Here is a 56,137-nt window from a genome sequence, read left to right as displayed (position 1 = left end):
CTTCGCCGTCAGCTCCGGCGCGTCGAGCACCTTGCCGTCGTAGCGCTGGTGGTCGACGCCCGCGCCGACGCCGAGGACGAAGCGGCCGTCCGAAATGTCGTCGAGGGTGGTCAGCTCGCGCATGAACGGCACCGGGTGCCGCGCGACCGGGGAAGCCACGAACGTGCCCAGCCGGATGCGGGACGTCACCATCGCCGCCGCCGTCAGGGTCGGGACCGCGGAGAACCACGGGCCGTCCACGAGGTTGCGCCAGCCCAGGTGGTCATAGGTCCAGGCGTGGTCGAAGCCGTATTCCTCGGCGGCGCGCCACTTCGGCTCGGCCGCCCACCAACGATCTTCCGGAAGAATCACGATGCCTGCTCGCACAGACCCGGACCGTACTGGTAACCACCGACAATCGCTCGGACGGGGACGAGGCCACCCGAACGTGTCAGGGACAATGGGCGGGTGGAGAGACCTCAGTTGATCGCGTCCGACGTCGACGGCACCCTGCTCGGCCCCTCCGAATCCCTCAGCGCCCGCACCATCGCGACCGTCCGCCGGGCGATCGACGCGGGCGTGCCGTTCGTGCTGGCCAGCGGCCGCCCGCCGCGCTGGATCGCGCCCGTGGCCAAGCCCCTCGACCTGACCGGGTACGCCGTGTGCGCGAACGGCGCCGTCCTGTACGACTGCGGCCGCGAGGAGGTCGTCGCGGTGCACGGCCTGCTGAAGCCGGAGCTGCTCCACGACATCGCGCACGCGCTCGACAAGGCCCTGCCCGGCTGCCGGCTGGCCGCCGAACGCGTCAGCACCGACGCCGACCACGAGATGCGCAGCTTCGTGATCGAGCCGAACTACCACAACCCCTGGGGCGACGGCGAAGGCCGCACGGCGCCGCGCGCCGAGGTGCTCGGGCACCCGGCGATCAAGCTGCTGGTCAGCCACCGCGGGATGTCGTCCGACGAGATGGCCGAGGCGATCAACGCCCTCTTCGACCGCGACGTCGACGTCACGTACTCGTCGTCGGGCGGCCTGGTGGAGCTGTCCGCGCACGGGATCACGAAGGCGACCGGCCTCGCCGACGTCGCCGAGCGCCTCGGTGTCGGGCGCGAGCAGGTGATCGCGTTCGGCGACATGCCCAACGACGTCGAGATGCTGCGCTGGGCCGGCCACGGCGTCGCGATGGAGGACGGGCACCGGGCGGTGCTCGCGGTGGCCGACGAGGTCACCGGCCCGGCTGGCGACGATGGCGTCGCGCAGGTGCTCGAGCGCTGGTTCTAACCGCGATCGAGCTCGGCCGCTTCCTCCGGTGTCGGCGCCGTCCCGCCCAGGTGCGCAGGCAGCCACCAGCGTTCTTCGTCGGACGCGGGCTGGTCGGGGTACTCGGCCTGGGCGCGGTCGACGAGCGCGCTCATCCGCGTGCGCAGCTCCTTCGTCACGACGTCCCAGTCGTCGCCCTTGGCCGGGCGCAGCGGCTCGCCGATGAGGATCGAGATCGGCACGTGGCGGCGGGTCAGGTCCTTCGGCCGGCCCTTCGTCCAGAGCCGTTGCGTGCCCCACAGCGCCATCGGCACGACCGGGACGTCCGCCGCCGCGGCCATCCGGACGGCGCCCGACTTGATCTCTTTGACGGTGAACGACCGGCTGATGGTGGCTTCGGGGAAGACGCCGACGACCTCGCCGGCCTGCAGCTTCTCGAGTGCCTCGCGGTAGGAGGCCAGGCCGGCGGAGCGGTCGACGGAGATGTGGTGCATCCCGCGCATCAGCGGCCCGGCGATCTTGTTGTCGAAGATCTCCTTCTTCGCCATGAACCGCGTCAGCCGCTTGGCCGGGCGCGCGCCGAGGCCGCAGAAGATGAAGTCGAGGTAGCTCACGTGGTTGCACGCGATGACCGCACCGCCGCGGCGCGGGATGTGCTCCGCGCCCTCGACCCGGATGCGGTTGTCCAGTACCCGGAACATCGTCCGGGCCGCCGCGATCACGGGCGGGTACACGAAGTCAGCCATCACGCCAGGTTACGGGACCGTAGGTTCTTGACCGGTGTTCAGCGGTGAAGGCCACAAACCGGGCGAAGCTCACGCCACTCGAACGACCACTAGGCTTTCGGCGTGGGGACAGTGATCGAATCGCCTGTGAGACGAGCCGGCCACCGAGTCGCGGTGTACCTGGGGCTGGTCACGGTGACGCTCCTCAACCTGATCTCCTACGCACCCGTGCAGCCGAACGCGCACGAGAAGGCGTGGGGTGACGCCGCCGAGTACTACGCGATGTCGGTGCAGACCGGCGCGCAGGTCGACAACCCGTTCGCCCTGCGGATGCTCAGCCCGTGGCTCGTCCACACCGTCAACCGGTTCACCGGCATCTCCCTCGACTCCGTGTGGCTGGCGTTCACCTTCGCGCTGGTCCTCGCCGCGGCGATCGTCTTCTTCGAGTTCCTCTGGGTCCGCCTGGACCTGCGGCTGTACACCTCGGCGCTCGCCGCGACCGCGCTGGCCTGCACGTTCTGGTACGCGCCGTACGCGTTCAGCAACCCGTACCTGGTCGACCCGCTGAACAACCTGCTCTACCTGGTCGCGCTGTGGCTGCTGTTCGACCGGCGGCTGATCTGGTTCGCGGTGGTGATCGTCGTCGGCACGATCAACAAGGAGACGACGCTGCTGCTCGCGCCGCTGTACCCGCTGGCGGCGTGGACGCGGTCGCGGTCGCTGCGGGACAAGCAGGTGATCGGCGGGCTCGTCGCCGTCGTGGTCGCGGCCGGGCTGTACTTCGGGTTCCGGCTGTGGGCCCAGGCGCTGATCGGCGGCGACTACGGGTTCGGCGCCGGGCAGGCCAACAGCGGCCTGCTGGGCAACATCCGCTTCGCCCTGTCCTCGAACAAGGGTGTGGACCAGGCGGCCCTCTACAGCACGTTCGGCTTCTTCTGGCTGATCTTCGCCTACGGCCTCTACCGCGAGTTCCGGCTGAACGGCACCCGGAGCCTGCTGCTGGTGTCCAGTGTCTGGCTGGGGCTGTGCTGCCTGGCCGGGCGGCTGGTCGCCACGGACACCCAGCGCGTCTTCGTGATGCTCGCGCCGCTGGTCATCGGGCTGGTCGCGGTCGTGCTCGACCGGCACCACGGCGAAGCCCGGCGCATCTGGGTCGGCGTCCTCTTCTTCCTGTACTTCGCGGTGAACTACAAGCTGGCGTCGTCGTCGACGATCTTCCTGGTCGGCTTGGCCGGGCTGCTCGTGTTCGTGCTGCTCGAGGTGCCGCCGTTCTGGCCGAAGCCGCCGGCGAAGCGGGTCCAAGCCGACGACGGCCCGCCGACCGAGGAGTTCCTGCCCCACCGCGGCTCGCTCGACCGCGACTGAGGCAGCACGGCCAGCACGAGGGCCAGCAGGATCGTGAACAGCGCGACGGACTGGTGCTTGATGCCCTCGATGCCGTCGCCGAGGGCCGCGGCGCCGAACTGCGTCAGCGAGACGGCGAAGAGGAACGCCAGCACCACGCCGAGTGCGCCGCGACGTTGCGTCCAGGCTCTGACCAGCACGAACAGCCAGATCGGCGCGAGCGCGAACAGGCCGAGCGGGCTGAGCAGGCCGGTCAGCCACGACACCACCGGCACCCGGTACTCCTGCGCGTGCGGCGCGAAGCCCGCCTCTTGGTCGAAGCTGCCGAGGTAGTCCGGGCGGGCGGTGAGCTGGTCGGTCGCGGCCCGGTTCAGCACCTCCAGCGTCCGGCCGGGGTGGCTCGCGAAGTACGCGACGACGTTCTCGCGGGTCAGCTGCCCGCGGTACCGCGCGTAGAGCGGGTCCATGGTTGCCGGGTGCGGGTGCCACCAGCCGTTGCCCGCGTACTGCGCGAACGACGGCGGCAGCCCGAGCGCGGCCAGGTCGGCCTGGGTGTCGTGCTTGCCGTCGACGATGTTCAGGAAGACCGAGTTGAACACGTTGATCTCGCGCGAGTCGTCGCCGGGGAACTCGCTGTACGTGCCGTCCGGCGCCCGGGCGGGTTCGACGCTCTGCTGCGCGGCCAGCGTCACGGCACCGAGCGCGCCGACGACCAGCACCGCCGCCGCCCACCGCTTCGGCCCGCGCAGCGCGCCCGGCCGGACCAGGAACACCGCGAGCGCGAGGATCGGCAGGATCGTCAGCGTCTGGACCTTGGCGTTGACCGCCAGCACGCCGCCGGCGAACGTCACCGCCATGCCCGCGTAGCTCCAGCGGCCTTCGCGCGCGGTCAGCAGCAGGCCGCCGACGATCAGCAGGAGGCCGAGGAACGCCGCGCCTTCGCCGAGCACCGCGGCGAAGTAGCCGAAGAACGCCGAGTCGGCGACGACCAGCACGAGCCCGGCGGCCACGGCCAGCCGGACGCGCCGGGAGTACGGCAGGCCGAGCACGATCGCGGCGATCGCCGCCGCGGCGACGACGCTGCTCAGCAGGCCCAGCACGACCAGGCTGAGCGTCCCCGGCAGGCCGATCAGCCGGCCGATCCCGACGGCCAGGTCCGCGAACCAGCTCTGCGTGAGCAGGTAGGTCGGCCGGCACGGCGGCGCGCCGGCCGCGGGCGTGTAGGCGAGGTGGACGAACGCCTCCGGCAGGCCCTTCCAGGTGATCCCGGCCCCGCACAGCACGCGGCCGCCGTCGCCGTTGTTGGACATCGCGACCGGGCGCGGCACCAGGAACCGCAGCACGAACAGCGCGAACGACGTCCCGAAGACCCCGATCCCGAGCTTCGCTTCGGCGCCGAGCCGGCGTTTCGGGACCTCGAGCTTCACGTGGGACAGGGTACGTAGCGGAAGTCCGGGCCCTTGTCGAGGTCCGTGACCACCGACTTCGCCTGCTCCGTGCGCGGGTACACCGAGACCCAGTAGGGCGTGCCGACGCGGCGGAAGGTGGCGACCTCGTACTTGCCCGCGTAGACGGGGTCGATCGCGCAGTGCTGGCGGTCGGCGTAGCCGCTGTCGGAGGGCACGGCGACGGTCGGGCGGCGGCCGTTGACGACGTAGTCGTAGTCGGTCGCGACGCCGTCTTCGTGCCGGCCCTCGCGGGCGATGTGGTCGTCGGTGCGGCCGAGGACGTCGACGATGAGCAGCTGCCCGCCGTGGGCCGCGAGCGCGCCGGGCGCGGCCCCGCTGACCACCGACCCGGGTGGCAGGTACCGGCCGAGCCAGCCGCCGATCTCGGTCAGCTCGGTGCCGTGCGCGCGCCAGTCGCGCACGCGGTCGAGCATCTCGGGGCTGAACACCGAGACGAGCACCGCGATGCCGGCGAGCCCGCAGGCGGTCACCGGGACGAGCCGCGTCGCGGCGGGCCACGCCTTCGGCCGCGGCGACGGTTCGGCGTCCACGGTGAGCACGCCGTACGCACTGGCGGCCGCCACCGCGATCAGCGGCGGCACCGGGGCCAGCAGCCGCCACGACGGACCGGGGTCGCCACCGATCAGCACCGCGGCGGCGGCGACCGTCGCGGCCGTCGCGAACAGCAGCCAGATCAGGGCCCTGGCCTCGATGGTCTCGGTGCGGCGCCGAAGCAGCAACGCGACCGCGGCGACCAGCCCGAGCAGCAGGAAACCCTGGTGCGCCAAGGCGAACCCGGACAGGTACGGCCAGCCGCCGGCGATCTGCGAGCCGAACGGCCCGCCGAGCTTCGCGGCCAGCGGTGCGGGGAGGAAGTGCTGGTAGAACGTCGCGCGCCAGGCCAGCCGCGGGATCAGGAACACCAGCGCGCCCAGGACGTAGCCCACGGGCGCCCACCAGCTGTGCTTCTTCCGCAGTGCGGCGCCGACCAGCCAGAGGCCGCCCAGCACGGCGACCACCAGGCCTTCCGGGCTGGTCATCACGGCGAACGCGACGAGCACCCCGGCGACCACCGGGCGGCGCGCCGCGAGCGAGTAGCAGACGGCGAGCAGGAGCAGCACGAACAGCGGGACCTCGGAGCCGGACGGCCCGTAGACGGCGAGGCCGCCGGCGCTCGCGGTCAGCACCGCGGCGGCGACGCCGATCGCCGGCCGCGGCTCGGCGTCGGCGCCCGCGACGATCCGGTTCACCAGGAGGTAGGACAGGAGCACGCACCCGAGCGCGGCGAGGACCCCGAAGACGACGGCGGTGGTCTGCACGTCGGCCCCGAACGCGGCCCGCGGCAGGGCGATCAGCACCAGCCAGAAGAAGTTCGTGTACCCCTCGACGCGTTCTCCGGGGTTGAAGACCGGGCCGTTTCCGTCGGCGATGTTCTGCGCATAGCGGAACGAAACGAACGCGTCCTCGGTGATCGTCGCGAACAACAGCTGGTGCAGCAGCGAAAGGCCGAGGGTGAGCGTGAGGACGAAACCGCGCCAGCCGCGGTCGGTGCCGAGCCGGCCCCAGGTGAGAACCACGATCGCGGCGAGGACCAGCCACGCCACCACGACCGCGTAGACCACCCGGCCCCCTTGTGAAGCTCGCTCCGCCCGGCGTCAGTCAAGCAGGGAAACGCACTCGTCAATATAACCCGTTCGGGTATCACGAAGGGACATTCGTGATTCGTCCCGATCGGACAGCTCACCCCGGAGCGTTCTGCCGACGGTTCTCGGCTTAGTCTCCAGCGTGCTCTCCGTCTGCGTTGCCATTGTCGTCATCGCCGTCCCGGGCCTCCTGATCGGACTGGCCGCGGGCGTGCGCGGCTGGGCCCTGGCCGGCTTGGCCCCGTTGCTGAGCTACGCCGCCGGCGGCCTGACCGGACCGTGGACGGCGGCCCTCGGGTGGTCGTTCACGCCGGTGACGTACGCGGTTTCGACGGTCGTCTTCGCCGCGATCGCTTACGGCGTCCGGAAACTGACGGTCCGGCGGTGGGCGCCCGAGCCGGAACCCGGGCTGTGGGACCGTCGTGGGCACCTCGCGGTGGGCGCGTGCCTGCTGTTCGGGGCGGCGGTGGGCTTTTACGCGACGCTGCGCGGCCTCGGCCACATCGGCGCGCTGCCCCAGGGGTTCGACGCGGTGTACCACGGGAACGCCGTCCGCTACATCGCCGACACCGGCGACGGCAGCCTGTTCGGCACGGGCCATGTGAACTGGTACGGCGACGCGGCGCCGGTGTTCTACCCCAACGCCTACCACCTGCTGGCGGCGGTGACGAACCGCCTGAGCGGGGCGTCGATCCCGGCGACGCTGGACGCGAACACGCTGCTGCTGCCGGGTTTGCTGGCGCTTTCCCTGGTGACGCTGGTCCGCGAGTTCCGCGGGCGCGCGGTGCTCGCGGGCGCGGTGGCGCTGACGGCGGTGGCACCGGTGATGGGCGTTTACGAGTCGATGGACCGCGGGCCGCTGCTGCCGTTCGCGCTCGGGGTGACGCTGACCCCGCTGGCGGCGGTGGCGTTGCGGCGGTACCTGGACCGCGTCGCGCCGGACACGGGTTTCGTGCTGCTGCTGGCGGCGGTCGGGTTGCTGTGCATCCATTCGTCGACGTTGTTCGGCGGGATCCTGTTCGCCGGGCCGCTGCTGGTGCAGCGCTGGCTGGCGAACTGGCGCGGGATCGGCCGCGACCTGCTGGCGCTGCTGCCGATCGCGGTGGTGTCGCTCCTGGTGGCGTGGCTGCAGTTGTTCGGGGCGCTGGGCCTGGCCCAGAGCGACCTCCCGTACTACGGCTGGCCGAGCGAGTGGCGCGCGTCGACGGCGCTGGGCGCGTTGCTGGGGTTCCAGCACTTCGAGGCGCATCCGCAGGTGTGGCTGTCGGTGGCGCTGTTCCTCGGGATCGTGTTCTTCGCGCGGGCAGGCGCGTTGCGCTGGATCGGGCTGACGGCGGGGGTGACGGGCCTGGCGTACATGGTGGTGGCGTCGTCGAACGCCCCGCTGGTGATGGCGTTGTCCCGGCCGTGGTGGGACGACCCGTACCGGTTCTTTTCGATGGCGGCGATCCCCCTGTGCGTCCTGGCGGCACACGGCTTGGCCTCCACCCAGTCGTGGCTCCGCGAACACCTGCCGGCGCGCGTGCCGGCGGTGGCGGTCGCGGTGGTGGTGCTGCTGGGTTTCGTGGCGCTTTCCAACGGGTTGTACTTCAAGTCGAACGGCGCCCGCGTGTACACGGGCTACCAGGCGGCGGACCCGTCGAAGCTGCACGTGACGCCGGGCGAGGAAGCGGCGATGGTGGAACTGGGCAAGCTGGCGGCCCCGGGCGAGTGGGCGATGAACGACCGCTTCGACGGAACGGCGTGGACGTACGCGTTGTCGGGAGTTCGCACGGTGGCGGCGCATTACGACCAGACTTCACCGCCTTCGGACGCTGTGTTGCTGGCTCAGCGGTTCCGGGATTACCGGACCGACCCCGCGGTGCGGGCGGCGGTTCAGCGGCTGAATGTTCATTGGGTGATCCTGGGTGACCCGGTGGCGGCTCCGGAACCGCCTTATCAGCCGGGGTTGATCGGGTTGGCCGACGAGCCGTTCTTGAAGGAGACCTGGCGCAATTCGGACGCGGTGATTTACCGGCTGCTGCCGTGAGCGCAGAGTTGTCCACATGTGCGTAACGCCTGTGGACAACTTGGGTACAGCTGGTGGACAACCTCCCCCGGGGTGTTGAGCGGACTTGGCGTACAACACGGCGGCGGCCTTGACGCAGGCATGCAGGCCGGCTCGGCGGGCAGCAAAAGGCGCGCCGGCGGGCTTGGCCAGGCAGGTTCGCCGGCACCTGGCGGGCGAGGCGACCGCCGAGCGGTTTGAGCGTCTGCGGTCAGGCGGGCGCGATCAAACCCCAGGTCAGGCGGGGGTGACCGCCCGGCGGGTTGAGTGGGGCTTCGGCGGGCAGGCGGGCTTGGTCAGGCAGCTTGGCCGACAGCAGGTCGAGCAGGCCCAGCGCGAGGCCGGCGAATCGAGCAGGCAGGCGCGCGGGCGACCGTCGACAGGCCGAATGCCCCTCGGACCGAGGCACCTTGAGAACCGCTTCATTCGTGCACGGCGGCCGCGGGCGCAGCCAGCCGGGGCCTGAGCAGGCACGGCGGCCAAGTGACGCCGAGCGGTCGAGCGTCTGCGGTCAGGCGGGCGCGATCAAACCCCAGGTCAGGCGGGGGTGACCGCCGGGCGGGTCGACCGGGCTGCCACCGCGGCCAGGCCCGCCGTCAGCAGGTCCGCCACGGTGAACATCACCCGGGACGCCACCGCGAACGCCGTGGCCTGGCCGACCGTCAACCCGCTCGCCGTCAGCACCGCGACCTGCGCCACTTCGCGGACGCCCACGCCGCTCGGGAGGATGAACGCGAACGTCCCCACCGTCATGGCCACCGCCATTGCGCCCACGCACAGGACGAAACCGCTGAAACCGGGCGTTCCCACCGAGTTCGCCAGGAGCCACAGGTGGATGCCCTGGAGGCACCACGCCGCCGTCGAGGCGCCGAAGACCTTGCCCACCACGCGCCAGCTCAGGGGGTGGGCCAGCGGGGGACGGCGCAGCAGCTTCAGCACCAGGGACGTGCCCCAGGTCAGGATCTTCGGGTGCAGCATCGCCAGGCCGACCGGGATCAGCACGAACAACCACAGCGCGCGGGGGCTGTTGCTGAACACCGCCGGCGCCGCCAGGAGGGACACCACCAGCGCCGACACCACGCCCACGCCCAGCTGGATCAGCGAGCCCGTGAAGATCCGGGCGCGGGCCAGGCCCGCCTTGCGGCCCAGCTCCATCTGCAGCAGGTACGCCCAGACCGACCCCGGCACGTACTTGCCGAGCGAGCCGACCAGGCAGATCTGGGCTCCCCTGGCGTAGCCGATCGGCTTGCCGAGGTCGTCGACCATCACCTGCCAGCCCCAGGTCGACACCATGATCGCCGCGACCAGGGCCACCAGGCTGAGCAGCGACGACTGCCACGCCACGTCACGCAGGGTGCGCCAGAACTCGCCCCAGTTCGAGGCCAGCTGCTTCGCCGCGAAGCCGATGACCAGCAGGATCGCGACCCATCTGACGACGTCGAGGATCTTCGCCTTGGTGGACTTCCGCTGCTTTCCGGCAGCCGGGAACCCCTCCGGCGTCTCAACTGTCGTCATCGACGGTCTCCTCAGGCCTGCACCGTGACCAGGCGGCTGAATTCGGCCAGCAGATCGTAACCGTCCCACACCGCGGAGAAGGTCAGGGCCGAGCCGAACGGCACGATCCGGTCGACTCCGCGGCCGGCGAGCTCGTGCGCGAACGCCGTCAGCTCTTCGGCCGTGAAGCCGAACTGGCTGACCGTCTGGTCCTTGCGCAGGACGATCGGCACCAGATCGGACAAAGTGGACACCTGGGCGTTCGCGAACGTGCCGGCGCCGAGCCACTCGCGCGGCAGCACCGCCGGGTCCGCGAGCTCCAGGGTGGCCAGCCCGTTGCCGTCGAACGCGATCTCCTTGACCAGCCCGTCGACCGCCGCGCCGTACGCCGAGACGCGCTTCTGGACCGCCATCGCCGGCTCGGTGACGTGCTGTTTCGTCTCCAGCACCGCGGCCAGCAGCGCGCGGAACTCCTGGCCCGCGGCCTGGGCGCCGGCGGCGTCGCCGACCCAGAACACCGCACGCGGCGACGAGCAGGCGGCCTGGTCGAACCAGTACGAGTCGTTGTAGAAACCCTCGGCGGCCGTACGACGCTCATCGGCGGACGCCCGCTGCCAGCCCGCCACCGAAGCGACCGCGAACGACGAGCGGTCCGGGAACGTCAGGTCACGCGCGTGCGGCGCGAGCGGGTACTTCCGCAGGGCCGCGACCGAGCCGTCGCCGCCCCAGATGACGCGCAGGTCGGCGGCCAGCGACAGCGCGCCGCTCACCTCGTCGCTGCGGTCGTACGTCACCATGCGCTGGGTCGCCGTGACGGCCTCCGCCACCGACGAGTCCACTTCGGACAGCGCCGCGTTCAGCGCCTCCAGCACCGCCTCGGCGGCGCCGGCCGAGCGCGACGACACCCGCACGACGTTGTGGTTGCCCGCCAGCGCCGACAGCGCCCACGAGTAGACGAAGATCGTGTCGACGTTCGCCGGCGGCACGTGGAACACCAGCCCGCGCGGGAACCGCAGCGACCCCGAAGTCGTGTCCAGAGTGGACAGCGCCTTGGCGATCTCGCCCTTGCGCAGGAAGAACCCGAGCGACGCCAGCTCCGGGAACCGGCGCGCGGTGGCCGGGGCCAGCAGCTTGCGCGCGAACTTCGTGATGAATTCGACGATCCGCGGGTCACCGACGCGCAGCCGGCCGCCCGACGGCTCGGCACGCAGCTCCGAGACCAGATCGCTGACGGAAACCGCGTCCGACAACGGGAAACGCTGAGTAAGAGTGGTCACGCCGCCGCTCCCGAGAACGTGTCCGAGCACCCGCGGGCCTCGGCCTTGGGCAGCCGGCCGAGCACGGAGAAGTGCTTGCCCGGCCAGTCGCCGTCGTCGATCCCGTTGTACACACCGAGGTCTTCGGTGAGCAGCACGTGCCCCGGGTACGACCGCGGCAGCGTCGAGACGACCTCGATCACGCCCGGCTCGCCGACCGGCTGCTCTTCCCACGTCTCCGGGTTCCGGATCACGACGTCGGCGAAGTCCGGGCAGTACAGCGAGTTCCCGGACGGGCCTTCGAGGAACACCGTGCCGATCTGCTCGATCATCCCGTAGTAGTTGTGGATCCGGGTGAGCCCGGTGTCTTCCTTGAAGCGACGACGGAACTCGGTGTTGTCCACCGCCCGGTCGATCAGCTTCTTCCAGCCGCCACTGTGGATGAGGATGCCGTTCGAGAGGTCGAGACCGTTGTCCCGCGCCACCTCGTACAGGTACTGCCACACCATGAACGTGAAGCCGAAGATGAGGAAGGGCTTGCCGCCGTACTCGGCCAGGAACTTCTTGACCGCCTCGACGTCCGGCCGGTCGTTCTCGTCGAGCACGTACGTGTGCTTGCGGCCGAAGTTCGCCATGCCCAGCACGCCCGCGCCGCGCGCGGAGAACGAGCGGCGGTTCTTGATGATGCCGATGGTGTCGACCATCAGCATCGGCAGCCGCTCGCCGCCGAGGACCTCCTGCAGGGTCGCGCCGAGCTGCTTGGTCTGCGCGCCCGCCGCCTCCTTGTCCAGGTAGATCCGCGACGCACCGGCGCCGGTCGTGCCGGACGACGTGAGGGTCTTGAAGACCTCGCCGTCCGGGATGGACTTCAGGTCGTGCGTCTTGAACATCCGCACCGGCAGCCAGGGCAGGTCGGCGATCGTGGCAAAGGACGCGTCCGGCGCGATTCCGAGCGACGACAGGATCCGTTCGTACCCCTCGGAATTCGCCCGATGGTGGGACGTCAGGGCGGCGAGCTCAGGCAGCAGCAACGCCTCCCGGTCGGCCTGCGACCGAGTGAACACGCTCATGCGCCGACCTCGCTGACGCTCAGTTCGGCCTGAGCGGCGAGCGCTGTGTTGAATGATTCACTCGCAAGCTCGCTCATACCTTCGCCTCCAGTGACCGGTAGTCGATCTTGCCGCTGGCCAGCAGCGGCACGGTGTCGATCGGGCGGACGTCGAACCCGCTGGCGTGCAGGTGCAGCCGCTCGGACAGCGCCCTCGACGCGTCCTTGCAGATCGCCTTGTCGACGCCCTCCGCGAACAGCACGACCTTGTCGCCGGCCGGCACCGCCGCCACGACGTCGATCCCGACCGCCGCCGCGCGGGCCGCCTGCTCGAGGTCGTCGAGGCTGACGCGGTTGCCGAACACCTTGCCGATGCGCTTGAGCCGCCCGGTGATGAACAGGTACCCCTCTTCGTCGAGGTACCCGAGGTCACCGGTGGCGAGCACGCCGGCGTATTCGTCGCCCTTGGCCAGGCCGGACTCGTCGTCCGCGTAACCCAGCATCACATTGGGCCCACGGTAGACGACCTCACCGACAATTTTCGGGTGCGTGGTCTCCGACCCGTCGTCGCGGCGGACGGCGAACTTGCCGCCCGGCAGCGCCGGCCCGGCGGAACCGAGCTTTTCGGCCAGCCTTTCGGCGGGCACGGTCGTCATCCGCGGCGCGGCCTCGGTCTGGCCGTACATGACGTACATCCGGCCGCCGACGGCCTGCATCTTGTCGTTGAACTCGGCGATCAGGTCGTCGCGCAGCTTCCCGCCGGCCTGCGTCAGCGTGCGCAGCGTCGGGTACTTCGCGGGGTCGAACTTGAGCCGCCGCAGCATTTCGTAGTGGTACGGGACGCCGGAAAGAGACGTGACGCCGTAGGTGTTCACGGCGTCCCAGAAGCCGCGGCCGAGCACGCCGGACGGCTCGATCACGATCGTCGCGTCGCGCACCAGGTGCGAGTTCAGGACCGAAAGGCCGTAGCTGTAGTGCAGCGGCAGGCACGTCGGCGCGACCTCGTCGGAGTCGATGTGCAGGACCTGCGCGATGGCGTCGGCATTGGCCAGGACCGCCTGCCGCGAGAGCCGGACGAGCTTGGGGTTGCCGGTGGACCCGCTGGTCGGGAGCAGCACGGCCAGGTCGGGGTGCGGCTGCACGCCCTCGGCCGACGAGCGGACCCAGTCGGCACCGCGGGTGACGTACCCCTCGGGCGCGTCCCCCGAAGCCGACAGCACCGCCGCCGGCCGGAAGCGCGCGACCAGCCCGGCCAGCACGTCGGCGTCCAGCGCCGGGTCGATCAGCGCGATCGCCCGGCCGGATTCGAACGCGCCCAGGTAGGTCAGCACGCTCGGCAGGTCGACCGACATCCGCGCGAACACGACGCCGACGGGGAGCGCCGCGAGTGTCTCGATCGAGCGGCCGACCTCGGCCGACAGTTCCGCGCCCGCCAGCGTGCGGCCCCCGGCCACATCCACCAGCCGGGCTCCCGCACCCAACAGCGTCACAACACCAAGCCTCCGTCGACGCCCAGCACCTGCCCGGTGATGAAGGACGCTTCATCACCCACCAGGAACCGGATCGCGTTCGCCACGTCTTCCGCCCGGCCGAGGCGCCCGAGCGGCGTCTTGCCGGCGTTCTCCGCCTTCGCGTCCTCGCTCAGGCCCGCGGTCAGGTCCGTCTCGATCACGCCCGGCGCGACCGCGTTGACCCGGATGCCCGAGCGGCCGAGCTCCTTCGCCGCCGACCGCGCGATGTTCGCCACGGCCGCCTTCGACGCCGCGTACACCGTCTGGCCGGCGCTTCCGTACTCGCCGACGATCGAGGCGAGCACCACGATCGAGCCGGTCTTCTTCCGCATCATCGCCCGGGCCGCGGCCTGGACGGTGTGCAGCGTGCCGGCGACGTTCGTGCTCAGCGTCGTGTCGACGAGCTCCTCGCGGATCATCCCGAGGAGCGCGTCCTCCATGATCCCGGCGTTGGCCACGACGACGTCGAGCTTGCCGTGCTCCTTCGCAACGCCCCTGACCAGCGAAGACACCGCTTTAGCGTCGGTGACGTCGAGCGCGAGCCCGGCCGCGGCGCCGGCCGCCGACGCTGCTTCCTTGGCGCGGGCCTCGTCGCGGCCGGTGAGCACCACCGTCGCGCCCGCGTCCACCAAAGCGCGCACGGTGGCCAGGCCGATCCCCCGCGTCCCGCCGGTGACGAGCGCGACGCGACCGGACAGATCAGTCATTCTTCGCCTGCAGCTCGGTCACCATGTCCACGGCGACCTTGAAGCTCGACATGTCGATGACCTGGTCGGTGTCGAACTCGACGTCGAACTCGTCCTCGATGGCCGCGACCAGCGCCATGTGGCCGACCGAGTCCCACGCCTCGAGGTCGCGGTACTTCAGGTTCTCGACGTCCACGTCCGCGTCGAGGTCCAGCGCCTCGACGAAGACCTCGCGCAGCTTGGGGGCGACTTCCGACATCAGACAGCTCCTAGTGCTCTTCGCGCGGGCGGGCGTCCCACGCCTTTACCAAGGTAGAGAGGTCGCCGGGCAGGGTGGCGTCCGGGAGACCTTCCTTGCCCTTCAGCCACGGCCCGAGCGCCTCGATCGTCACCTCGTCCACGCCGCGGCGGGACAGGCCCACGACGTTGATGCCGGTGACGCGGGCCGGGTTGCCGACGGCGATGGTGAACGCGCCGATCTCGCGCCGCACCGCCGAGCCCATCCCGATCATCGCGCCGGGGCCGACCACGACCTTCTGGTGCAGGATCGCGCCCATGCCGAGGTTGGCGCCGTCCCAGATGTGGCAGTGCCCACCGGTGACGGCGTTGGACGCGATCGTCACGCCGTCGCCGACCAGGCAGTCGTGCGCGATGTGGGAGTTGCGGAGGAAGTAGCCGTCGCTGCCGATCGTCGTTGTCCGCCAGGTCCCTTGGTGGACACTCACGTACTCGCGGATGCGGTTGCGGCTGCCGATGACGACGCCGTGACCGTCGTGATCCGGATCACCGGTGGGTGCCTCGTCCCAGGCCGCCGGGTGGGGGCGGCCGCGGTCCTCGCCGGGCGTGCCGATCGTCACGTGGGGGCCGATCCAGTTGCCGTCGCCGATCCGGGCCGGCCCGGCGATCACCGCGAACGGCCCGATCACGTTGTCGTCCCCGAGTTCGACGCCTTCGCCGAGGACGGCGGTCGGGTGGATGCGGTTGGCCACGGGCGGGTATCCGTTCGTCGGCGGCTGGGTACTGGGCGTGCTACCGCGCCCGGTAACGTGAGGCCCGCGTTCATGCAGGGCGGCCGGGCGCAGAACCGGCGGCTCACTGTACCGGACGCGCCGAAATCGCCTGCCGAGAGAGACTGCCCATGATCCCCATCACTGTGGTCGACGTCCGCGACGCGGAGGACCTCGTCGTCGAGGTGCTGCGCTCCGGCGCCATCGCACAGGGACCGATGGTCAAGCGCTTCGAAGACGCCTTCGCGGCCGTCTCCGGGACGAAGCACGCGATCGCGGTCAACAACGGGACGACCGCGCTCGTCGCGTCGCTCCAGGCCCTCGACCTGAAGCCGGGCGACGAGGTGATCACCTCGCCGTTCACCTTCGTCGCGACGCTGAACGCGATCCTCGAGGCCGGTGCGACCGTCCGGTTCGCCGACATCCGGCGCGACGACTTCGCGATCGACCCCGACGCCGTGGCCGCCGCCGTCACCGACCGCACCAAGGTGCTCATGCCGGTGCACCTCTACGGCCAGACCGCGGACATGGGCAAGCTCGCCCCGCTCGCGGCCGAGCACGGGCTGCAGGTGATCGAGGACTCCGCGCAGGCCGTCGGCGCGTCGTTCGAGGGCAAGCAGGCCGGCTCGTTCGGCATCGGCTGCTTCTCGCTGTACGCGACGAAGAACATCACCACCGCCGAGGGCGGCGTCATCACGACGGACGACGACGCGCTGGCCGACAAGCTGCGCGTGCTGCGCAACCAGGGCATGCGCGCCCGCTACCAGTACGAGGTCGCCGGCCACAACTACCGGATGACCGACCTGCACGCGGCGGTCGGCATCCCGCAGCTGGCCAAGCTCGACCAGCTGACCGCAGCCCGCCAGGCGAACGCGAAGCGCCTCTCGGAGGGTCTCGCCGGCACGCCGGGCCTCGACGTCCCGCAGGTGCTGCCGGGCCGCGAACACGTGTGGCACCAGTACACCGTGCTGGTCGGGCCGCACGCGTTCCTCTCGCGTGACGAGCTGGCCGCGGCGCTCACCGAGCGCGGCATCGGCAACGGCATCTACTACCCGAAGATCGTCTTCGACTACGACTGCTACCGCGGGCACGACCTGATCCCGGGCGCACGCGTCGAAGACTTCCCAGTGGCGCAGGCGGTCGCCAACCAGGCGCTCTCCCTGCCGGTGCACCCGCACCTGACCGAGTCCGACCTGGACACCATCATCGAAACCGTTCGCGAGGTACTGGGCGCATGACGCATCGGATCGCTCTTGTCGGTACCGGGAACATGGGTTCCCTCCACGCCCGCGTGCTCGCCGGCAACGAGCGCGTGGACCTCGTCCGCGTGATCGATCCGCGCGAGGAAGCGGGCAAGGCCGTCGCCGAGCGGTACGAGACGAAGTGGACGCCGGAGCTCGGCTCACTGTCCGATGTGGACGCGGTCGTGCTGGCTTCGGCCACCGAGGCGCACTACGACCTCGCGCAGGAGATCCTCGGCCAGGGCAAGCCGATGCTGGTCGAAAAGCCGGTGTGCAACAGCTTCGAGAAGTCGCAGGAGATCGTCGCGCTCTCGAAGAAGCAGGGCGTCGCGCTGATGTGCGGGCTGCTCGAGCGCTACAACCCGGCGGTCATGACCGCGCGGGCGCTGGTGCAGGAGCCGATCCACCTGATGGCGCGCCGCCACGGCCCGTACGCGCCGCGCATCAAGACCGGTGTCGCGTGGGACCTCCTGGTGCACGACGTCGATCTGGCGATCCAGTTCTTCGGCGGCGCGACGCCGTCGCGGGTCACCTCCGGCGCGGGGTACTTCCACCCGTCGTCGGTCGAGGGCGCCGAGGACACCATCGAGACGGTGCTGTCGTTCCCGACCGGCCTGGCCACGGTTTCGGCCTCGCGGCTGGGGCAGAAGAAGGTCCGGTCGCTGGTGGTGTCGGAGCTGGACCGGCTGATCGAGATCGACCTGCTGCGCCGCGACGTCACGATCTACCGCCACGTGTCACACGACTCGGTCACCCCGGACGGCCTCGGCTACCGCCAGCAGACGGTGATCGAGATCCCCGAGCTGATCACGGCGCGCGAGCCGCTGGCCTCCCAGCTGGACCGGTTCTGCGACCTGCTGGAGGGCAAGGTCGACGCCGACGCCGAGCGCGAGCTGATCCTGCCGTCGCACCACGTCGTGGAGCAGGTGCTCACGCAGGCCGCGGCCTGACGCGGGTGTGCCAGGCCGCCAGCCGGTCCCGGGTTTCGGCCGGGTAGTCCCCGAACCCGGCACCGGCGGCGATCTGGAGTGAGCCGGTGCCGGTGACGACCCGCACGGTCTGCCCGGCTCCGCTGGGGTTCAGCACGAAGCCGTCGATCGCCGCCGCGGCCACGGTGAAGTCGTGGAAGTACCCGCGGTTGACCAGCCCGCCGGTGGTCAGGTCGACGCGGGCCCGGGCGATGCGCAGGGCGAGCCACCCGACGCCCGCGAGCGCCACGCCGCACAGCACGGCGGCCCACGTCAGATCCGCCTGGAAGGCACGTACCAGGCCGTAGACCGCGCCGGCGCCGAGAACCGCGTCGAGCCCGGTGTGGATCGCCCGCATCGACGGTTGCCGGTGCAGCGTCTCCAGCACCGGCAACCCGCTCTGGTCCGCGGCCTCGACCGGCGCCGGGGCCGGCCGGTGCAGCCGGTGGCCGGGTGGGAACCAGCTCCGGATCGTCCGCAGCCCGGCCGTCGCGGAGCGGTAGCTGGACGCGACGGTGATGGTCCGGACCTCGCCGTCCGCCCGGGTGAACGCCACGCGGACCTGACCCCACGAGAACCCGCGACCGTACGACCGGAACTCCGACGCGGTCACGTCGACGACGTCGCGCCACGGCACCCGGTGGGTCCGGAAGAAGCCGCGGACGCGCAGGCCGTCCGGGAGGCGACGGCACGACCGGCCCAGGAACCGCCAGCACAGCCAGCCGAGCACGAGCGCGGGCACCGCGAAGACCACGGCGGCGACCGCGGCCTCACCATCGCCCTCGGCGAGGGCGTAGCTCGCCGTGCCGACCGCGAAGAGCAGCGGCCAGCCGGTCGGCGCGATGAGCAGGAGGAAGCCCGCGTAGGCGAGATAAGTCCCGCTGCTGCGTACCCGGTCCGTCATCGGCACAGCATGCCGAGGGGCCGCGGGGCGCGCTAATTGACCGGAACCGGGAACGCGGCCGGGCTCCGGCGCCCGCCGGGGCCCACCGCGCGGACGGCGAAGAAGACGTTGTCCTTCGACAGGTCGATCTTCGCCGTCAACGCCGGGCCGACGTCGATCGCGTGGGTCCAGTCCGGTGCTGTCGTCTCGCGCCAGAGGACTTCGTAGCTCGCCGCGCCCGGGGTCGCGTCCCACAGCAGTTCCGAGTCGTTCGTCAGCGCCGCCGTGCGGATCTTCACGCCCTTGGGTGTGCCCGGCGCCGTCGCGAGCGACCACAGCGCGGCGCCGTTCACCCGCGCGACCCGGGCGATGAACGGGAAGTCGCAGAACTGGGGCAGGTCGCCGTACTGGACGCCGTTCTCCACGCGGACGTCCTGGTGCTGGTGCGCGAAGTCCTCGGCGGGCTCGGTGAACCGCGCCGCCGGGTAGCCCTGCTCGAGGAAACCGATGTGGTCACCGCCGCGCAGGTACCGGTCGCGGCGGTAGATCACCCGGACCGTCATGCCCGTGGAGTCGTTCTCCGCCACGGACTTCACGAACCGGGCCAGCTGCCGCGGCGGTGAGTCGTTCTCGCCGCCGATGCTGCGCCGCAGGTTCGCCTCGGCCGGCGTCTCCGCGGTCGGGACGCCCTCGGCGAACAGGCGGACCGTCGTCGGGTCCCGCGTGCCGTCGTCCGCGCGGCTGGAGCCGACGATGTCGTCGGTGAACATCGCCTGGACGTCCGTGCCGGCCGCCTTGAACTGCTGCGCCATGTGCCGCGCGCCGTAGAGGCCCTGCTCCTCGCCCGCGACGGCGGCGAACACGATCGTCGCGGCCGGCTGCCGGGTCGAGAGGACCCGCGCCAGCTCCAACGCGACCGCGACGCCCGAAGCGTCGTCGTCGGCTCCCGGTGCGTCGCCGGTGAAGTCCATCACGTCGGTGCGGCGCGAGTCGTAGTGCCCCGAAACGACGTACACGCGGCCGGGCTCGGTGGACCCGTGCAGCGTCGCGACGACGTTCGTGATCTTCGTCGGCACCGGGATCCGGTCGGCCGGCGGCTGGACGTACGACTGCAGCTCCACGGTCAACCGGCCTCCGGAAGCCGCCGCGACCTGCTGGAACTGCGCGTACAGCCAGTCACGCGCGGCGCCGATGCCGCGCACCGGGTCGTCCTGGGCCGACAGCGTGTGCCGCGTGCCGAACGCGGCCAGCCGCCGCACGGTCGCCTCGATCCGCCGCTCGTCGACCTGCCGCAGCAGCGCCCGCAGGTCCGGGCCGGGACGCTGCGGGCGGACCGGGGCACCGGGCGCGCCGGGTTGGGCGGCACTCGCCGGGACCCCGGCCGCGGACACGGCCCCCAGCACGGCTGAAGCGGTCAGGAACGCTCGTCGCGAGGTCACGGTTGCCGTCTTACGCCCGCGCGGGCCCGTCGTGTACCGCCGACCGGCCCTCCGGCTACTTGGTGAGCCGTTTGCCGTCCGGGTCGTAGGCGATCAGCGGGGTCAGCGACGCGGAGTCCGGCACGGCGACGGGGTCGAACCAGAAGAAGACCACGTTCGGGTCCTCGGTCCACTTGGTCAGGGTGGCTTCGACGGTCTTGCCGTGCACCGTCGTCGTGATCCGCGCCGCCGGGCCGGCGAAGTAGCCGAAGACCGGGATGAGCTGGTCGCTGATGAGCTCACCGCCGTCGGTGGCGTGGAAGCCGAACGACCGGTCGGAGCCGCGGACCTCGTTCGTGGCCAGCGCGGCCTGCAGCGAGCTGCCGGAGCGGAAGCCGGCGACCAGGCCGAAGTGGATGTCCGGCAGGATCTGCGGCTCGTCGACGACCCGCGCGAAGAAGACGATCTCGCCGGCCTTCGTCTGGATGCCCGTGCCGACGACGTCGCCGAGCGGCGGCCGTTCGGGCGGGGCGCTGGTCGACACGGGGGCGGACGAGGTCGGCGGGGCCGGTGGCTGCGCGACCGGCGCGGGCGGGGGCTGGCGCAGCTGGACGGCGAACACGACCACCAGCACGACGGCGGCCGCGGCGGCGATGCCCGCGGTGGTCGTCAGGACGCGGCGGCGACGCCGGATGCGCGTGCCCCCGGCCATGATCTCGGCCAGGTCCGGCTCGGCGAAGGGTTCGTCGGGCGGCTGCCGGAGGGCGGCGCGGAAGTCGTCGAGGTCGTTCATCGCCCGCTCCCTCCGATCAGCGTGTCCTCGCCGGTGCCGGCCTCGACGCGCAGCTTGGCCAGCGCGCGCGAGTTCGTGCTCTTCACGGTACCCAGCGAAACGCCGAGCTCACGGGCCACGTCGGCTTCGGGCAGGTCGAAGAAGTGGCGGAGCACGACGACGGCGCGTTCGCGATCGGTCAGCGTCCGCAGCACGGCGGTGAGCCACGCGCGCTGGGTGACGGCCTTGTCGACGTCGAGCCGGTCCTGCTGGTCGGGCATCGCCTCGGTCGCGTACTCGCGGATCGGGCGCCGCCAGCCGTCGATGACGTGGTTCATCAGAACGGTGCGGGCGTAGCCGTAGGCGTCCTTGTGCCGGACCCGCGACCAGGCCGCGTACGTGCGGGTGAAGGCGGTCTGCGCGGCGTCTTCCGCTTGGTGGCGGTCGCCGGTGAGCAGGTAGGCGGCGTGGGTGAGCCGGGCCGAGGAAGCGCGCACGAAGTCCGCGAACTCCTCGTCGCCGCGCGCCATGCCTCACCTCGTTCCGTCCCTCCCAGCGACGGCCGGGCCGCGGAAAGGTTGCTCTCAACCTTTTCGAGCGTACGCCCGTCGTTCTTGCCGACGATCTTGTCTCCGAGGGAGGAATTCGCATGAGGAAACGCCTCGTCATCGCCGGAACCGTCGTCGCCGCGTGCGGCGCGCTGGCCGTGTCCGGCGTGCTGACCAGCGCGAACGCGGCACCGGCCGCACCTGCGCCGCCGGTCGCCCTCGCCGCCGCGCCGGTTTCACCGCCGCCGACCCGCGCCGCCGAGCCCGAGCACGAGGTGCTGGGCGAGGTGATCTCGTCCGGACTCGGCGACCTGGTCTTCTACGGCGTCAAGCTGCGGGAGCCGCGGCTCCCGCAGACGACGTTCGGCATCATGGCCGGGACCCGCGCCGGCGAGGACTTGGTCATCGCGAACGAGACGTCGGGGTCCGACAAGGCGCCGGGCTTCCACGCGGTGACCGGCGGGCTGAACGCCAACGGCCACGACGTGCCGACGTTCGGCTACTACGTCGGCCCGGCGGCGAAAATCACGAGCTCGGCGGGTGTCGCGCACCAGGCGCGGTGGAGCGCGGACCCGAACGTGGTCGTGTTCTGGTTCAACCTGGGGACCCCCGACCCGGCCCGCCTGAAGGCCTACGACGCGGCCGGCAACAAGCTGCCCGGGGGCAACACGGGCGTCGGCCACGGCTGAAACGTTGCGTAACCGCAACCCTGCGCTCGGTTACAGGGCACTAAATTGTCTTGCGTGCGCTTCTCGGGGGCCAGCTTCGCCGCCGCTTGCCTGCTGACCTGCGTCACAGCGTGTTGGGGCGGCTCCACGACGGCGGCGCCGGCGACCACGCCGGCGCTGCCGTCATCCACTTCGGCGAGCAAGCCGAAGCCGACGGCGCCCACCTTCACGCCGGCCGCCTCGCCGGAGAAGCTGACCGCCGCGTGCCCGTTCCTGAGTGACACCGAGATCATGCAGGCGCTGGACAACACGCTCACCGGCGGGATGAAGGAGACCGAGCCGGTCCGCACGGGGTATGTGTGCGAGTACGGCGTCGGCCACCTGGCCGAGCTGATCGTCGGCACGGACACCCGGTCGAGGGCGGGGTTCATCTCCGCCGCGAAGGCAGGCTGCACCGAACCGGCGGCCATACCGGGGATCGGCGCCGCGGCGATGCGCTGCCGCCCGGCGGACCAGCGGTTCGCCACGTTCATCTCCGCCGCGAAGAACAGTCATGGGCAGCTGCGCACCGCCGAGCTGTACCTCGTGCCGGAAGGCGGTGAAGCCGCGTGCGCCAAGCTCGGGAAGCTGCTCGCCGACCGGCTTTGACCTACTCCGAAAAGTCGCCGGACGGTGCTCCCCAGCCGGGGGCCTGGCCGCGTTCCTCCGCTATCTCGCGGCGGCGTGCGTTCTCCGCGCGGACCCGGTCCACTTCGGACTGGATGTACTCCTCGTCGTAGCGCTGGAACACCCGCGCCGGGTTGCCCGCCACCAGCGTCCTCGGCGGGACGTCCTTCGCCACCACCGAGTTCGGCTGCACCGTCGCGAAGTCGCCGATCGTCACGCCCGCCATGATCACCACCAGGCCGCCGATGAAGCAGCCCTTGCCGATCTTGACCGGCTTGCGCTCGATCAGGTCGCTGCCCGAATGGTTTTGCAGCGTCATGTTCGCGAGCCAGCTCGAGTGGGTGAAGATCAGCGTGTTCAGGCCGATGCTGGTGTGCTCGCCGATCTCCAGGCCGCCGCTCGCGTCGAGCGCCGCGCCCTCGCCGACCCAGCAGTGGTCGCCCATCTTCAGGTTCTCGGGGCTGATGATCTTCACGCGCTCGCGCACCCGGCACGTCTCGGGCAGGCCGTAGAACTGCGCCCGCTCGGCGTCGTTCATGTATTGCGAGACGAGCTCGGTCAGGATCTGCGGGCGCAGCCGGTGGCTGCGCTCGTCATCGAAGAACATCCGCTTCCGACACCAGTTTCTCGAACGTACGAAGGTGTTCCTCGGCGACGACGTCGAGGCCGAAGTTCGACCGCACCATCTCGCTCTCGCGCTGGGCGATCAGCGCGCGGCGCTCCGGGTCGTCGAGCAGCTCGATCACCGTGCGCGCCACGGCTTCCGCGTCGTCCGGGCGGACCAGCAGCACGTTCTCGCCGTTGCGCAGCTCGATGCCCGGGTAGTTGTCCTCGGTGACCGACGCGATCGTCGCCGTGCCGGACAGCATCGCCTCCAGCGACGCCGTTCCGCAGCCGCCGTTGAGGTCGTGCGTCACGATGTCCGCCGCCGCGAAGTACGCCGGGACGTCGGCCTTCGGCACCGCGCCCGTGACGACCAGCGCGTCCGAAACGCCCAGTTCCGCGGCCCGCTTGAGGAACGCGTCGTGGTACACGCGGCCGACGACGACCACCCGGACGCCCGGGTGCTTGTCCAAAATGGACGGCAGCGCCTCGATCAGCGGCAGCCGGTTGCGCAGCGGGATGACGTGCCCGAGCGAGACGATCAGCGGGGCGTCCCCGATCTCGTGCTCCGCGCGGACGTCCTTCGTCACCGGCTTCGCGAAGTGACCCGTGTCGACCGCGATCGGGAAGTACTCCGAGTTCGCGTCGCTGGTGCCGTAGCGCTCGACGCAGTAGTCGACGCCCAGCTTGTCGAGGATGACGTACTTCGGCCGGATGTAGCGCAGGATCGGCTTCACGAGCACCGCGTCGAGCAGCCGGAACACGCCGCCGTACAGCTTGTTGTCGCTGATCAGCAGGGTGTGGATGGTGAGCAGCACCGGGATGTTCCGCCGCCGCGCGTAGATCCCGGCCAGCCACGACAGGTCGAAGAACTGGCCGTGCAGGTGGATCGCGTCCGGCTTGAACTCGTTCAGCAGCTTCCACAGCCGCCGCCAGTTGCCCGGCCGCAGCGACGCGAAGCTCATGTCGAAGTCGATCGACAGGCCGACCTGCGGCATCTTCACCGCCGGGAGGCGCACCACGCGGTAGCCGTCGCGCTCCTCCTCGGCCGGGGCGTCGGCGTACGCGGCCGTGATCGCCAGGACCTCGTGACCGGCTTCGACGAACTGCGCCGCGAGCGACGCCGACATGTGCGCGCTGCCGCCCACCCGGGGCGGGAAGAAGTTGTTGACCACCGCGATGCGCATCGCACGTCCTCGGGCTGGGCCCGCGGTGGCACTCACTCGGAGTCCTCGACCAGCTGCCGCATGCCTTCTTCGACAGTGATCCGCGGCTCCCAGCCGAGCACCTCGCGGGCGCGGGTGATGTCGGCGGCGCGCCGCGAGACCAGGACGTCACGCTCGTTGAACAGCGGCTCGACGTCGACGCCGACGGCCTCGATCAGGATCTTGGCCAGCGCGGCGATCGAGGTGTCGATGCCGGTGCCGATGTTGATCGGCAGGTTCGCCCGCTCCGACTCCAGCGCGGCGACGACGGCCCGCGCGAGGTCGCTGACGTGCACGAAGTCCATCGACTGGTCGCCGCGGCCGTCGATGATCGGCGGCTGGCCGGCGCGCAGGCGCTGGATGAAGTGGTTGATCACCGAGGTGTAGTAGGCCTCGATCTTCTGGCCGGGGCCGTACACGTTGAAGAACCGCAGCGCGTTCCAGGACAGGCCCTTCTGGCGCTCGTAGAAGCCGAGCATGTCCTCGCCGGCGCGCTTCGAGATGCAGTACGGCGTGAGCGGCTTGAGCTCGTCGTCCTCGTGCATCGGCAGCCGCTTCGGCTCGCCGTAGACCGACGCCGTCGACGCGAACACCAGGCGCTCGACGCCTTCGTCGGCGGCCGCGGCGAACACGTTGTGGTTGCCGGTCATGTTGATGTCGAACGACTCGTGCGGGTCGGCGATCGACTTGTTGATCGAGACCGTGGCGAAGTGGATGACGTGCGTGCAGCCGCGCATGGCCTCGCGCACCGCACCGCCGTAGCGGACGTCCTTCTCGACGAGCTCGACCTTGCCGGTGGCGACGAACTCGTTGACCCGGGCGCGGTCGCCGCGGGTCATGTTGTCGAAGATCCGCACCGTGTAGCCGCCCTCGATGAGCAGCGGGATGACGTGCGCGGCGATGAACCCACCAGCCCCGGTGAAGAGCACCTTCTTGTCGGACACCAATTTCTCCTCGGTAGGGCGGCTTCAGGACAGGGACTGCACGGCTTCGCGCACGACCTCGCCGACGCGCGTCACTTCGGCGTCGGTGAGGTTCGCGTGCATGGGGATCGCGAGCTGGCGCGCAAACGCGTCGGCGGAGACGGGCAGCGGGGTCTGGGGCCCGTAGATCGGCTGGAGGTGGGAGGCGTAGGTGCCGAAGTTGCACTGGACGCCCTGCTCGCGGATCCGCAGGGCCAGGGTGTCGCGGCTGACCTCGGGCGCGACCGTGAGCAGGTAGGCCTGCCACGGGTGCTCGCGATCGGACAGTTCCACCGGGACGGTCAGCGCCTCGACGTCCGCGAAGGCTTCGTGGTAGCGCTTCGCGACCGAACGGCGGGCGGCGAGGAGGTCCGGCAGCCGGTCGAGCTGGACGTTCATGATCGCGGCTTGGACATCCGACATGCGGAAGTTGTAGCCGAGCTCGTGGAACTCCGGGATCGGCAGCGTGTTCGAGCCTTCGCGGCTGATCGCCGGTTCGATGCCGTAGGTGTGCAGCTTGCGGGCGTGCGCGATGAGGTCTTCGCGGTCGGAGACGAGCGCGCCGCCCTCGCCCGCGGTGATGCCCTTGCGGCCGTGGAAGGAGAACGCGGCGAGGTCGGCGAGGCTGCCGGCCGGGCGCGTCTTGTAGGTCGCGCCCGCGGCGCAGGCGGCGTCCTCGAAGAGCCAGAGACCGTGCTTGTCGGCGATCGCGCGGTACTCGTCGAAGTCGCCCGGCTGGCCCGCGACGTCGACGACGAGGATGCCGACGGTCTTCGGGGTGATCAGGGACTCGACGTGGGCCGGGTCCGCGCTGAAGACGTCCGGGCGGATGTCGGCGAACACCGGGGTCGCGCCGGCCTGCACGACGGCGTGGCCGGTGGCGGGGAACGTGTAGTCGCCGACGATGACCTCGTCGCCGGGGCGGACGCCCAGGACCTTGAGGCCCAGGAAGAGCGCGGAGCCGCAGTTCGCGGTCGTCAACGCGTGCGCGGTGCCGGTGACCTGCGCGAACCGCTCCTCGAAGCGGCGGCACGCCGGTCCGGCTCCGGCCAGCCAGCCGGATCGGAAGACCTCGGCTACGGCGGCGAGCTCCTCTTCGCCCACGGTCGGCTGACCTAGGGCAATGCTGTCGGTCGACATACCTCTCCCATTGCGTGGGGACCCGGCGAAGTGTATATACGTTCGCTCAGGTGATTCACAGGCCCACGCCGAAGTCCACTTTCGCGTGAAAACTTTCCCTGGTCGGCGGACGTTCTAGGCTGGGTCCATGCGATTCGGGGTCCTGGGGGCGGTCGCCGCGTGGCGCCCGGACGGCACGCAGCTGCCGGTGGGCGGCCCGCGGTCGCGGACGCTGCTGGCGCTGCTCGCCTTGGAGGCCGGGCGGTTCGTGCCCGCCGAGCGGCTGATCGACGGCATGTACGGCGAATTCCCGCCGGACGGCGCGGCGAACGCCCTGCAGTCGCAGGTCTCCCGGCTGCGGACGGCGGTGAAGGAGCTGGCCCCGGTCGAGTTCACCACCGCCGGGTACCGCCTGGCGGTCGAACCGGACGAAGTGGACGTTCACGCCTTCGAACGCCTGGCGCGCGAAGGCCGGACGCTGCTGAAGGGCGGCGAGCACGCACGCGCGGCGTCCACATTGGGCGAAGCGATGGCGTTGTGGCGCGGAGCCGCGTTCACCGACCTGGCCGACGCCCCGTTCGCCGCCGCCCAGGCCGCCCGGCTCGAGGAGCTGCGGGCCGACGCGGCGGACGACCACGTCGAGGCCCGGCTGGCACTGGGCCGGGCCGAAGACGTCCTGGCCGAGCTGCGGGAAGCCGTCGCCGCGCAGCCGTTGCGGGAACGGCCGCGCGCCCAGCTGGTGCGCGCGCTGGCTGCCGCGGGCCGGCCGGCCGACGCGCTCGCCGCGTTCGAAGACGCCCGCCGCACGCTGGCCGACGAGCTGGGCGCCGACCCTGGTCCAGACCTCGCCGAAGCCCACCTCGCCGTCCTGCGCGGCGAAACCGAGAAGCCGGCGATCCCCGCGCTGCCCGCGCAGCTGACCAGCTTCGTCGGCCGGGACGGCGAGCTGCGGCAGGTGGCCGAGTTGCTGGAGCGCAGCAGGCTCGTGACGCTGACCGGGCCGGGCGGCACCGGCAAGACGCGGCTGGCGATCGAGCTGGCCACCGCCGAAACCGGTCCGGTCGCGTTCGTCGAGCTCGCCCCGCACAACGGCGACGGCGTCGCGGGCGCGGTGCTGGGCGCGCTCGGCCTGCGCGAGAGCACCCGCGGCGGCCCGCAGGACCCGGCCGACCGGCTGATCTCGGCGCTGCGCGACCGGGCGGCGCTGCTCGTGCTCGACAACTGCGAGCACGTCGTCGACGTCGCGGCCCGGCTGGCCGCGCGGCTGCTCGGCGCGTGCCCGGGGCTGCGGGTGCTGGCCACCAGCCGCGAGCCGCTCGGCATCACCGGCGAGCAGCTGGCGCCGGTGCCGCGGCTGGCCGTCCCGCCGCCGGGGACACCCGCCGCCGAGGCCCTGGCCTACCCGGCGATCCGGCTGTTCGCCGACCGCGCCGCCGCGAGCGACCCCGCGTTCACCGTCGGCGACGCGACGATCGGCGACGTCCAGCACGTCTGCGCGGCCCTCGACGGCCTGCCGCTGGCGCTGGAGCTGGCCGCGGCGCGCGTCCGGAGCCTGGACCTCGGGGAGATCGCGGCCCGGCTCGACGACCGGTTCCGCCTGCTCGCCCGCGGCAGCCGGACGGCCGAGGAGCGGCACCGTTCGCTGCGCGGGGTCGTCGAGTGGAGCTGGGACCTGCTCGGCGACGACGAACGCGAGCTCGCCCGGCGGCTGACGGTGTTCCCCGGCGGCGCGACGCTCGCCGCGGCGGCCGAAGTCTGCGGCGCCGACGCCGACCTGCTCCTCGAACTGGCCGACAAGTCGCTGGTGGAAGCCCTCGGCGGGCGGTTCCGGATGCTGGAGACGATCCGCGCGTTCGGCGCCGGGAAGCTCGCCGACGCGGGCGAGACGGAGACGTTCCACCGCGCGCACGCCGAGTACTTCCTGCGGTTCGCCGAGGAAGCCGACCCGATGCTGCGGACCGCGGCACAGCTCGAGTGGCTGGACCGCATCGACGCCGAGTACGACAACCTCCTGGCCGCCCTGCGCTGGGCGACCGAGCACGACGTCGTGCTCGCGCTGCGGCTGGTGCCGCTGCTGGCGATGTACTGGTGGATGCGCGGACGGCGGTTCGAAGGCGCCGGGTTGTCGCTCGCGGTCGTCGGGCGCTGCGGGCCGGACGTGCGCGAGGAGTACGTCGAGGAGTTCCTGGTGTGCGTGCTCGGCGCGCTGTCCGGGCAGCCGGACGAGTCCCTGGAGCAGTACCTGCCGATGGTCCACCGGTACGCGACGAGCGTGGACTGGGCGCCCCGGCACCCGATGCTGGTGATGCTGCTGGGCGTGGTCGCCGGTCCGCCGGACGACGACGAGCAGCTGCTCGGCCGCGGCGAAGCGATGCTGGCCGGCGGCGACCCGTGGAGCTGGGCCCTGCTGCCGACGGGGATGGGCCTGCGCTCGATGATGACGGGCGACCTGGCCGGCGCCGAAGAAGGACTGCGCGAGGGCGCGGCGCAGTTCCGCGAACTGGGTGAGCGGTGGGGCCTGTCGATGGCGCTCGACCACCTGTCGCAGCTGCTCACGTGGCGCGGCGACTACGGCACCGCGCTGCCGATGATGGACGAGGCGCTGGGCCTGATGCACGAGATCGGCGCGCGGGACGACGTCGCGGACCTGATCTGCCGCCGCGGGTGGGCCCGGCTGCTGTCGGGCGACCGCGCCGGCGCTCGCGCGGACTACGAACTGGCCGCGGCGACGGCCCGCCGCTCCGGGATGCCGGAATCCCGCTCCGCGGCTTACGTCGGCCTGGCGACGCTGGCGCGGCTGGCCGGCGACCTGTCCGCGTCCCGGGAGCTCTGCGAGCGCGCGCTGACCGAGAGCCCGGCCGGCTCGTTTTCGGCCGAATCGGTCCGCGCGGCGGCGATGATCTCCCTCGGCTGGCTCTCGGTGGTGGAAGGCCGGACCGCGGAGGCGGCCCAGCTGCATCGCGAAGCGCTGCTCACGGGGCGGCGCCGGCACGCCGGCGACGTCGTGGCGTTCGCGCTGGAGGGCCTGGCCGGGGTGGCCGCGGCCGAATCGCGCCCGGAGCAGGCGGCCTTGCTCCTGGGCACGGCGGCGTCCGTGCGCGGGACGGCGATCAGCGGGGACCCGGACGTGACGTCGGTGCGGGCCCGGGTCGTCGAGTCGCTGGGGACGGACGGTTTCGAGCGGGCTTACGGCACGGGCTTGGGGATGAGCACCCAGAAGGCGCTGACCACGGCCGGGCTGGCGGACTGACTCTTCCCCGCTCGCGTAGCCTGGTCGATCGTGCGCAACGTGGTGGTCGTCGGGGGTGGGATCGTCGGTCTGGCCGTGGCCTGGGAGCTGACCAGGCGCGGGCTGGACGTCACGGTGCTGGAGAAGGAGCCGCAGTGGGCGGCGCACCAGACCGGGCACAACTCGAACGTCGTCCACGCCGGGCTCTACTACAAGCCCGGGTCCTTCAAGGCACGCATGTCCGTCGCCGGGAACCGGTCCATCGTGGACTTCGCGCGGCAGTACGGCGTGCCCGTCGAGGTCTGCGGGAAGCTCGTCGTCGCGACCGACGAGAAGGAGATCCCGGCGCTGAACACGCTCGCCGAGCGGGCCGAAGCCAACGGCGTCCCGGCGAAGAAGATCTCCCCCGCCGAAGCGCGCGAGTACGAGCCCGAGGTCGCCTGCGTCGCCGCGCTGCGGGTCGAGTCCACCGGGATCATCGACTTCCCCGGCGTCTGCCAGGCGCTCGTCCGGCTGCTCGACGAGGCCGGCGTCGACCTCCGGCTGAACAGCCCCGCGCTGGCCATCCGCGCCGGGAGCACCGGCGGGGTCGAGGTCGCGACCGGGGAAGACGTCGTCGTCGCGGACGGGCTCGTGAACTGCGCCGGCCTGCACTCCGACCGCGTCGCGCGGCTGGCCGGGCTGACGCCGTCGGCGAAGATCGTGCCGTTCCGGGGTGAGTACTACGAGCTCAAGCCCGAACGCCGCGGCCTGGTCAAGGGCCTGATCTACCCGGTGCCGGACCCGACGCTGCCGTTCCTCGGCGTGCACCTCACGCGGATGCTCGACGGCAGCGTGCACGCGGGCCCGAACGCCGTGCTCGCGCTGCGCCGCGAGGGCTACCGCTGGGGCGACTTCTCCGCGAAGGACGTCGCCGAGGTCGCGGCCTTCCCCGGCGTCTGGCGGCTCGCGAAGAAGTACGCGTTCCCGACCGGGCTCGACGAGGTCCGGCGCTCGTTCTCGAAGAAGCGCTTCGCCGCGAGCCTCGCCCGGCTCGTCCCGGCCGTCACCGAGGACGACATCGTCCGCCACGGCTCCGGCGTGCGCGCGCAGGCGATGCGCCGCGACGGCTCGCTCGTCGACGACTTCCTCATCGAGACCGCGCGCGACCAGGTGCACGTCCTGAACGCGCCGTCGCCGGCCGCGACGAGCGCGCTGGAGATCGCGCGCCACATCGCCGACCAGGTGTCGGAGGGCTAGCTCGGCAGGTTCGCCGTCACCAGCGGCAGGCCCTGCTTCAGGACGTCGCAGGTCTTGGTGTCGTCGCCGATGAACCCGCTGACCACCTGCACCGACGACGTGTCGGTGATCGCCAGGGTCGCGCCGCAGGTCGCGCGCAGCCCACCCATGTTCGGGAAGATGCCCCACTTCTTGCCGCCGGCGTCGACGGTCTCGGTCGGCTGGACACCGTTCACACCCGGCCAGTCGGCCACCGGGGTGCTGGGGCCGAACCAGACTTCGAACGCCTTCTGGCCCTGGTCGCCGTCGGTGTCGTCCCAGAGGCAGTAGGTCGCGTTGGGCACCGACGACGAGGTGTCCTTCTCCCCGGTCGGCGAGATGTTCTTCAGCTGCGCCACCTGGTCCGGCTTCAGCATCGCGCACGGGTCGGCCGACAGCAGCGGCCCGCCCGGCTCCGCCTTGGCCGGCGTGGTCGGCGTGATCGACGGCGCGTCCTGGCCGCCGGGCAGGTGGGCCGCGACCTGCGGGACCGCCGCCTTCGCCAGCTCGCACGACTTCTCGATCGGCGGTTCCGACACGCTGACGTACGCGAAGGACTTGTCCCCGAGCAGGGCGTACAGCACGCAGTCGTCGGAGAGGATCGACGGGTACTGCCGCCAGCTGAACCCGGCGATCTGCTGCGGGTCGCCCTTCGGGACGGCGCCGGCGATGTACTCGTTGAAGTCGATGTCCGTCGTGTAGCCGACGTTGAGGATGGCCGTCGGCTTGATGTCGTCCTTGGTGTTCCAGAGGCACATCGCCGTCTGGTTCCGGTCCTTGTTCTCCGGCACCGAGCGGCCCTTGGCCTCGTAGCCGAGGGCGTCGAGCTGGCCTTCGTCGAGGAGAGAACAGGCGTCGATCGCCTTGACGATCGGGCCCTGGCCCGGCACCGGCGACGCCGAGCCGCCGACGGCCACCGTGCAGCCGGACACCACCACGGTCAGGGCCGCCACGGCCGCGACGACCTGCCACTTCATGCGCATGCGAAGAGTCCTCTCCCGTTCGGCCCGGACCTTACTGGGCCGAACGGGTGCGCACCTGGCATAACGCCGAATCAGCGGGGCGTGAGGACTTCCTTGCCGCCGACGAACGGGCGCAGCGCCTCCGGCACGCGGACGGAACCGTCCTCCTGCTGGTGGTTCTCGACGATCGCGACGATCCACCGGGTGGTGGCCAGGGTGCCGTTGAGCGTCGCGGCGATCAGCGGCTTGCCGTTCTCGCCGCGGTAGCGGACCGACAGCCGGCGGGCCTGGAACGTCGTGCAGTTGGACGTCGAGGTCAGCTCGCGGTAGGTCTCCTGCGTCGGGATCCACGCCTCGCAGTCGAACTTGCGGTGCGCGGACGTGCCGAGGTCGCCGGTCGCGGTGTCGATGACCCGGTAGGGCACCTCGATCTTCGCGAGCATCTGCTCTTCCCAGTCCAGCAGCCGGGCGTGCTCCGCCTCGGCGTCCTCCGGCTTGGTGTAGACGAACATCTCCACCTTGTCGAACTGGTGGACGCGGATGATGCCGCGGGTGTCCTTGCCGTATGAGCCGGCCTCGCGGCGGTAGCAGGACGACCAGCCCGCGTAGCGCTTCGCGTCGTCGTTCAGGTCGAGGATCTCGTCGGCGTGGAAGCCGGCGAGCGGCACCTCCGACGTGCCGACGAGGTACAGGTCGTCGTCCTCGAGGTGGTAGATCTCGCTCGAGTGCTGGCCGAGGAAGCCGGTGCCGGCCATGATCTCCGGGCGGACCAGCGACGGCGTGATCATCGGCGTGAAGCCGTTCTCCAGCGCCTGCGCGATGGCCATGTTGAGCAGGCCGAGCTGCAGCTGCGCGCCGACGCCGGTGAGGAAGTAGAACCGCGAGCCCGAGACCTTCGCGCCGCGTTCCATGTCGACGCCGCCGAGCGCTTCGAGCAGCTCGAGGTGGTCCTTCGGGGTGAAGCCGAGCTTCGTCGGCTCGCCGACGTGCTTGAGCACGGTGAAGTCGTCTTCGCCGCCGACCGGCGCGTCCGGGTGCACGAGGTTCGCCACGGTCCGGAAGAGCTGGTCGAACTCCTCCGACGACGTGTTCTGCTCCGCCTCGGCGGCCTTGACCTGCGCGGCGAGCTCCTTGGCCGTCGCCAGCAGCTGCTGCTTCTCCTCCGGCGGCGCCTTCGGGATCTGCTTGCCCAGCACCTTCTGCTCGTTGCGCAGCTTGTCCGCGGCCGCGATCGAAGAGCGGCGCCGGGAGTCGAGGGAGAGCAGCTTGTCGACCACTCCCTCGTCTTCACCACGGGCGCGCTGCGACGCGCGCACGGCTTCCGGGTCATCGCGCAGAGTCCTGGGGTCAATCACGAAGACAGAGGGTAGTCCGTACAGACTGTGCGTCCCTACTGGGTTATCCCGACAGTCTGATCGTTGAAGCGCTGTTCACGGGCTCCTCATACTCCAGGGAAACCCCGGAGGAGGCGCCCCGATGACCGACGAGCTGCTCGCCCGGCACCGCGCAGTCATGCCGTCCTGGATGTCCCTGCTCTACGAAGAGCCGATCGAGATCGTGCACGCGCACGACCGGCGGATGACGGACTCGCAGGGCCGCACCTACCTCGACTTCTTCGCCGGCGTGCTGACCAACTCGATGGGCTACGACGTCGCCGAGATCGGCGACGCGGTCCGCAAGCAGCTCGACACCGGCATCCTGCACACCTCGACGCTGTACCTGATCCGCTCGCAGGTCGAGCTGGCCGAGCGGATCGCGAAGCTGGCGAACATCCCGGACGCGAAGGTCTTCTTCACCAACTCCGGCAGCGAGGCCAACGACACGGCGCTGATGCTCGCGACGCAGTTCCGGCGCAGCAACCAGGTGCTGGCGATGCGGAACTCCTACCACGGCCGATCCTTCGGGACGGTCGCGATCACCGGCAACCGCGGCTGGTCGGCGTCGGCGCTGAGCCCGGTCAAGGTCAACTACGTCCACGGCGGCTACCGCTACCGCAGCCCCTTCCGGGACATGTCCGACGCCGACTACATCAAGGCCTGCGTCGCGGACCTGGTGGACGTGCTGGACACGGCGACGGCGGGCGACGTCGCGTGCCTGATCGCCGAGCCCATCCAGGGCGTCGGCGGGTTCAGCCTCCCGCCGGACGGCCTGTTCCGGGCGATGAAGGAGGTGCTCGACGAATACGGCGTGCTGTTCATCTCCGACGAGGTCCAGACCGGCTGGGGCCGCACGGGCGAGCACTTCTGGGGCATCGACGCCCACGGCGTGACGCCGGACATGATGACGTTCGCGAAGGGCCTGGGCAACGGGCTCGCGGTGGGTGGCGTGGTCGCTCGCGGCGACGTCCTGGACTGCTTCCAGGCCCAGTCGTTCTCGACGTTCGGCGGCAACCCGGTCTCGATGGCCGGCGCGACGGCGGTGCTCGACTACATCAAGGACCACGACCTCCAGGCCAACTGCGCGGCCCGCGGCCGTCAGCTGCTCGACGGGCTGCGCGCGGCTTCGTCGCCGCTGGTGGCCGAGGTCCGCGGCAAGGGCCTGATGATCGGCGTCGAGCTGATCAAGCCGGGCACGACGGAGCCGCACGTGGCCGCGGCGGCCCGGATGCTGGAGGAGACCAAGAAGCGCGGGCTGCTGATCGGCAAGGGCGGCCTGCACGGCAACGTGCTGCGGCTGGGCCCGCCGATGACGCTCACCGCCGAGGAAGCCCAGGAGGGCGTGGACATCCTGGTCGACTCACTCGCGGCGACCCACGCTGCGCTCGCCTAGCAGTTCGGCGGTCGCCTCCCACAGCCGGCGCTCGCGATCACGATCGTGGGCGACCGGCTGGACCTCGGTCAGCTTGTCCTTCACCACGAAGGCGCCGTCGCGCAGGTGCGCCCACTTGTCGTCGACGGCCAGCGCGGCCAGCAGCGGCCCCGAGCGCTGGGGCGTCGAGACGCCGGGAAGCCGGCCCAGGGCACGGCTCATCGCCTGGAACGCGGCGGGCGCGCCGCGGCCCAGCGCGGTGCCGGGCATCCAGCCGGGCTCGAACACGGACACGTGGACGTCCGTGTGCCGCTGCAGTTCGTGGGCGTAGTACAGGATCGCCAGCTTGGCGTTGGAGTAGGCGACGCCGGACGTCTCCATGCTCGGCTCGCCGGTGGCCGGGCGGGCCAGCTCGACGGGGTCGGCCCAGTCGGCCTCGGCCACGTGGAGCAGCTTGCGCCAGAAGTTGGCGTGGTAGGTGTTCGAGCCGATCAGCACGACCCGCGCCGGAGCGGCGAACGAGCCGAGCAGGTCGCCGATGAGCTGGGCGTGGGCGAGGTAGTTGACGGCGAAGGTCAGCTCGTAGCCGTCGGCCGAGGCCCGCCGGGTGTCGGCCGACATGACGCCGGCGTTGGCGACCAGCGCGCGCAGCGGGCGGACGGCGCCGGTGGCGAGCAGCTCGCGGGCCGTGGCCGCGGCGGCGCGGACGTCGGCCAGGTTCGCCAGGTCGCAGCCGATCTCGCGGACGTTGGCGCCCAGCGCCCGGGCTTCGTCGGCGACTGCGGTCAGGTCGGGCCCGGCGCGGCCGACGAGCAGCAGATCAGGCTTTTCGGGACGGCCGGCCAGCGCCAGCACGGCGTGGCGGCCCAGGTTGCGCGTCGGGCCGGTGATGAGGACGGTTCCGGGTTCGGTCATGGTTCCAGCCTGCGAGCACGCCCGCGCCGCAACCAGGCGTCCGGTTTTCGTAGGACTGCCAGGACCAGGACAACGGGGGCGGGGTCGTCCAGAATGGACGGCGTGGAGGCGTGGGAGTTCGGCCGGACGGTGCGCCGCTGGCGCGACCGCGTGGCGCCCGAGGCCGTCGGAGTACCGGTCGGACGGCGGCGCCGCGCGAGCGGGTTGCGCCGCGAAGAACTGGCCACGCTCGCCGGGATCTCCGCCGACTACCTGACCCGGCTCGAGCAGGGCCGCGCGACCGCGCCCTCGGCGCAGGTGGTGGAGTCGCTGGCCAGGGCCCTGCGCCTGGCCGACGCCGAACGCGACCTGCTCTACCGGCTGGCCGGGCACGCCGCACCCGGCCCGGACGTCGTGCCGTCGCGGGTCGCCCCGAGCGTGCAGCGGCTGCTCGACCGGCTGTCGCACACCCCGGTCGTCGTGTACGACGCCAGCTGGACGCTCGTGCTGGCCAACGCGCCGTACCACGCGCTCATGGGCGACACGAGCACTTGGCGCGGCCTCGAGCGCAACGCCGTCTGGCGCAACGTCACCGGCCTGCCGTCGCGGGTCGTGCACACCCCGCAGGAGCAGGCCGAACACGAGGCAAGGCTCGTGGCCGACCTGCGCCTGACGACGTCGCGCTACCCGGCCGACCGCGCGCTGCGGCGCCTGGTCGCCGAGCTGGCCGCCGGCAGCCCGCGGTTCGCCGAGCTGTGGGACGCCGAAGCCCCGCCACCCCTGGCCGACCCGTCCCGGCGCAAGACCGTCGACCACCCGGCGGCCGGGTTGATCACCCTCGACTGCGACACGCTGCTCGTCGCCTTGGACGACCTGCGCATCTCCGTCTACACCGCCGAGCCCGGCACCGAGGACGCCCAGCGCCTGGAGCTCGCCACCGTCCTCGGCACCCAGTCGCTGGAGGTCTAGCCCACCGGGCTTCAGTCGACCGCGTTCACATCGGACGGCGGGGCGTTGAGATCGCAGTACGAGAACAGCTCGGTTCGCTTGTCGTCCGTGCCGGGCGGGATGTTCTGCAACGGCACGACCCAGGTGCTGCGTTCTCCGGGTGAGCACGACGGGCTCGACGGCGCCTGCTGCGAGCTGCCGGCCGGGTTGCCCTTGCCATCGGGTGGCAGCAAGCCACCGTCGACGATCTTGCCGTTCACGTCGCGGAACACCACCGCGGTACGACGGGCGGTCAGCGCCCGGCAGTTGGCCGAGCTCTCGGTGTACCGAACCACGTCGGCGGGCAGCCAGGTGGTCGTCCCCACTTCGACATCCGCCGAGACCACCCGGTTCGCCGCGCTGATGTCGACGAGCGGTCGGCCCACACCCACGCGTTGCCCCGGCATGAGCACCGGGATTTCCCTCGTCATCAGCGGCCCCTGGATGGGTCCCGGAGGCAGCCCGTCGACCGAGACGACCACCTTGAGCGTCACCCTGGTCCGGTGGGCGATCCGGTCGCCGGTGTTGCGCAGGACCGCACCCATGCTCGCCAATCCTGAGGTCGAAACCCCTTTTCCTCGACTTCGATCCCGGCCTTCACGGGCACCGGCGACTCACGAACCGACGCCGGGATGTCGCACGGACCCGCCGCCGGCTCGCCCCGGGCCGACAACACCACAGCGGCGACTCCGCCGGCGGCGACCACCACGACAGCGGCCACAATCAGGAGCTTTCGCCTCGTCATTCGTAGTACCGCTTCTTGAGCCCGGACACCTTGTCCCGGAAATCTTCGATCAACCTGGTGGCCGCTGCCGAGGCGCCCGCGGCGAAGTGATCTTCGGGCACCTCTCGGACGGTTCCTGGCAAGATCCGAACCGAGAAGCTCGTCATACCGACCGTCGTGATCGTGATTCGTTCGTCGTCGGACACACCGACAGCCTCCACTTTCGCCCGGTCGGCGAAAAAGTTCGAATCCCGCAGATCGTCAGCTTCAACATTGAGAGCCGTTTCGTCGATCGCGGCCTGTGCCTGGCGAGTTCGTCGACCGCCTGCTTCATCGAGTTGACGATCGTCTCGGCCGAGTCCCCGGACGCCGTCAGGCCGGCCACGCCCGCGCCACCCACCGAAGCGAGCGCTCCGATCGCAGCAAGGGGGATGACCCACCGGTCACGACAGCGATGACCACCCCGCCGATCGCGCTGACCGCGGAGAGCACCGAGAAGTCGAAACTCCACTGGTTCTTACCGCAGCCACCTGCGTTGTCGAGCGCGTTCTTGGTGTTCTCCGCGATCTTGTCGATGTCATCGCGTGCTTTCAGCCACATCGCCCGGTGCGCCTGGAGAACGCCCTTGAGGATCGACAGCACCGTGAACCGGTTTCCGGCGATCGTCTTGAAGGTATCCACGAAGTTGGCTTTGAACGCCATCGCGGCGTCACCGGTCCAGCCCTGCCATGGCCGCGTTCAGGTCGGCGATCAGCGGGTCGTACCTCGCCGGATCGGGTAGCCGGGAGAAGGTTCGAACATCGACTCGATGAAAGCGAAGTGCTGCCGGATGGCGTTCCGGTCGGGGTTCGCCCCGGATTGCGTCGCCTTTTCTGGGCGATCTCCCTGGCCGTCAGCTCGACGGCCTTGTCCGTGACGTCCCTGGCATGCTGCATCAGCTGGTCGAAGCTCACAGCTTCCCACCCAGCTCGGGGTCGTTCTGTCGTCCAGATTCGTCTTGGTCTCGCTGAGAAGTCCCGATACGCAGTCGTGCAAGGCCAGGTATGCCTGGTACACCGGTCCGAGCGCGTCGCCACCGAACTGCTCCGGACGCCGCATCGCCTGGGCCAGGTCACCGCGGACGCGGTTACAGCTGCCGATCGCGTCACCGTAGTCGGCCGATATGTTCCACCGCTCACCCCACTGATTCGTCCCTGACTGTATCCGGTTGATCACCATCAGGTATCGAATTCGGCGGTGGGGAGCTGCTTAGCCCCGGATGAACCGCACGACGTGCTCGGCCAGCTCCTCGCCCTTGTCCTCCTGGAGGAAGTGCCCCGCGTCCGCGATCACCGGGTGGTCCGGACCCTGCGCGCCCTTCAGCGAGCGCTGCAGGATCGGGGCCATCCCGCCGGTGATCGGGTCGCCGTCGGAGAACGCCACCAGGAACGGGATCTCCAGCTCGGTCAACGTCTTCCACGCCGCGCGGTTCGCCTCGGACGCCGGGTCGTCCGGCCGGTACGGCACCAGCGACGGCATCGCCCGCGGGCCCGCCTTGTACATCTCGTTGGGGAACGGCGCGTCGTAGGCCGCCCGCTCGGTGTCGGACAGCTTCGAGCGGCAGCCCGACTGGACGAACCGGGCGACGTCCAGCACCGGAGCCTTCTCCACGGCCTCCCGGAACGAGTGCCACACGGCGGGCATGTCGACGTCTCCCGTGGGCAGGCCCGTGTTGGCCGCCACGACGCCGGAAAACCGCGAGGGGTTCTCCGCGACCAGCCGCAGCCCGATGAGGCCGCCCCAGTCCTGGCCGACCAGCGTCACGTCGTGCAGGTCCAGTGCGTCGAACGCGAAGCCGCGCATCCACTCGACGTGCCGCGCGTAGGTGTGGTCCACCTGGTCGCCGGGCTTGTCGGACCGCCCGAAGCCGACCAGGTCCGGCGCGATCGCGCGCAGCCCGGCCGCGGCCAGCACCGGGAGCATCTTGCGGTAGAGGAAGGACCAGCTGGGCTCGCCGTGCAGCAGGAGCACCGGCCGGCCGTCGGCGGGGCCCGCCTCCACGTAGCCGACTCTGATCACGCCGCCGTGCGGGTCGTCGAGCTCGACGTACTTCGGCTCGAAGGGGAAGTCGGGCAGGTCCGTGAACCGGTCGTCCGGTGTCCTCAGCAGGCGCACGAACCCCACGCTAGTGGGAACGGAAGAGCCGGGCCACGCGTCGCGTGGCCCGGCTCACAAAGCCCGGATCAGGAGATGCCGACCGCCACCACGAGGCCCAGGCCGATGTGCGCGGCCGCGACGACGATGCTCACCGGGGCGAAGTGCTCGCTCTCGATGGTCGACGCCACGTCGATGCGGGTCGCCCACTCCAGCAGCCGGACCGCGATCACCTGGACGATGATCCCGAGCAGGCCGTAGACCAGCGAGGTGATCAGGCCCTCGGTGAGGTCGCTGGCCGAGTTGAAGATCGCCACGACGACGATGAACGCCATCGAGAGCATCCCGGACGCGGTCACGATCACGGCGTTCGGCAGGCCCTGCGTGACCAGCTTCGACAGCTTGCCCGGCGTGGTCCAGTCGATCGCGTAGAAGCCGGCGAACATCAGCAGCAGGCCGATGACGCCGTAGAGCAGGATCGCGCCGATCCCCCGCACGAGGTCGGAGCCGAACGTGTCGGACAGCGCAAGGGTCGTGTTCACGAGTTGTCTCCCAGGAGAAAGAGCTGATCAGCAGCGGTGTTGTATCACGACTCGGGGATGCGATGTGGGACAAATGCCGCACCGTCGTCGGTGACCAGGCCGCCGGTCTCCCGGATGCCGAGCCCGGCGGAGCTGTCCCCGACGATCCACGCGCCGAGCGCCGGCCGGTAGCCGTCGAACTCGGGCAGCGGGTCGAACGCCTGGTAGACGAAGCCCTCGGCGCCGTAGACGCCGTCGGTCTGGGTCTCGTAGCCGGTCGCGACGATCTGGACGTTGGCGCCCTCGCGCCCCAGCTTCGGCTTCCGGACGTACTCGGTGAGCAGGCCGGGGTCGTCGGCGAACGCCGGCAGCAGGTTCGGGTGGCCCGGGTAGTTCTCCCACAGGATCGCCAGCAGCGTCTTGTTGGAGAGGATCATCTTCCAGAGCGGCTCGATCCACAGCGTCCGCGGCAGCGACTCGACGGCGTGGCGGCCGAACTCCTCGTCGACCACCCACTCCCACGGGTACAGCTTCAGCACGGTCGCCATCTGCGACTCTTCGAGGTCGACGAACCGCTTGAGCACCGGGTCCCAGCCGATCTCCTCGATCGCCAGCCCCACCGTGTCGAGCCCGGCCTCGGCCGCGGTCTCCTGGAGGTACGCCGTGGTGACGTTGTCCTCGCCGGAGGGGTCGGCGGCCGACCAGGTGAAGTGCAGTTCGTTCGACGGCAGCTTGTCCTGCAGGAAGGACCACCGCTCGACGAGCTTCTCGTGGATCGAGTTCCACTGGTCGTCGTCCGGGAAGACGTCGGTCTTCCAGTGCCACTGCAGCAGCGACGCCTCCAGCAGCGTGGTCGGCGTGTCCGCGTTGTACTCCAGCAGCTTCGCCGGCGACTTGCCGTCGTAGCGCAGGTCGAACCGGCCGTAGACGTGCGGGTCCTGCCGCTTCCACGACTCGGCGATGTGCGGCCAGACCCACTCCGGGATGCCGAACCGCTGGTAGCCCTCGGTGGTCACGACGTTGTCGACGGCCTCCAGGCACATCGAGTGCAGCAGTTCGACGTCGGCTTCGAGCGAGAGGACCTCGTCCATGTCGAAGACGTAGTGCACCGACTCGTCCCAGTAGGGCCGCATCCGCCCGCTCGCGTCGCGGGCCGGCGTGCCGTAGACGAGCCCCTGCTCCTCGACGATCCGCTGCCAGTCGCGCCGCGGCTCACGCCGGTCCCGGTACACCTAAGATCCCCCGCTCTTGCCGCTGCCGCCGGTCCCGCCGGTGCTGCCGCTCTTGCCGCTGATGCCGAAGCCGCCGCGCTGGACGGACTTGCCGGACTTCGTGTTGACGCTGGTCCGCGACGACGGCGCGTCGTACGAACCACCCGACACGCGCTGCCCGATGACGCCGGTGCCGCCGTAGTTGTAGCGGTAGCTGTTGTACCCGCCCCCGCCGATCGGCAGGAACAGGAAGCCACCGCTGGAGTACCCGCCGTGACTGGTCACGTAGGTCTCGTCGCAGTTGTCGTCGCCCTGGACGATGCCGTTGGAGTCGGTGCAGACCGCGGTGACCTCGCCGGCCGGCTTCGCGACCGTGTAGAACGTCGCGACCAGGCCGACGAGACCGACGGTCACGCCGCTGCCGATCAGGATCTTGCGCCGGGTCGCCGCCTTGGCGTCGGCCTGGCGGGCCAGCTCGGCGTCGCGTTCCTCCTGCGCGAGCGCCTGCTGACGCGCTCGCTGCTCCGCGACCGAAGGCTGGCGGGGCTGTGTGTTCGAGTCCTGGAACCTCATGGAACCGCGCTTCGGCGGCTCGGGGGGCGGCTGGTCCCCAGTGTTGCTGTCCTGCGTCATGTGCGCTCCGTAATCCCGGCCACCACGAAACCGTGACCCACCCTAACCACCCAGGTCGCGCACGTCTCGCGCGGCGCGGGCATCATGGACTGCGATGTCTCCCAGCGCCGATCGGTTCCCAGCCGCCACGCAGACGCTGCGCACCCGCGTCGTGATGGGCGGGATCTTCGCGGGCGCGCTCATCGCGCTCGCCCTCAGCGTCGTCTTCTCGTGGGGCGGCGACATCGCGGGCGGGGCCGGCGGCGGCGCCGGCAAGCTGTCCCCGGCGGCCGAGGAGGCGTTCCATTCGCCCCCCGGCAGCTGCCTGACCTGGACGAACCCGGACGCGAGCGACGCGAGCAAGGTGGCCTGCACGCAGCCGCACAAGTTCGAGGTGACCGCGCTCGTGGACATCGGCGCCCAGTTCCCGGAGGGCGCGCCGGTGCCGTCGCTGGACCAATGGCAGCAGATCGCCCAGCAGAAGTGCACGTCGGACGTGAAGCCGTACCTCGGCCACAACCTCGACCCGTACGGCAAGCTCACGACGAACCTGCTGCGCCCGACGCCGTCGCAGTGGGCCGACGGCGACCGCCAGCTGCGCTGCGGCCTGCAGTGGGCGGGCCCCGGCGGCACGCTGCTGCCGACCACCGGGCCGGCGAAGGAGCAGGACCAGTCGCTCGTGTTCGAGCCGGGCACCTGCCTCGCGCTGCAGGGCAAGGGCGTCGGCGACCCGCTCGACTGCAGCAAGCCGCACTCCTACGAGATCATCGCAACGCTCGACCTGAAGACGAAGTTCAAGGACACCTACCCGTCGCAGGACGACCAGAAGGCGTGGCTCGACACCGAGTGCACCAAGCAGGCGGCGGACTACACGGGCGGCGCCGACCTGGACGCCAAGAAGCTGATCCTGACCTGGGACCTGCGGGAGCAGGAGAGCTGGGACGCCGGGTCGTCCAAGGTCAACTGCAAGGTGGCGGCGCTGCTGCCGGACAAGAGCGGCCTGCTGGCCGTGACCGGCAGCATCAAGGCCGCCCCGGCCGGTCCCGACGGCCCCAGCGGCGCACCGCAGGACGGCGGCCCGCCTTCGGACGGGGGCGGCGGGCCGGCGACGTCGAGCTCGGCCCCGCCGACGTCGAAGCAGAACGGCTGATGCCGGTCGAGATGAGCCGGGAGCGGTTCGAGGAGCTGGTCTCGGAAGCCCTGGACGAGGTGCCGCCGGAGTTCGCGAAGGCGATGGACAACGTCGTCGTGCTGGTCGAGGAGTTCAACGACGAAGCCCCGGACATCCTCGGCCTCTACCACGGGATCGCGCTCACCGAGCGGACGTCGTCGTACGGCGGGGTCCTGCCCGACCGGATCTCGATCTACCGGCAGCCGATCCTCTCGATGTGCGAGGACGAGGACGAGGTCGTCGAAGAGGTCCTCATCACCGTCGTGCACGAGCTGGGTCACCACTTCGGCATCGACGACGCCCGGTTGCACGAGCTCGGCTGGGGCTGACCTCGCACCAGTAGTGACACCGTGACCACCACAGGGTGACATCTGCGCTTATCCTGTTACTCGAAGTCATTGACTGACTGCGATGAGTACTGGGGGTCGCGGTGCACCCTGCCCGGAGACTCACGTGGCTGCTGACGTCGAGCGCCGCCTCGCACCTGGGCGACGGCATCGGCAAGGTGGCCCTGCCCCTGCTGGCGACGACGCTGACCCGCGATCCCCTCCTGATCGCCGGGCTGTCCGCCACCCAGTTCCTGCCCTGGCTGCTCTTCGCCGCCGTCGCCGGCGCGCTGGTCGACCGGATCGACCGGCGGCGCGCGATGATCGCCGCGAACACCGCCCGCGCCGTCGCCGTCGGCACCCTCGCCGTGCTCGTCGCCGCCGGCGGGATGACGATCTGGCTGGTCTACCTGACGGCGCTGGTCATCGGGACGGCCGAGACGATCGCGGACAGCGCGGCCAACGCCCTGATCCCGGCGGTCGTCGGCGACGGCTCGCTCGACGCGGCGAACAGCAAGCTCCAGGCGTGCGAGATCGTCGGCCAGACGTTCCTCGGCGGCCCGGTCGGCGGCCTGACCTTCGCGCTCTTCGCCGCCCTCCCCTTCGTCCTCAACTCCGCGGGCTTCGCGATCGCGGCCGCGGTGCTGCTCGGGCTCGCCGGCAGCTACCGGCCGCGGCGCGAAGTCCGGGAGCCCGCCCGGCTGCGCACCGAGCTGGCCGACGGCCTGCGCTGGCTGCGCGGGAACGCCCTGCTCAAGCGCCTGGTCGTCGTCGCCGGGCTGCTCAGCCTGGTCAGCGAGCTCGCGCAGGCGCAGCTGGTGCTCTACGCGCTCGACGACCTCCACCTGTCCGACGCGACCTTCGGGTTCTTCGCGTTCGCCGGCGGCATCGGCGGGCTGCTCGGCGCGGGCGTCACCCCGCGGCTGGTGCGCGCGGCGGGCCGGCGCGTGGTCGTGCTCGGCGGGATCCTCGGCTGCGGGGCCGGGTTCGGCGGGATGGGCCTGGTGCGCTCGTCGGTCGCAGCCGCGGCCCTGTTCGGCCTGTTCGCGGCGGCCGTGGTCGCGGTCAACGTCGTGCTCGCCACCGCGCGGCACACGCTGGTGCCCGGCGAGCTGCTCGGCCGGGTGCTCGGGGTGTGGCGCACGGTCGTCTGGGGCGCGATCCCGCTCGGTGCCCTGCTCGGCGGGGTGCTGACCGAGGCGCTCGGCACCGCGGCGCGCACGTTCGCGGTGTCCGGTCTGGCGATGCTGGCGATCGCCGGGTTCGCCTCCGTCGCGCTGCGGCGCTTTCCGCTCGATGACAAATCGGACTCAGCCGTGGCGGTAGTGCACCAGGAGCCGGGTTTGTGAGCTGAAATACGTCATCACCCAGGTGGTGGGAGGCGGCTATGCGCACCGTGGACCAGGGCACCGGCACCGACGCCGAGCCCGATTTCGACGAGTCCCCGACCGAGTCAGAGGAGGTCAAGGCGGCCCCGCCGCAGTCACGCCGGATGCTCGTGCTGTGCGCGGTCGCCGGGTTCGTGCTCGGCGGCGGCGTGCTCGGGCTGCTCTGGGGGCTGTCCGGCGTGCACGCGGGCGCGCTCGACGACGCACTGGCCGCGTGCCAGGCTCTGGACCGCGTCGGCGAGCTACCGGACACGAGCCGGGACACGCAGCCGGCGCTGACACCCGGCCTCACGCCCGAACGGCTGCACCGGATGACGGCGGCACGCGAGCTCTCCGCGGCCGCCGCCCAGGTCAACGCCACCTACCAGCCGCTGGCCGACCACATCGACGGCGTCAGCCGCATGGTGCTCAGCGTGCACTTCAACGACATCTCCGGCCAGCGGCACCTGGTCCAGGCCCAAGAGATCTGCGGCCGCCTCTAGGACGTGTGGACCGTCTTCACCGAGAGCTGGTTGCCGGGGATCTTCGTGCTCGCGCAGGCGGTGCCGTCGGTCGGCACGAAGTTCGACGCCGTCTCCTGCGGCAGGTAGATCCGCAGGCCCTTCACCGCGGTCGGCTGGCAGGTGCCCGAGTCGAAGTTCCGCACGTTGACGAACTGGATGTCGGCGACCGCGGTCTGGCCCGGGTCCAGCTTGACCGCGTTGCCCTTGGTGCCCTCGCGGAAGGCGTCCTTGCCGACCTGGTGCCCGTCGTTGCCCGCCACGTACGAGACGCCGGGGAAGCCCTGGATCTCACACGCCTTCGAGCTGCTGTTCTTGATGAGCAGCGGCCGGTACACCGAGCCCGCGCCGGCGTCGCCCTGGCCGAGCGACAGCGTGACGTCGCCGGCCTTGCAGAGGCCGTTGCCCGCCGGCTGGACGGGCGTCGACGGGGCCGGCGTCGAGCTGCTCGGGCTCGACTCGGCCGTGGTGGCGGTGGTCGAGGTGGGCGACGCCGTGGTCGACGGCGTCGAGCTGCTCGCCGCGTTCGTGGTTCCGCCGCTTCCGCAGGCGGAAAGCGCGAGAACGCCCGCCGAAGCCGCGATGACCGGCAGCAACCGTGAAAGCTTCGTCCGAACCATGTCTATCGCCTCCCTGGTGTGGTGCTTATGGGTAGACGTACGGATCTTCGGCAGGTTGGTTCGAACCGTTAATTCCCCACCAAACGTGTTCTAAACGTGACGGGATCACACTTTCGGGTCGCTCAGAGCGGCGTATCGACCCAGGTCAGGCAGTACCACCGGCCGTCCGGACGCGCGTCCAGCTCCACCAGGCCGGTGTTCGGGATCAGCGCCGCGTTGGCGATGTCGGCGTGGACGTTCGGCGCCAGCCACTCGGCCGAAAGCCGGATCGCGCCACCGTGGCTGACCAGCGCGACCACGCTGTCCGGGTCGGCCTGCTCGTGCTTGGCGCGCAGCCGCCCGACCGCGTCGAGCATGCGGGTGCGCACGCTCGTGCCGCTCTCGCCGCCGGGCAGCGACGGCGCCAGCTCGCCGAGCGTCCACCGCTTCACGACGTCCATGTAGACCCGGATCGACTCGTGGTCGGTGGCGCCTTCGAGGTCACCCGCGCCGACCTCGTGGACGCCGTCGACGACCTGGACGTCCAGGTCGAACCGGGCCGCCAGCGGCGCCGCCGTCTGCTGGGCGCGGATCGCCTGCGACGCGTAGACCGCGGCGATCGGCTCCCCCGCCAGCCGCTCGGCGAGGGCGTCGGCCTGGGTGCGGCCGAGCTCGGTCAGCGGCGGGCCGGGCAGGGCGGTGTCCAGCGCGCCGCGGACGTTCCCTTCGGTCCGACCGTGGCGGATGAGCAGCAGCCTCACGCCAGGTCCCCCTTGCGGACCGCGTCGGCCCACACGGCGGCGTCGACGAAGTCGTCGTTGCCGGCCCCGGGCTGGATCGTGGTGCGCGTCCCGTCGGCGCGCGGGTGCGAGCCGAGGAACCGCAGGTTGCGGCAGTGCCGGCGCAACGCCGTCAGCGCGTCGAGGATCCGCGGCTCGGCCACGTGCCCTTCGAAGTCGATGAAGAAGCGGTACTCGCCGAAGTTGCTGCGCGTCGGGCGGGCGTCGAGCCGGGTCAGGTTGATCCCGCGGTCGGCCAGCGCGGTGAGCAGCTCGGCCAGCGTGCCGGTGCGGTTCGCGGCCGCGGCGACCACGGACGTCCGGTCGGCACCCGTCGGCTCCGGCAGCTCGCCCGGCGGGCGGACCAGCAGGAACCGCGTCGCGGCGTCGCTGACGTCGGCGACCTCGGTGGCCAGCACCTCGAGGTCGTAGTGCTCGACGGCGACCGGCGCGCAGACCGCGGCGTCGAAGTGGCCCTCGAGCACGCCGACCGCGGCCGCCGACGTCGACGACGACGCGACCGGCCGGGCACCCGGCAGGTTTGCCTCGACCCACTCGCGAACCTGGGCGAGCGCGTGCGGGTGGCTGGCGACGGTCTTGATGTCCCCGCCGCCGCGCCGCGTCAGCACGCTGAAGTGGACCGGCAGGATGTGTTCGGCCACGGCGACCAGCGGGGTCGACTCGCTGAGCGCGTCGAGGGTGGTGGGCACGACGCCCTCGACCGAGTTCTCGATGGGGACGCACGCGGCGTCCGCCTCGCCCTTGCGGACGGCCGTCATCGCCAGCCGGACGGTCTCGACCGGAATCAGTTCGTCGCCGCCGGCGAGGGCCCGTGCGGCCTGTTCGGTGAAGGTCCCCTGGGGGCCGAAGTATGCGATCCGTGACACAACACCCAGGTTACGGGGCCCGGGCGTGGCGACTTTCACTCGGACAGCCGGTACCAGAACCGGTTACGCCGGGTGGCATTTTTTGCGATGCTAGGGACGTGACCGCCGACTCGGGCACGCACACCGGCCGTGAGGGCACGCACCCGCCGGTTTCCCCTCGCACACCGGAGCTGGTGCTGTGCGCCGTCGATGAACCACTCGCCACCGCCTGGACGTCCGCCGCCGAGAAGCTGACGGGCCGGGTCCGGGTGCACCGCGGGTCGGTCCTCGACGTCGTCGCCCAGGCCGTGGTCAGCCCGGCCAACTCCTACGGCTGGATGCGCGGCGGGATCGACGCCGTCTACGCGCGGGCGTTCCCCGGGGTCGAGCAGAGCGTCCGAAGTGCCGTTTTGGCTTTTCACGGCGGCGAGCTGCCCATCGGCGAGGCGGTGATCGTCCCCACCGGCGAAGCCGAGCCGGCGTGGCTGATCAGCGCGCCGACGATGCGCGGACCCGGCGAGCGGCTGCCCGCCGACACCGTGCACCCCTACCTCGCGGCGCGCGCGGTCTTCCTCCAGTGGCGTGACGGCGGGCTCGACCAGGGCCCGGTGCGGGAGTTCGTCGACACCATCGCGATGCCCGGCCTGGGCACGGGCGTCGGCGGCGTCGACCCCGCGACGTGCGCGCGTCAGGTCGCCGCGGCGTGGGACGAGGTCTTCCGTAACGCGCGGTGATCAACCGAAACCCGGCGTGGACTACATCACAGCGCGTTCACCGGCCGTAAGCCCTACCGTTAATCACGCAGGTGAACGTCCGCCAGTGCAGGCGACGGCCGGAGGAGTGTGCGATGACCCGGGTCCGCGAACTCAGCCCGTATGTCGAGCTGCACCGGGAACAATGGAAAGAACTGCGAAGCTCGACGCCGTTGCCGCTGACGGCGGCCGAGCTGCTGCGGCTGCGCGGCCTCGGGGAGCAGGTCGACCTGGCCGAGGTCGCCGACGTCTACCTCCCGCTTTCGCGCCTGATCAACCTGCAGGTCGCCGCGCGCCAGCGGCTCTACGAAGCCACCACGACGTTCCTCGGTGACGACTCCCGCGGCACGAAGGTCCCGTACGTGATCGGCATCGCCGGGAGCGTCGCGGTCGGCAAGTCGACCACCGCCCGCATCCTGCGCACGCTGCTCGCCCGCTGGCCGGACCACCCCCGCGTCGACCTGGTCACCACCGACGGCTTCCTGCACCCGCGCGCCGAGCTGATGCGGCGCGGGATCATGCACCGCAAGGGCTTCCCCGAGAGCTACGACCGCCGCGCGCTGCTGCGGTTCGTCACCGAGGTGAAGTCGGGCGCCGAGCGCGTCTCCGCGCCGGTGTACTCGCACCTGGCCTACGACATCCTGCCCGGCCAGGAGCAGGTCGTGCAGCAGCCGGACATCCTCATCCTCGAGGGCCTGAACGTGCTGCAGCCGGGCCCGCGGCTGATGGTGTCCGACCTCTTCGACTTCTCGATCTACGTCGACGCGCACACCGACGACATCCAGCGCTGGTACATCGAGCGGTTCCTCGAGCTGCGGCACACGGCGTTCGCCGACCCGGCCTCGCACTTCCACCACTTCGCCGGCCTGCCCGACGACGAGGCCCGCGCCGAAGCGCGGCACCTGTGGCGCTCGATCAACGAGCCGAACCTGATGGAGAACATCAAGCCGACCCGCCCGCGGGCCACGCTGGTGCTGCGCAAGGACGCCGACCACACGATCAACCGGGTCCGCCTGCGCAAGCTCTGACGCCGGCCCGATTCATCGGATCGGTTACGCGGCCCGTCACCCACATGCCGGGCATTCCCACGCTGGGCGAACAGCCGGGCACTCTTCGTCGTGCGCTCGCGACTCTCCGCGCCGGAATCCGGCCGAACGGCCGAGGTGCCGTAACCGGTTGGCCGATACCGGTAGCCCCGCGCGAAAGCGACCCTGAAGGAGTCAGGAAAACGGCTCTGAGCTGGGGAGGAGGCCCACGATGTTCGCGATGGTCCTCACGTGGGTCGGTGCGGTGCTCGGTCTGGTGCTGCTGATCGCGATGGCCGCCGGCACGTTCGCCGTCGACTTCGACGACCGGCTCCAGGAGCGCCGGCGCAAGGAGAAGCCCGCCGAGCCGGCGAGCCCCCTCCCCTAGACGTCAGAGCTCCGCCAGCGCCGCCACGTACGCGTCGGCGTCGTATTCGAGCGTTTCGGATTCCAGCAGGCTGCCTTCCAGCGCGTCGATCAGCTGCTCGAAGACCTCGTCGCGGTCGAGTTCGCCCTCCTGCAGGCGCTGCGCGGCCTGCCAGGCTTCGGCGGGCTCGTCGTCCCACAGCTGGTCGACGACCGTCGCGCGCAGCACCAGCCGCTGCTCTTCCTCGTCCTCGTCGGCCTCGGCGATGACCAGGGCGCGGCGCTGGTCGGGGTCGGTGGGGTCGAGGTCGACCTCCTCGTCCTCGATCTCCGTGGTCAGCGACGGCACCGCGAACATCCGGCGCTCCAGCGCGTCCGCGAGCTCGGTCGGCGACAGGTCGCCGACGTCGCCGAAGTAGCGCTCCAGCGGGGAGTCGTCCTCGTCGTTGTACTCGCTCAGGTAGTCGGCGACGGCCTCGTCGAGCGCGGCGATGGCCGTCCCGGTGAGCCCGGCGCGGTCCGCCGTCCACTGCACCCAGGCCAGCACGACCGGCTCCACGGCCTCCTCGTGGTCGGCGTCGAGCTCGAACTCCTCGCCCAGCAGGCCTTCGAGGAACCGCGCGATCTTCTCCGGCCCGACGCGCAGCGGGTTCGCGGGGTCGGTGGCCAGGCCGTGCTCGAGGAGCAGGCGCCCGATCGCGCGGGCGGCGTCGGCGTCTTCACCGCTGGCGGCGACGAACTGCTCGACTACGGCGGCCCGCTCGGTGTCGGACCACTCGGCGACCTCGGGGACGAGCGAGGGTTCCGGCAGCGCGCGGCTCCACGTCAGCGCGACCGCGTGGAAGCGCGCGTAGTCCTCGCTGACGTCGGCCTCGTCGAGGTGGTCGGTGGCGTCGAGACCGTCGGCGAGCAGGCGGTGCGCCTCGGCGGGCTCGACGGCCTCCAGCACGACCAGCTCGGGGTCGGCGTCGGACTGCGCCCGCATCTCGGCGAGCACCTCCCCGGGCTGCTCGATCACGACGAGGTCCCGCACCCGGCCGCCCTCGGTGAAGTCGAGCAGGGCGAGCAGGCCGTGCGCCTGGTCGCCGTGGGTGAAGACGCAGAGCAGGGACGACTCGTCGCCGTAGACGTCCCCGGTCCGCCAGCACTCGCCGGCGGTGACCTGGCCCAGGTCGTCGGCCCAGGCCGGCGCGGGGATGCCGCGGCCGAGGACGACCTGCAGGCCGTCTTCGGCGGCCTTGCGCTCGACGTCGGTCTCCGCGACGACCTTCAGGGCGGCCAGCAGCGCGGCGGCACCCGGCGTGATCTTGCGCTGCGCGAAGGCGATCAGCTCGAGGCCGAGCGGCTCGTCGCCCTCTTCGGCGGGCACGTCGTGGAACTGGCCGAGGACCTCGGAGGCGAGCAGCTCGACGTCGACCGGCGCGGGGTCGGCGCCCAGCGCCGAGAAGTCGTTCAGGACGTCCTTGAAAAGGCCGGTCACGCTGTGGGTGACGGGCTGCGGTGCCTTCTTGCGGGCGCGACTCACCGGGCTCATGCCCTCATGCTTTCACGCGCGCTTTCGGGGGCTCCGGGTGGCGGAGCCCCCGGCCCGGGGCGCAGCCCCGGATGTCTCAGAGCTGGTCGCGGTGGCCCTGGCGCGGGTCCCGCCGCGTGCTCGGCGGGGAGGCGCCGAGCCGGACGGCGGAACAGGGCCACCGCGACATCGCTGGCCAAGAGCGTCGCCGCCTTGGCGGAACTTCGCTGATCCCGGTGCACGTGAAACACCGGTTCAGCAGGGTCAACGAGGTGCGCGCGGGGAAGATACGGCTTTCGGCAACGCGATTCGCGCGGTGCGGATTTCCGTGATCAGCCGGGTTTTCCGGCGGTGGGTTTCCACCAGCGCCGCGAGGTAAGCGGTGAATTCGTCCGGGTTTTCCGCCCGCTTGTGCAAGGTGCGCAACAGCTTCAGCCGGCGCGCGGCTTCCTGGTAGGCCTGCGGGTCCTTGCGCTCGATGAGCTCTTCGACGTGCTCGCGGAAGACCGGGATCGTCTCGGCCGGGTGCTCGGCGGCGCGCTGCTCGGCCAGTTCGAGCTTCAGCTCCGGCGACGCCCCGAACCGGACGCACGCGCGCCAGGCCTCGTCGGGACGGCCGTCGTCGAGCAGGACGCGGGCCAGCTCGTCGGCGTGCCCGGTGCCCTCGGCGGCCAGCTCGCGCAGGCGGGCCAGCGCGGCCCGGCGCTGCGTCGTCCACTTCCCGTCGGTGGTCGCGGCTTCGCGCAGCGCGGCGAACGTCTCGCGGTCGGGGTGCGCGTCGAAGTCCTTGCGACGGCGGGAAGTTTCGTCTTCGGGTTCGGGCGGCTTCGGGGTCTTGTCGTGGGTGAGCGCGCGGGCGGCGTGCGCGATGGCCTCGCTGTGCCGCCCGGCGGCCCGCAGCACCCGGACGATCTTGAGGCTGACGTCGCGCCGCGGCGGCTTGGCGGACAGGATCGCGACCAGCTCGTCGACGTCGCCGAGCACCTCGGCCAGCTGTTCCCGCAGCCGTTCGGCGACGTCCCGGCGGTGCCCGGGGCCGCCCGCCGTCAGCACGTCGTCCACAGTGGACTTGATCCGGCGCAGGCCGGGCTCGCCCAGCGCCGTCGCGAAGTCGGCGAGGTCGATCGACGGGCGGCCCGGGCCGTCGAACTCGACCTCGAGGATCCAGTCGGCCAGCTTCTCCGGGTCCGGCGGCCGGGCGGCGCACGCGCGGGCGTACAGCGCCACGGCGCGGTCCAGCCGGTCGCCGAGGTCGCCGGTGTGGTCGCCGGACTGTTCGAGCACCTCGCTGATGTCGTCGACCGTGCGGCGGGCGAGCGGGGCCAGGTCCGCGCGGCTCCCGAGGTCGAGCATCCGCTGCAGCGTGTCGAGGACGGCGCCGACTTTCGCGGTGTACTCGCCGTTCCCGTCGGTCACCGCGGTGTCGAGCAGCCGGTGCGCCTCGCTGACGTCACCGGATTGGGTGGCCGCGCGCAGTTCGAGCGAATGCCGCAACTCAGGGTCACGCTCGGCTTGGGCGTGCAGCAGGTCCGCCAGCGTCTCCGCGTCCAAAGTGCGCAGGTAGGGGCGAAGATCCGAGGGGGGACTCACGCGGACCAGTCTGCCCGAGCCCGGCAAGCGCGCGTGTGGGCCAACCGCGTGCTCTTTTCGGCGTAACCGGTGACTCTGCGTGAGGTCATCATCGGCGCCGCAAGTCGTCGAGCACGGCTTTCATCGGCCACGGCTCCGGCACGCGCGGCCGCCGTAACCGTGCGTGGCGGGGTCGCGGGATGGCCGCCTGCATGGTCGGCACCATGATCGGGACGACCGGCACCGGCACGCGCGCGACGAGCCGCCGCACGACGACGAGCAGGAGCCCGGCCCCCAGCAGCAGGGCCGAGCTAGCGGCGATCGCGCCGGCCAGCGTGCGGCGGCCGTCGTCGAGGGTCAGCTGCACGGCGTACTGGCTCTGCTGCGAGTACAGGACGCCGAGCTGCTGGGAAACCGTGTAGGCAGCACTGCGCCACGTCGATTCGGGGATGGGCAACGGCTCGCCGGCCGCGAACGCGTCCTCGGCGGCGGCGAGCCTGCTCCAATCGGCGCTGCGGGTCAGCGACTCGTACGCGATACGGCCACTTTCGGTGAGCTGCGGCGCAATCCGGTCCAGTTCGGTCCGGTAGGCGGCCACGGCCTCGGTGAACGGCCGCCGCGTCACGCCGTCGATCCCCGCCAGGGCGAGGGAATCGGACCGATCCATGCCTTCGGCGACGGAAAGCAGCTCGACGGCGGTGGTCTGCTGGTATGCGGATTCCGCATCGGGCGCGCGGCGGGTGTACTCGCGCAGCCCGGCGATGGCGGAGTCGATCCGCTGGGTGAAATTCGCGTACGCGGCGGTCCGTTGGTCGGGTGCGGACATCGCCTCGCTCCGCTGACCCTGCAGGTCGACGACGACCCGGGCGGTCCGGCCCGCGGCGTCGGCCGCGTCCATGGCGCTGTCGCGCGTCCGGTTCGCTTGGTGGACCAGCAAGAACGCGATCACGACGGCCACCACGACGAGCGCACCGCCCGGGACGAACGCGATGCACAGCATGCGTCCGCGGACGGATCGCAGGTACTTCAAGACGTTCCTTTCCGTGCTTCAAGCCCCGCAAGCATCCCGACCAAGTGCAACCTATTGAGTGAGAGATTCACCGGTCAACGGCAGTCCGCCATACGGCCGTTAGCGCACCGTGACCACCGAGGACAATCGCCGGGTGACCTTCGACGACGTGACCCAGCGCCTCCGCGGTTTCGCGGCCGCCCGCGCCTGGGAGCCCTACCACACCCCGAAGAACCTCGTGATGGCGTTGTCCGGCGAGGTCGGCGAGCTGACGTCGCTGTTCCAGTGGCTGACGCCGGCGGAGTCCGACGCGTGGCGCGAAGATCCCGCGCTGGAGGCGAACGTCCTGGACGAGATCGCGGACGTCACGCTGTACCTGCTGCAGCTGGCCGACCGCCTGGGCGTCGACCTGGCGGCCGCGGCGCACGCGAAGATCGACCGCAACGAGGTCCGCTTCCCGCCGCCGTCCTGACTCAGATCTCGGCGAGCAACGGCGGCGGCGTGCTGGCGACGGGCCCGTCCGGATCGGGCAGCCACCCACCGTCGCCATCGGACCGCAGCATCGACCAGATCCCGAACTCGTCGAGGTGCAGCCGGGCGATCTCCCGCTCGGTCCACTCGGGATCGCCGGCCCGCCGCTCGACGATCGCGACCGTCCGGCCGAGCGTCCGGCACTCGACCCGCAGCCGGTCCTTGAGGTCCTCGGGAACCCGCTGGGCGCACCACCGTTCGATCTGGCGCATCGCGAGCTCCGGAATCACGGTCATGGCGTCCAGTGAACCGCACGCGGCTCAGGGCGTCCGAACCCCGTCGACGAGTGCGACGACATCGGCATAGGTCTGCCCGGCATCACGGCCGTCAGTGGGCACGACGGCGCAGCCGGGCCGCTGCGGGAGGTAGGCGGCGAGCTGGTCGTGGATCCGCTCGACCACGGCGATCCCCCCGCGCCCGTTGACGACGTCGTCGATCCCCTGGGTGGCGGCATCACCGTTCGCGGCCCGCGCGGCGAACCGGGCCCCGGCGACGGACTTGTCGGCGGTCAGCAGGATTTCCCGGTACTCGGCACCGCAGCGTTTCGCGACGTCCTCGAAGGCCTGGATGTCGATCACGCGGGTGGCGAGCTGCGGCATGACGACGTCGTGCCCGCTCCGCAGGTGCGCCTCGGCCATGGCGAGGGTGAGCAGCTGCGCGGCCTTGAAGGTCTCGAAGAAGGTGTCCCGCCAGCCCCCGATGAGGCAGACGACCCGATCGGTGTCGAGGTTCAGTACCCCGGCATGCCGCTCGGCGTAGGTCCGCGCGATCGTCGACTTCCCGATCCCGGACGGCCCGTTCAAGTGGATCAGTCTCGGCACCCGGTCGACCGTACCGAAGTCCCGGTCACCGCGGCGCCGGCTCGGCGATCAGCCAGCCGCCGAGCAGGGCGCCGACGCCCAGTACCGCCAGGAAGATCCCCGCCGCCAGTGCCGCGCCGCTGAACATCGCCACGATGACGATGAACATCAGCAGCAGTCCGACCCCCATGAGCACCCGTCCACCGAGCACCTTCGGCACCCGGCCGGCCGGAGCGGCCGCGAGCACCGCCGGCGGTGGCTCGAACCCGAGCGCCACCGGTGCGGCGCGGACGTCGACCACCTCCGCACCCAGCTCGGCCGCCCTCGCCAGGCGGGGCTCGGTGGCCGGGACCGACGCGTCGACCACGAGGTGCGTGACGCTCGCGGTCAGCTTCTTGGCCAGCTGGACGCCCTCGGCGAGCACGCGGGAGCGCATCCCGTCCGCCGCCACCGTGGTGCCGAGCACCAGCACCCGGGTCGCCTTGCCGCCTGCCGAAGGCCGCAGGTCGACTCCGGCCACCCCCAGCGCCGTCGCGACCTCGCGCAGCTCGCGCGCTTCCGCCGCGGTCACGACGCCGTCCCGTTCCGCGATTTCCCGCAGGGCCGTCACGAGCAGTTCGTGCGTCGAGCGCACGCGCCCTTCGGACAACCCGGCCTCGGTCGCCAACGCGGCCAAGGCCGCCACTTCCTCATAGGACAGGTGCTGGTCCGCGACGACTTCGGCGAGCAGGTCCAGGTAGGCGTCCCCGCTCCGGCCGGCCGAGATCCGCTCGAGGGCCTCGGCCATCCACCCCGGCTCGACCGGCAGCGCCTCGGCGCGCGGGAGCAGCCGTCCGCCCGCGAACCGCGGCAGACCGGGAAAGACCGGCGGCGCGGCGAACGTGAACCCGTACCGCCCGAACAGTCCGGTGACCAGCTGGGCGACCGTCCGCGCGCCGGACAGCGCCGACTGCCCGGGCCGGGTCGGCACCCCCAGGGCGTGAGCCACGGTGGCGAGCCGGTAGTTCGGCAGCCGCACCACCGACCGCGCGGCCGCCAGCGTCGAGACGCCCGGCAGCACGGGCATCCGGACGCCGAGGAACTTGACTTCGAAGTCGAGGAAAGCCGTGACGAAGGCCAGGTCGTGGGCCACGATCACGCTGCCGGCGCACAGGTCGAGCAGCG

At 71.2% G+C, this 56,137-nt stretch carries 56 protein-coding genes (2 of these 56 cut by a window edge); 18 read left to right on the top strand and 38 right to left on the bottom strand.

The features are described from left to right. Positions 1-366, bottom strand: partial view of an LLM class flavin-dependent oxidoreductase gene (locus tag QSK39_RS13190; protein ID WP_285477875.1) — the 5' end (the start) only. 531 nt of this gene lie to the left of the window's left edge; the window shows 366 of its 897 coding nt (coding positions 1-366); its start codon is at positions 364-366; its stop codon lies off the left edge, out of view. A 96-nt stretch (positions 367-462) separates the two neighbouring features. On the opposite strand from QSK39_RS13190, the gene QSK39_RS13185 reads away from it, so the two are divergent. Then, positions 463-1,260, top strand: coding sequence for an HAD family hydrolase (locus QSK39_RS13185; protein WP_285478014.1), 798 nt, complete (start codon positions 463-465; stop codon positions 1,258-1,260). Here QSK39_RS13185 and QSK39_RS13180 read toward each other — a convergent pair. From QSK39_RS13180 to QSK39_RS13170, 3 genes are all read right to left on the bottom strand, one after another. Beyond that, positions 1,257-1,985: a lysophospholipid acyltransferase family protein gene (locus tag QSK39_RS13180; RefSeq protein ID WP_285477874.1), complete on the bottom strand. Its 729-nt coding sequence runs from the start codon at positions 1,983-1,985 to the stop codon at positions 1,257-1,259. The genes QSK39_RS13185 and QSK39_RS13180 overlap by 4 nt on opposite strands. A 1,166-nt stretch (positions 1,986-3,151) precedes the next feature. Next, positions 3,152-4,735, bottom strand: a complete 1,584-nt coding sequence (wsfD, locus tag QSK39_RS13175; RefSeq protein ID WP_285477873.1) for a glycan biosynthesis hexose transferase WsfD — start codon at positions 4,733-4,735, stop codon at positions 3,152-3,154. Further along, on the bottom strand, positions 4,732-6,378 hold the full coding sequence (locus QSK39_RS13170; protein ID WP_285477872.1) for an ArnT family glycosyltransferase: 1,647 nt from the start codon (positions 6,376-6,378) through the stop codon (positions 4,732-4,734). Before QSK39_RS13170 ends, wsfD begins: the two co-directional genes overlap by 4 nt. 163 nt (positions 6,379-6,541) lie before the next feature. On the opposite strand from QSK39_RS13170, the gene QSK39_RS13165 reads away from it, so the two are divergent. Next, positions 6,542-8,428 carry a DUF6541 family protein gene (locus QSK39_RS13165; RefSeq protein WP_285477871.1) on the top strand — a complete coding sequence of 629 codons (1,887 nt, stop codon included), beginning with the start codon at positions 6,542-6,544 and terminating at the stop codon, positions 8,426-8,428. Positions 8,429-8,983: 555 nt separating this feature from the next. On the opposite strand, the gene QSK39_RS13160 is transcribed toward QSK39_RS13165, so the two are convergent. The 7 genes from QSK39_RS13160 to QSK39_RS13130 form a co-directional block, all read right to left on the bottom strand. Then, positions 8,984-9,961 (bottom strand): lysylphosphatidylglycerol synthase transmembrane domain-containing protein, encoded by a 978-nt coding sequence (locus tag QSK39_RS13160; protein ID WP_285477870.1) that lies wholly within the window; start codon positions 9,959-9,961, stop codon positions 8,984-8,986. An 11-nt stretch (positions 9,962-9,972) separates the two neighbouring features. Then, positions 9,973-11,217, bottom strand: coding sequence for an acyl-CoA reductase (locus QSK39_RS13155; protein ID WP_285477869.1), 1,245 nt, complete (start codon positions 11,215-11,217; stop codon positions 9,973-9,975). Beyond that, positions 11,214-12,266: a LuxE/PaaK family acyltransferase gene (locus QSK39_RS13150; protein WP_285477868.1), complete on the bottom strand. Its 1,053-nt coding sequence runs from the start codon at positions 12,264-12,266 to the stop codon at positions 11,214-11,216. The genes QSK39_RS13155 and QSK39_RS13150 overlap by 4 nt, the downstream gene beginning before the upstream one ends. 73 nt (positions 12,267-12,339) lie before the next feature. Next, on the bottom strand, positions 12,340-13,734 hold the full coding sequence (locus QSK39_RS13145) for an AMP-binding protein (RefSeq protein WP_285477867.1): 1,395 nt from the start codon (positions 13,732-13,734) through the stop codon (positions 12,340-12,342). Continuing rightward, the gene (locus tag QSK39_RS13140) at positions 13,731-14,462 is read right to left on the bottom strand and encodes an SDR family NAD(P)-dependent oxidoreductase (protein ID WP_285477866.1); all 732 of its coding nucleotides are present in this window, start codon (positions 14,460-14,462) and stop codon (positions 13,731-13,733) included. The genes QSK39_RS13145 and QSK39_RS13140 overlap by 4 nt, the downstream gene beginning before the upstream one ends. Further along, positions 14,455-14,700 carry an acyl carrier protein gene (locus QSK39_RS13135; protein WP_285477865.1) on the bottom strand — a complete coding sequence of 82 codons (246 nt, stop codon included), beginning with the start codon at positions 14,698-14,700 and terminating at the stop codon, positions 14,455-14,457. The genes QSK39_RS13140 and QSK39_RS13135 overlap by 8 nt, the downstream gene beginning before the upstream one ends. A 10-nt stretch (positions 14,701-14,710) precedes the next feature. Next, a complete protein-coding gene (locus QSK39_RS13130; RefSeq protein ID WP_285477864.1) occupies positions 14,711-15,430 on the bottom strand; it encodes an acyl-ACP--UDP-N-acetylglucosamine O-acyltransferase family protein in 720 nt (239 codons plus the stop codon). Positions 15,431-15,579: 149 nt separating this feature from the next. On the opposite strand from QSK39_RS13130, the gene QSK39_RS13125 reads away from it, so the two are divergent. Next, positions 15,580-16,686 carry a DegT/DnrJ/EryC1/StrS family aminotransferase gene (locus QSK39_RS13125; RefSeq protein WP_285477863.1) on the top strand — a complete coding sequence of 369 codons (1,107 nt, stop codon included), beginning with the start codon at positions 15,580-15,582 and terminating at the stop codon, positions 16,684-16,686. Next, a complete protein-coding gene (locus QSK39_RS13120; RefSeq protein ID WP_285477862.1) occupies positions 16,683-17,639 on the top strand; it encodes a Gfo/Idh/MocA family protein in 957 nt (318 codons plus the stop codon). The genes QSK39_RS13125 and QSK39_RS13120 overlap by 4 nt, the downstream gene beginning before the upstream one ends. On the opposite strand, the gene QSK39_RS13115 is transcribed toward QSK39_RS13120, so the two are convergent. From QSK39_RS13115 to QSK39_RS13100, 4 genes are read right to left on the bottom strand one after another with little or no spacing between them, the layout of a single operon-like run. Then, positions 17,620-18,561: a PH domain-containing protein gene (locus QSK39_RS13115; protein WP_285477861.1), complete on the bottom strand. Its 942-nt coding sequence runs from the start codon at positions 18,559-18,561 to the stop codon at positions 17,620-17,622. The two genes, QSK39_RS13120 and QSK39_RS13115, sit on opposite strands and share 20 nt — an antisense overlap. A gap of 32 nt (positions 18,562-18,593) precedes the next feature. Then, positions 18,594-19,979: a M20/M25/M40 family metallo-hydrolase gene (locus QSK39_RS13110; protein ID WP_285477860.1), complete on the bottom strand. Its 1,386-nt coding sequence runs from the start codon at positions 19,977-19,979 to the stop codon at positions 18,594-18,596. A 55-nt stretch (positions 19,980-20,034) separates the two neighbouring features. Next, the gene (locus QSK39_RS13105; protein WP_285477859.1) at positions 20,035-20,751 is read right to left on the bottom strand and encodes a hypothetical protein; all 717 of its coding nucleotides are present in this window, start codon (positions 20,749-20,751) and stop codon (positions 20,035-20,037) included. Beyond that, the gene (locus QSK39_RS13100) at positions 20,748-21,260 is read right to left on the bottom strand and encodes a SigE family RNA polymerase sigma factor (RefSeq protein ID WP_285477858.1); all 513 of its coding nucleotides are present in this window, start codon (positions 21,258-21,260) and stop codon (positions 20,748-20,750) included. The genes QSK39_RS13105 and QSK39_RS13100 overlap by 4 nt, the downstream gene beginning before the upstream one ends. 119 nt (positions 21,261-21,379) lie before the next feature. Between QSK39_RS13100 and QSK39_RS13095 the strand changes: the two genes are divergently transcribed. Beyond that, on the top strand, positions 21,380-21,967 hold the full coding sequence (locus QSK39_RS13095; protein ID WP_285477857.1) for a hypothetical protein: 588 nt from the start codon (positions 21,380-21,382) through the stop codon (positions 21,965-21,967). Positions 21,968-22,021: 54 nt separating this feature from the next. Further along, positions 22,022-22,594: a hypothetical protein gene (locus QSK39_RS13090; RefSeq protein ID WP_285477856.1), complete on the top strand. Its 573-nt coding sequence runs from the start codon at positions 22,022-22,024 to the stop codon at positions 22,592-22,594. Position 22,595: 1 nt separating this feature from the next. Here the strand turns inward: QSK39_RS13090 and QSK39_RS13085 are convergent, their stop codons facing one another. From QSK39_RS13085 to QSK39_RS13070, 4 genes are read right to left on the bottom strand one after another with little or no spacing between them, the layout of a single operon-like run. Continuing rightward, entirely contained in the window at positions 22,596-23,219 is a 624-nt protein-coding gene (locus tag QSK39_RS13085) for an acyltransferase (RefSeq protein ID WP_285477855.1), read from the bottom strand. Then, positions 23,206-24,402, bottom strand: coding sequence for a glycosyltransferase family 4 protein (locus QSK39_RS13080; RefSeq protein ID WP_285477854.1), 1,197 nt, complete (start codon positions 24,400-24,402; stop codon positions 23,206-23,208). Before QSK39_RS13080 ends, QSK39_RS13085 begins: the two co-directional genes overlap by 14 nt. A 32-nt stretch (positions 24,403-24,434) precedes the next feature. Then, entirely contained in the window at positions 24,435-25,364 is a 930-nt protein-coding gene (locus QSK39_RS13075) for an NAD-dependent epimerase/dehydratase family protein (protein WP_285477853.1), read from the bottom strand. A 24-nt stretch (positions 25,365-25,388) separates the two neighbouring features. Further along, on the bottom strand, positions 25,389-26,522 hold the full coding sequence (locus QSK39_RS13070; protein ID WP_285477852.1) for a DegT/DnrJ/EryC1/StrS family aminotransferase: 1,134 nt from the start codon (positions 26,520-26,522) through the stop codon (positions 25,389-25,391). 127 nt (positions 26,523-26,649) lie between these two features. Between QSK39_RS13070 and QSK39_RS13065 the strand changes: the two genes are divergently transcribed. Both QSK39_RS13065 and lhgD read left to right on the top strand, forming a co-directional pair. After that, the gene (locus QSK39_RS13065; RefSeq protein ID WP_285477851.1) at positions 26,650-29,751 is read left to right on the top strand and encodes an ATP-binding protein; all 3,102 of its coding nucleotides are present in this window, start codon (positions 26,650-26,652) and stop codon (positions 29,749-29,751) included. A 30-nt stretch (positions 29,752-29,781) separates the two neighbouring features. After that, positions 29,782-30,969, top strand: coding sequence for an L-2-hydroxyglutarate dehydrogenase (lhgD, locus tag QSK39_RS13060; protein ID WP_285477850.1), 1,188 nt, complete (start codon positions 29,782-29,784; stop codon positions 30,967-30,969). Here the strand turns inward: lhgD and QSK39_RS13055 are convergent. Together QSK39_RS13055 and serS are read right to left on the bottom strand one after the other, a co-directional pair. Further along, positions 30,966-31,970, bottom strand: coding sequence for a DUF3558 family protein (locus QSK39_RS13055; RefSeq protein WP_285477849.1), 1,005 nt, complete (start codon positions 31,968-31,970; stop codon positions 30,966-30,968). The genes lhgD and QSK39_RS13055 overlap by 4 nt on opposite strands. 71 nt (positions 31,971-32,041) lie before the next feature. Then, positions 32,042-33,304 carry a serine--tRNA ligase gene (gene serS, locus QSK39_RS13050; protein WP_285477848.1) on the bottom strand — a complete coding sequence of 421 codons (1,263 nt, stop codon included), beginning with the start codon at positions 33,302-33,304 and terminating at the stop codon, positions 32,042-32,044. A 121-nt stretch (positions 33,305-33,425) separates the two neighbouring features. On the opposite strand from serS, the gene QSK39_RS13045 reads away from it, so the two are divergent. Beyond that, positions 33,426-34,718, top strand: coding sequence for an aspartate aminotransferase family protein (locus tag QSK39_RS13045; protein ID WP_285477847.1), 1,293 nt, complete (start codon positions 33,426-33,428; stop codon positions 34,716-34,718). On the opposite strand, the gene QSK39_RS13040 is transcribed toward QSK39_RS13045, so the two are convergent. Next, positions 34,686-35,612 (bottom strand): SDR family NAD(P)-dependent oxidoreductase, encoded by a 927-nt coding sequence (locus QSK39_RS13040; protein ID WP_285477846.1) that lies wholly within the window; start codon positions 35,610-35,612, stop codon positions 34,686-34,688. The two genes, QSK39_RS13045 and QSK39_RS13040, sit on opposite strands and share 33 nt — an antisense overlap. A 93-nt stretch (positions 35,613-35,705) precedes the next feature. On the opposite strand from QSK39_RS13040, the gene QSK39_RS13035 reads away from it, so the two are divergent. Continuing rightward, positions 35,706-36,560: a helix-turn-helix transcriptional regulator gene (locus QSK39_RS13035; RefSeq protein WP_285477845.1), complete on the top strand. Its 855-nt coding sequence runs from the start codon at positions 35,706-35,708 to the stop codon at positions 36,558-36,560. An 11-nt stretch (positions 36,561-36,571) separates the two neighbouring features. On the opposite strand, the gene QSK39_RS13030 is transcribed toward QSK39_RS13035, so the two are convergent. From QSK39_RS13030 to QSK39_RS13000, 7 genes are all read right to left on the bottom strand, one after another. After that, on the bottom strand, positions 36,572-37,123 hold the full coding sequence (locus QSK39_RS13030) for a hypothetical protein (protein WP_285477844.1): 552 nt from the start codon (positions 37,121-37,123) through the stop codon (positions 36,572-36,574). Between the two features lie 196 nt (positions 37,124-37,319). After that, positions 37,320-37,508, bottom strand: a complete 189-nt coding sequence (locus tag QSK39_RS13025) for a hypothetical protein (protein ID WP_285477843.1) — start codon at positions 37,506-37,508, stop codon at positions 37,320-37,322. A 166-nt stretch (positions 37,509-37,674) separates the two neighbouring features. Then, the gene (locus QSK39_RS13020) at positions 37,675-38,004 is read right to left on the bottom strand and encodes a hypothetical protein (RefSeq protein WP_285477842.1); all 330 of its coding nucleotides are present in this window, start codon (positions 38,002-38,004) and stop codon (positions 37,675-37,677) included. Positions 38,005-38,550: 546 nt separating this feature from the next. Next, a complete protein-coding gene (locus QSK39_RS13015; protein ID WP_285477841.1) occupies positions 38,551-39,465 on the bottom strand; it encodes a haloalkane dehalogenase in 915 nt (304 codons plus the stop codon). Positions 39,466-39,524: 59 nt separating this feature from the next. Next, positions 39,525-39,977 (bottom strand): DUF350 domain-containing protein, encoded by a 453-nt coding sequence (locus QSK39_RS13010; RefSeq protein WP_285477840.1) that lies wholly within the window; start codon positions 39,975-39,977, stop codon positions 39,525-39,527. A gap of 44 nt (positions 39,978-40,021) precedes the next feature. After that, positions 40,022-41,188: a glutathionylspermidine synthase family protein gene (locus QSK39_RS13005; protein WP_285477839.1), complete on the bottom strand. Its 1,167-nt coding sequence runs from the start codon at positions 41,186-41,188 to the stop codon at positions 40,022-40,024. After that, positions 41,189-41,740, bottom strand: a complete 552-nt coding sequence (locus tag QSK39_RS13000) for a hypothetical protein (RefSeq protein WP_285477838.1) — start codon at positions 41,738-41,740, stop codon at positions 41,189-41,191. 154 nt (positions 41,741-41,894) lie between these two features. On the opposite strand from QSK39_RS13000, the gene QSK39_RS12995 reads away from it, so the two are divergent. From QSK39_RS12995 to QSK39_RS12980, 4 genes are all read left to right on the top strand, one after another. Then, the gene (locus QSK39_RS12995) at positions 41,895-42,929 is read left to right on the top strand and encodes a septum formation family protein (RefSeq protein WP_285477837.1); all 1,035 of its coding nucleotides are present in this window, start codon (positions 41,895-41,897) and stop codon (positions 42,927-42,929) included. Next, complete coding sequence (locus QSK39_RS12990; protein ID WP_125305989.1) at positions 42,929-43,279, top strand: metallopeptidase family protein; 351 nt, start codon at positions 42,929-42,931, stop codon at positions 43,277-43,279. The genes QSK39_RS12995 and QSK39_RS12990 overlap by 1 nt, the downstream gene beginning before the upstream one ends. Positions 43,280-43,380: 101 nt before the next feature. Continuing rightward, positions 43,381-44,625, top strand: coding sequence for an MFS transporter (locus QSK39_RS12985; protein ID WP_285477836.1), 1,245 nt, complete (start codon positions 43,381-43,383; stop codon positions 44,623-44,625). Between the two features lie 38 nt (positions 44,626-44,663). Continuing rightward, entirely contained in the window at positions 44,664-45,146 is a 483-nt protein-coding gene (locus tag QSK39_RS12980; protein WP_285477835.1) for a hypothetical protein, read from the top strand. Here the strand turns inward: QSK39_RS12980 and QSK39_RS12975 are convergent. The 3 genes from QSK39_RS12975 to pheA form a co-directional block, all read right to left on the bottom strand. Beyond that, on the bottom strand, positions 45,143-45,784 hold the full coding sequence (locus QSK39_RS12975; RefSeq protein WP_502873266.1) for a DUF4232 domain-containing protein: 642 nt from the start codon (positions 45,782-45,784) through the stop codon (positions 45,143-45,145). The two genes, QSK39_RS12980 and QSK39_RS12975, sit on opposite strands and share 4 nt — an antisense overlap. A gap of 122 nt (positions 45,785-45,906) precedes the next feature. Continuing rightward, a complete protein-coding gene (locus QSK39_RS12970; RefSeq protein ID WP_285477834.1) occupies positions 45,907-46,524 on the bottom strand; it encodes a histidine phosphatase family protein in 618 nt (205 codons plus the stop codon). Next, positions 46,521-47,429 carry a prephenate dehydratase gene (gene pheA / locus QSK39_RS12965; RefSeq protein ID WP_285477833.1) on the bottom strand — a complete coding sequence of 303 codons (909 nt, stop codon included), beginning with the start codon at positions 47,427-47,429 and terminating at the stop codon, positions 46,521-46,523. The genes QSK39_RS12970 and pheA overlap by 4 nt, the downstream gene beginning before the upstream one ends. A 98-nt stretch (positions 47,430-47,527) precedes the next feature. Here pheA and QSK39_RS12960 point away from each other — a divergent pair, with 98 nt between their 5' ends. The 3 genes from QSK39_RS12960 to QSK39_RS12950 all read left to right on the top strand — a co-directional run bounded on the left by QSK39_RS12960 (position 47,528) and on the right by QSK39_RS12950 (position 49,573). Further along, positions 47,528-48,142 (top strand): macro domain-containing protein, encoded by a 615-nt coding sequence (locus QSK39_RS12960; protein ID WP_285477832.1) that lies wholly within the window; start codon positions 47,528-47,530, stop codon positions 48,140-48,142. Between the two features lie 113 nt (positions 48,143-48,255). After that, positions 48,256-49,188 (top strand): type I pantothenate kinase, encoded by a 933-nt coding sequence (coaA, locus tag QSK39_RS12955; protein WP_285477831.1) that lies wholly within the window; start codon positions 48,256-48,258, stop codon positions 49,186-49,188. A 229-nt stretch (positions 49,189-49,417) separates the two neighbouring features. Next, the gene (locus QSK39_RS12950) at positions 49,418-49,573 is read left to right on the top strand and encodes a hypothetical protein (protein WP_285477830.1); all 156 of its coding nucleotides are present in this window, start codon (positions 49,418-49,420) and stop codon (positions 49,571-49,573) included. A gap of 3 nt (positions 49,574-49,576) precedes the next feature. Here the strand turns inward: QSK39_RS12950 and QSK39_RS12945 are convergent, their stop codons facing one another. The 3 genes from QSK39_RS12945 to QSK39_RS12935 all read right to left on the bottom strand — a co-directional run bounded on the left by QSK39_RS12945 (position 49,577) and on the right by QSK39_RS12935 (position 53,663). Further along, positions 49,577-51,085 (bottom strand): hypothetical protein, encoded by a 1,509-nt coding sequence (locus QSK39_RS12945; RefSeq protein ID WP_285477829.1) that lies wholly within the window; start codon positions 51,083-51,085, stop codon positions 49,577-49,579. Positions 51,086-51,328: 243 nt separating this feature from the next. Further along, positions 51,329-52,654 carry a DUF6880 family protein gene (locus QSK39_RS12940; RefSeq protein WP_353051045.1) on the bottom strand — a complete coding sequence of 442 codons (1,326 nt, stop codon included), beginning with the start codon at positions 52,652-52,654 and terminating at the stop codon, positions 51,329-51,331. A gap of 88 nt (positions 52,655-52,742) precedes the next feature. Beyond that, positions 52,743-53,663, bottom strand: a complete 921-nt coding sequence (locus QSK39_RS12935; protein WP_285477828.1) for a nitrate- and nitrite sensing domain-containing protein — start codon at positions 53,661-53,663, stop codon at positions 52,743-52,745. Between the two features lie 133 nt (positions 53,664-53,796). Between QSK39_RS12935 and QSK39_RS12930 the strand changes: the two genes are divergently transcribed. Then, positions 53,797-54,114: a nucleotide pyrophosphohydrolase gene (locus QSK39_RS12930; RefSeq protein WP_285477827.1), complete on the top strand. Its 318-nt coding sequence runs from the start codon at positions 53,797-53,799 to the stop codon at positions 54,112-54,114. Between the two features lies 1 nt (position 54,115). On the opposite strand, the gene QSK39_RS12925 is transcribed toward QSK39_RS12930, so the two are convergent. The 3 genes in view from QSK39_RS12925 to QSK39_RS12915 are tightly spaced (at most 25 nt apart) and all read right to left on the bottom strand, a layout consistent with a single transcriptional unit that may run on beyond the window. After that, positions 54,116-54,409 (bottom strand): DUF3024 domain-containing protein, encoded by a 294-nt coding sequence (locus tag QSK39_RS12925; protein ID WP_285477826.1) that lies wholly within the window; start codon positions 54,407-54,409, stop codon positions 54,116-54,118. 24 nt (positions 54,410-54,433) lie between these two features. Beyond that, on the bottom strand, positions 54,434-54,994 hold the full coding sequence (locus QSK39_RS12920) for a P-loop nucleotide/nucleoside kinase family protein (RefSeq protein ID WP_285477825.1): 561 nt from the start codon (positions 54,992-54,994) through the stop codon (positions 54,434-54,436). Positions 54,995-55,019: 25 nt separating this feature from the next. Next, a protein-coding gene (locus tag QSK39_RS12915; protein WP_285477824.1) for a 3'-5' exonuclease crosses the window boundary here: on the bottom strand, positions 55,020-56,137 show its 3' portion. 268 nt of this gene lie beyond the right edge of the window; only the last 1,118 of its 1,386 coding nucleotides appear in the window; the start codon falls outside the window, past its right edge; it ends in the stop codon at positions 55,020-55,022.

This window comes from Amycolatopsis sp. NBRC 101858 (assembly GCF_030269325.1).
GTDB lineage: Bacteria > Actinomycetota > Actinomycetes > Mycobacteriales > Pseudonocardiaceae > Amycolatopsis > Amycolatopsis ponsaeliensis.
This window is presented reverse-complemented; position numbering and strand designations above follow the sequence as displayed.

Bases quoted from the DNA above. Each gene is read 5' to 3' on its own strand.
- QSK39_RS13180 (WP_285477874.1), bottom strand. From the start codon at position 1,985: ATGGCTGACTTCGTGTACCCGCCCGTGATCGCGGCGGCCCGGACGATG.
- QSK39_RS13160 (WP_285477870.1), bottom strand. From the start codon at position 9,961: ATGACGACAGTTGAGACGCCGGAGGGGTTCCCGGCTGCCGGAAAGCAG.
- QSK39_RS13150 (WP_285477868.1), bottom strand. From the start codon at position 12,266: ATGAGCGTGTTCACTCGGTCGCAGGCCGACCGGGAGGCGTTGCTGCTG.
- QSK39_RS13140 (WP_285477866.1), bottom strand. From the start codon at position 14,462: ATGACTGATCTGTCCGGTCGCGTCGCGCTCGTCACCGGCGGGACGCGG.
- QSK39_RS13135 (WP_285477865.1), bottom strand. From the start codon at position 14,700: ATGTCGGAAGTCGCCCCCAAGCTGCGCGAGGTCTTCGTCGAGGCGCTG.
- QSK39_RS13125 (WP_285477863.1), top strand. From the start codon at position 15,580: ATGATCCCCATCACTGTGGTCGACGTCCGCGACGCGGAGGACCTCGTC.
- QSK39_RS13120 (WP_285477862.1), top strand. From the start codon at position 16,683: ATGACGCATCGGATCGCTCTTGTCGGTACCGGGAACATGGGTTCCCTC.
- QSK39_RS13115 (WP_285477861.1), bottom strand. From the start codon at position 18,561: ATGACGGACCGGGTACGCAGCAGCGGGACTTATCTCGCCTACGCGGGC.
- QSK39_RS13105 (WP_285477859.1), bottom strand. From the start codon at position 20,751: ATGAACGACCTCGACGACTTCCGCGCCGCCCTCCGGCAGCCGCCCGAC.
- QSK39_RS13100 (WP_285477858.1), bottom strand. From the start codon at position 21,260: ATGGCGCGCGGCGACGAGGAGTTCGCGGACTTCGTGCGCGCTTCCTCG.
- QSK39_RS13095 (WP_285477857.1), top strand. From the start codon at position 21,380: ATGAGGAAACGCCTCGTCATCGCCGGAACCGTCGTCGCCGCGTGCGGC.
- QSK39_RS13085 (WP_285477855.1), bottom strand. From the start codon at position 23,219: ATGTTCTTCGATGACGAGCGCAGCCACCGGCTGCGCCCGCAGATCCTG.
- QSK39_RS13080 (WP_285477854.1), bottom strand. From the start codon at position 24,402: ATGCGCATCGCGGTGGTCAACAACTTCTTCCCGCCCCGGGTGGGCGGC.
- QSK39_RS13070 (WP_285477852.1), bottom strand. From the start codon at position 26,522: ATGTCGACCGACAGCATTGCCCTAGGTCAGCCGACCGTGGGCGAAGAG.
- QSK39_RS13065 (WP_285477851.1), top strand. From the start codon at position 26,650: ATGCGATTCGGGGTCCTGGGGGCGGTCGCCGCGTGGCGCCCGGACGGC.
- QSK39_RS13055 (WP_285477849.1), bottom strand. From the start codon at position 31,970: ATGCGCATGAAGTGGCAGGTCGTCGCGGCCGTGGCGGCCCTGACCGTG.
- QSK39_RS13045 (WP_285477847.1), top strand. From the start codon at position 33,426: ATGACCGACGAGCTGCTCGCCCGGCACCGCGCAGTCATGCCGTCCTGG.
- QSK39_RS13040 (WP_285477846.1), bottom strand. From the start codon at position 35,612: ATGACCGAACCCGGAACCGTCCTCATCACCGGCCCGACGCGCAACCTG.
- QSK39_RS13035 (WP_285477845.1), top strand. From the start codon at position 35,706: ATGGACGGCGTGGAGGCGTGGGAGTTCGGCCGGACGGTGCGCCGCTGG.
- QSK39_RS13030 (WP_285477844.1), bottom strand. From the start codon at position 37,123: ATGGGTGCGGTCCTGCGCAACACCGGCGACCGGATCGCCCACCGGACC.
- QSK39_RS13020 (WP_285477842.1), bottom strand. From the start codon at position 38,004: ATGGCGTTCAAAGCCAACTTCGTGGATACCTTCAAGACGATCGCCGGA.
- QSK39_RS13000 (WP_285477838.1), bottom strand. From the start codon at position 41,740: ATGAGGTTCCAGGACTCGAACACACAGCCCCGCCAGCCTTCGGTCGCG.
- QSK39_RS12995 (WP_285477837.1), top strand. From the start codon at position 41,895: ATGTCTCCCAGCGCCGATCGGTTCCCAGCCGCCACGCAGACGCTGCGC.
- QSK39_RS12990 (WP_125305989.1), top strand. From the start codon at position 42,929: ATGCCGGTCGAGATGAGCCGGGAGCGGTTCGAGGAGCTGGTCTCGGAA.
- QSK39_RS12980 (WP_285477835.1), top strand. From the start codon at position 44,664: ATGCGCACCGTGGACCAGGGCACCGGCACCGACGCCGAGCCCGATTTC.
- QSK39_RS12975 (WP_502873266.1), bottom strand. From the start codon at position 45,784: ATGGTTCGGACGAAGCTTTCACGGTTGCTGCCGGTCATCGCGGCTTCG.
- coaA (WP_285477831.1), top strand. From the start codon at position 48,256: ATGACCCGGGTCCGCGAACTCAGCCCGTATGTCGAGCTGCACCGGGAA.
- QSK39_RS12950 (WP_285477830.1), top strand. From the start codon at position 49,418: ATGTTCGCGATGGTCCTCACGTGGGTCGGTGCGGTGCTCGGTCTGGTG.
- QSK39_RS12945 (WP_285477829.1), bottom strand. From the start codon at position 51,085: ATGAGCCCGGTGAGTCGCGCCCGCAAGAAGGCACCGCAGCCCGTCACC.
- QSK39_RS12925 (WP_285477826.1), bottom strand. From the start codon at position 54,409: ATGACCGTGATTCCGGAGCTCGCGATGCGCCAGATCGAACGGTGGTGC.